This window comes from Chryseobacterium pennipullorum, from assembly GCF_003384725.1.
GTDB lineage: Bacteria > Bacteroidota > Bacteroidia > Flavobacteriales > Weeksellaceae > Chryseobacterium > Chryseobacterium pennipullorum.
On record NZ_QNVV01000021.1, the window covers coordinates 1 to 57,671 of the forward strand.

Annotated in this window: 46 protein-coding genes (1 of these 46 running past the window's edge); 19 read left to right on the top strand and 27 right to left on the bottom strand. The window is 39.7% G+C overall.

From position 1 onward, the window contains the following. Positions 1–436 precede the first annotated feature (436 nt). On the bottom strand, positions 437–994 hold the full coding sequence (locus DRF67_RS18150) for a Crp/Fnr family transcriptional regulator (RefSeq protein ID WP_115929720.1): 558 nt from the start codon (positions 992–994) through the stop codon (positions 437–439). A gap of 76 nt (positions 995–1,070) precedes the next feature. Here DRF67_RS18150 and DRF67_RS18155 point away from each other — a divergent pair, with 76 nt between their 5' ends. After that, entirely contained in the window at positions 1,071–1,769 is a 699-nt protein-coding gene (locus DRF67_RS18155) for an HAD family hydrolase (RefSeq protein ID WP_115929721.1), read from the top strand. A gap of 67 nt (positions 1,770–1,836) precedes the next feature. Here the strand turns inward: DRF67_RS18155 and DRF67_RS18160 are convergent, their stop codons facing one another. Next, positions 1,837–4,239 carry an alpha/beta hydrolase family protein gene (locus DRF67_RS18160; RefSeq protein WP_115929722.1) on the bottom strand — a complete coding sequence of 801 codons (2,403 nt, stop codon included), beginning with the start codon at positions 4,237–4,239 and terminating at the stop codon, positions 1,837–1,839. Between the two features lie 118 nt (positions 4,240–4,357). Between DRF67_RS18160 and DRF67_RS21610 the strand changes: the two genes are divergently transcribed. Next, positions 4,358–4,510 carry a bacteriocin-like protein gene (locus DRF67_RS21610; RefSeq protein WP_165851832.1) on the top strand — a complete coding sequence of 51 codons (153 nt, stop codon included), beginning with the start codon at positions 4,358–4,360 and terminating at the stop codon, positions 4,508–4,510. 62 nt (positions 4,511–4,572) lie between these two features. Here DRF67_RS21610 and DRF67_RS18165 read toward each other — a convergent pair whose 3' ends face one another. Continuing rightward, on the bottom strand, positions 4,573–5,001 hold the full coding sequence (locus DRF67_RS18165) for a DoxX family protein (protein WP_115929723.1): 429 nt from the start codon (positions 4,999–5,001) through the stop codon (positions 4,573–4,575). Positions 5,002–5,069: 68 nt separating this feature from the next. Continuing rightward, positions 5,070–5,945, bottom strand: coding sequence for a GTPase Era (gene era / locus DRF67_RS18170; RefSeq protein WP_115929724.1), 876 nt, complete (start codon positions 5,943–5,945; stop codon positions 5,070–5,072). A gap of 190 nt (positions 5,946–6,135) precedes the next feature. Between era and DRF67_RS18175 the strand changes: the two genes are divergently transcribed. Beyond that, the gene (locus DRF67_RS18175; RefSeq protein ID WP_115929725.1) at positions 6,136–6,699 is read left to right on the top strand and encodes a Crp/Fnr family transcriptional regulator; all 564 of its coding nucleotides are present in this window, start codon (positions 6,136–6,138) and stop codon (positions 6,697–6,699) included. Positions 6,700–6,900: 201 nt separating this feature from the next. After that, positions 6,901–7,233 carry a DMT family transporter gene (locus DRF67_RS18180; protein WP_115929726.1) on the top strand — a complete coding sequence of 111 codons (333 nt, stop codon included), beginning with the start codon at positions 6,901–6,903 and terminating at the stop codon, positions 7,231–7,233. Positions 7,234–7,316: 83 nt separating this feature from the next. On the opposite strand, the gene DRF67_RS18185 is transcribed toward DRF67_RS18180, so the two are convergent. The 6 genes from DRF67_RS18185 to DRF67_RS18210 all read right to left on the bottom strand — a co-directional run bounded on the left by DRF67_RS18185 (position 7,317) and on the right by DRF67_RS18210 (position 13,697). After that, complete coding sequence (locus DRF67_RS18185; protein WP_115929727.1) at positions 7,317–8,084, bottom strand: class I SAM-dependent methyltransferase; 768 nt, start codon at positions 8,082–8,084, stop codon at positions 7,317–7,319. Continuing rightward, complete coding sequence (gene map / locus DRF67_RS18190) at positions 8,084–8,893, bottom strand: type I methionyl aminopeptidase (protein ID WP_115929728.1); 810 nt, start codon at positions 8,891–8,893, stop codon at positions 8,084–8,086. The genes DRF67_RS18185 and map overlap by 1 nt, the downstream gene beginning before the upstream one ends. Before the next feature lie 157 nt (positions 8,894–9,050). Further along, positions 9,051–9,482 carry a BT0820 family HAD-type phosphatase gene (locus tag DRF67_RS18195; protein WP_115929729.1) on the bottom strand — a complete coding sequence of 144 codons (432 nt, stop codon included), beginning with the start codon at positions 9,480–9,482 and terminating at the stop codon, positions 9,051–9,053. Between the two features lie 94 nt (positions 9,483–9,576). Further along, positions 9,577–10,554 carry an acyl-ACP desaturase gene (locus DRF67_RS18200; protein WP_115929730.1) on the bottom strand — a complete coding sequence of 326 codons (978 nt, stop codon included), beginning with the start codon at positions 10,552–10,554 and terminating at the stop codon, positions 9,577–9,579. 146 nt (positions 10,555–10,700) lie between these two features. Beyond that, positions 10,701–12,242: a 2,3-bisphosphoglycerate-independent phosphoglycerate mutase gene (gpmI, locus tag DRF67_RS18205; RefSeq protein ID WP_115929731.1), complete on the bottom strand. Its 1,542-nt coding sequence runs from the start codon at positions 12,240–12,242 to the stop codon at positions 10,701–10,703. Positions 12,243–12,461: 219 nt separating this feature from the next. Then, the gene (locus DRF67_RS18210) at positions 12,462–13,697 is read right to left on the bottom strand and encodes a DUF2268 domain-containing putative Zn-dependent protease (protein ID WP_115929732.1); all 1,236 of its coding nucleotides are present in this window, start codon (positions 13,695–13,697) and stop codon (positions 12,462–12,464) included. A 181-nt stretch (positions 13,698–13,878) separates the two neighbouring features. Between DRF67_RS18210 and DRF67_RS18215 the strand changes: the two genes are divergently transcribed. Further along, on the top strand, positions 13,879–14,202 hold the full coding sequence (locus DRF67_RS18215) for a translation initiation factor (protein ID WP_115929733.1): 324 nt from the start codon (positions 13,879–13,881) through the stop codon (positions 14,200–14,202). A 2-nt stretch (positions 14,203–14,204) separates the two neighbouring features. Here the strand turns inward: DRF67_RS18215 and DRF67_RS18220 are convergent, their stop codons facing one another. The 3 genes from DRF67_RS18220 to DRF67_RS18230 form a co-directional block, all read right to left on the bottom strand. Next, positions 14,205–15,104, bottom strand: coding sequence for a leucine-rich repeat domain-containing protein (locus DRF67_RS18220; RefSeq protein ID WP_115929794.1), 900 nt, complete (start codon positions 15,102–15,104; stop codon positions 14,205–14,207). A gap of 55 nt (positions 15,105–15,159) precedes the next feature. Next, positions 15,160–17,313 carry an alkaline phosphatase PhoX gene (locus tag DRF67_RS18225; RefSeq protein WP_115929734.1) on the bottom strand — a complete coding sequence of 718 codons (2,154 nt, stop codon included), beginning with the start codon at positions 17,311–17,313 and terminating at the stop codon, positions 15,160–15,162. A gap of 264 nt (positions 17,314–17,577) precedes the next feature. Then, entirely contained in the window at positions 17,578–19,434 is a 1,857-nt protein-coding gene (locus tag DRF67_RS18230) for a cytochrome-c peroxidase (protein ID WP_228435849.1), read from the bottom strand. A gap of 202 nt (positions 19,435–19,636) precedes the next feature. On the opposite strand from DRF67_RS18230, the gene DRF67_RS18235 reads away from it, so the two are divergent. Then, on the top strand, positions 19,637–20,122 hold the full coding sequence (locus DRF67_RS18235; RefSeq protein WP_115929735.1) for a hypothetical protein: 486 nt from the start codon (positions 19,637–19,639) through the stop codon (positions 20,120–20,122). Positions 20,123–20,143: 21 nt separating this feature from the next. Beyond that, positions 20,144–20,998, top strand: coding sequence for a nucleoside phosphorylase (locus tag DRF67_RS18240; RefSeq protein ID WP_115929736.1), 855 nt, complete (start codon positions 20,144–20,146; stop codon positions 20,996–20,998). Positions 20,999–21,097: 99 nt separating this feature from the next. Here the strand turns inward: DRF67_RS18240 and DRF67_RS18245 are convergent, their stop codons facing one another. Beyond that, entirely contained in the window at positions 21,098–21,655 is a 558-nt protein-coding gene (locus DRF67_RS18245) for a DNA-3-methyladenine glycosylase I (RefSeq protein WP_115929796.1), read from the bottom strand. Between the two features lie 141 nt (positions 21,656–21,796). Between DRF67_RS18245 and DRF67_RS18250 the strand changes: the two genes are divergently transcribed. Continuing rightward, entirely contained in the window at positions 21,797–22,096 is a 300-nt protein-coding gene (locus DRF67_RS18250; protein WP_115929737.1) for a hypothetical protein, read from the top strand. A gap of 120 nt (positions 22,097–22,216) precedes the next feature. Then, positions 22,217–23,026, top strand: a complete 810-nt coding sequence (locus tag DRF67_RS18255) for an enoyl-ACP reductase FabI (RefSeq protein ID WP_115929738.1) — start codon at positions 22,217–22,219, stop codon at positions 23,024–23,026. Positions 23,027–23,110: 84 nt separating this feature from the next. On the opposite strand, the gene DRF67_RS18260 is transcribed toward DRF67_RS18255, so the two are convergent. From DRF67_RS18260 to DRF67_RS18285, 6 genes are all read right to left on the bottom strand, one after another. After that, a complete protein-coding gene (locus DRF67_RS18260; protein ID WP_115929797.1) occupies positions 23,111–24,550 on the bottom strand; it encodes a glycoside hydrolase family 30 protein in 1,440 nt (479 codons plus the stop codon). Positions 24,551–24,588: 38 nt separating this feature from the next. Beyond that, positions 24,589–25,398, bottom strand: coding sequence for a glycoside hydrolase family 16 protein (locus DRF67_RS18265; RefSeq protein ID WP_115929739.1), 810 nt, complete (start codon positions 25,396–25,398; stop codon positions 24,589–24,591). 91 nt (positions 25,399–25,489) lie between these two features. Further along, complete coding sequence (gene bglX / locus DRF67_RS18270) at positions 25,490–27,712, bottom strand: beta-glucosidase BglX (RefSeq protein WP_115929740.1); 2,223 nt, start codon at positions 27,710–27,712, stop codon at positions 25,490–25,492. Positions 27,713–27,721: 9 nt separating this feature from the next. Beyond that, positions 27,722–29,146, bottom strand: a complete 1,425-nt coding sequence (locus DRF67_RS18275; RefSeq protein WP_115929741.1) for a glycoside hydrolase family 30 protein — start codon at positions 29,144–29,146, stop codon at positions 27,722–27,724. Positions 29,147–29,149: 3 nt separating this feature from the next. Then, positions 29,150–30,700 carry a RagB/SusD family nutrient uptake outer membrane protein gene (locus DRF67_RS18280; RefSeq protein WP_115929742.1) on the bottom strand — a complete coding sequence of 517 codons (1,551 nt, stop codon included), beginning with the start codon at positions 30,698–30,700 and terminating at the stop codon, positions 29,150–29,152. Positions 30,701–30,711: 11 nt separating this feature from the next. Further along, a complete protein-coding gene (locus DRF67_RS18285; RefSeq protein ID WP_115929743.1) occupies positions 30,712–33,630 on the bottom strand; it encodes a SusC/RagA family TonB-linked outer membrane protein in 2,919 nt (972 codons plus the stop codon). 175 nt (positions 33,631–33,805) lie between these two features. On the opposite strand from DRF67_RS18285, the gene DRF67_RS18290 reads away from it, so the two are divergent. From DRF67_RS18290 to DRF67_RS18325, 8 genes are all read left to right on the top strand, one after another. Next, entirely contained in the window at positions 33,806–34,999 is a 1,194-nt protein-coding gene (locus tag DRF67_RS18290) for an MFS transporter (protein ID WP_115929744.1), read from the top strand. A 15-nt stretch (positions 35,000–35,014) separates the two neighbouring features. After that, positions 35,015–35,803, top strand: a complete 789-nt coding sequence (locus tag DRF67_RS18295) for an NUDIX hydrolase (protein WP_115929745.1) — start codon at positions 35,015–35,017, stop codon at positions 35,801–35,803. A gap of 128 nt (positions 35,804–35,931) precedes the next feature. Next, positions 35,932–37,110: an acyl-CoA dehydrogenase family protein gene (locus DRF67_RS18300; protein ID WP_115929746.1), complete on the top strand. Its 1,179-nt coding sequence runs from the start codon at positions 35,932–35,934 to the stop codon at positions 37,108–37,110. 169 nt (positions 37,111–37,279) lie between these two features. Continuing rightward, positions 37,280–39,229 (top strand): T9SS type A sorting domain-containing protein, encoded by a 1,950-nt coding sequence (locus DRF67_RS18305; protein ID WP_115929798.1) that lies wholly within the window; start codon positions 37,280–37,282, stop codon positions 39,227–39,229. A gap of 629 nt (positions 39,230–39,858) precedes the next feature. Beyond that, positions 39,859–42,591, top strand: a complete 2,733-nt coding sequence (locus tag DRF67_RS18310; RefSeq protein ID WP_228435850.1) for a TonB-dependent receptor plug domain-containing protein — start codon at positions 39,859–39,861, stop codon at positions 42,589–42,591. 19 nt (positions 42,592–42,610) lie between these two features. After that, positions 42,611–43,828, top strand: coding sequence for a DUF4876 domain-containing protein (locus DRF67_RS18315; RefSeq protein ID WP_115929799.1), 1,218 nt, complete (start codon positions 42,611–42,613; stop codon positions 43,826–43,828). A gap of 1 nt (position 43,829) precedes the next feature. Further along, on the top strand, positions 43,830–45,344 hold the full coding sequence (locus tag DRF67_RS18320) for a DUF6850 family outer membrane beta-barrel protein (RefSeq protein WP_115929748.1): 1,515 nt from the start codon (positions 43,830–43,832) through the stop codon (positions 45,342–45,344). Between the two features lie 70 nt (positions 45,345–45,414). Next, the gene (locus DRF67_RS18325; protein ID WP_228435857.1) at positions 45,415–46,491 is read left to right on the top strand and encodes a cytochrome-c peroxidase; all 1,077 of its coding nucleotides are present in this window, start codon (positions 45,415–45,417) and stop codon (positions 46,489–46,491) included. 95 nt (positions 46,492–46,586) lie between these two features. Here DRF67_RS18325 and DRF67_RS18330 read toward each other — a convergent pair whose 3' ends face one another. From DRF67_RS18330 to DRF67_RS21615, 7 genes are all read right to left on the bottom strand, one after another. Beyond that, positions 46,587–48,953, bottom strand: a complete 2,367-nt coding sequence (locus DRF67_RS18330; protein WP_115929750.1) for a patatin-like phospholipase family protein — start codon at positions 48,951–48,953, stop codon at positions 46,587–46,589. Between the two features lie 193 nt (positions 48,954–49,146). Then, a complete protein-coding gene (locus DRF67_RS18335; RefSeq protein WP_115929751.1) occupies positions 49,147–51,840 on the bottom strand; it encodes a PD-(D/E)XK nuclease family protein in 2,694 nt (897 codons plus the stop codon). After that, entirely contained in the window at positions 51,837–52,343 is a 507-nt protein-coding gene (locus DRF67_RS18340) for a DUF922 domain-containing protein (RefSeq protein ID WP_228435851.1), read from the bottom strand. Before DRF67_RS18340 ends, DRF67_RS18335 begins: the two co-directional genes overlap by 4 nt. Before the next feature lie 29 nt (positions 52,344–52,372). Beyond that, complete coding sequence (locus DRF67_RS18345; protein WP_115929753.1) at positions 52,373–52,777, bottom strand: hypothetical protein; 405 nt, start codon at positions 52,775–52,777, stop codon at positions 52,373–52,375. Positions 52,778–52,839: 62 nt separating this feature from the next. Beyond that, entirely contained in the window at positions 52,840–53,475 is a 636-nt protein-coding gene (rsmG, locus tag DRF67_RS18350) for a 16S rRNA (guanine(527)-N(7))-methyltransferase RsmG (protein ID WP_115929754.1), read from the bottom strand. Between the two features lie 85 nt (positions 53,476–53,560). Beyond that, complete coding sequence (locus DRF67_RS18355; protein ID WP_165851833.1) at positions 53,561–54,181, bottom strand: GLPGLI family protein; 621 nt, start codon at positions 54,179–54,181, stop codon at positions 53,561–53,563. Next, on the bottom strand, positions 54,148–54,405 hold the full coding sequence (locus DRF67_RS21615; RefSeq protein WP_165851834.1) for a hypothetical protein: 258 nt from the start codon (positions 54,403–54,405) through the stop codon (positions 54,148–54,150). The genes DRF67_RS18355 and DRF67_RS21615 overlap by 34 nt, the downstream gene beginning before the upstream one ends. Positions 54,406–54,577: 172 nt before the next feature. Here DRF67_RS21615 and DRF67_RS18365 point away from each other — a divergent pair, with 172 nt between their 5' ends. Both DRF67_RS18365 and DRF67_RS18370 read left to right on the top strand, forming a co-directional pair. Continuing rightward, positions 54,578–55,771, top strand: coding sequence for a pyridoxal phosphate-dependent aminotransferase (locus DRF67_RS18365; protein WP_115929800.1), 1,194 nt, complete (start codon positions 54,578–54,580; stop codon positions 55,769–55,771). Positions 55,772–55,809: 38 nt separating this feature from the next. After that, positions 55,810–57,671, top strand: the 5' portion of a protein-coding gene (locus tag DRF67_RS18370) for a M16 family metallopeptidase (RefSeq protein WP_115929757.1). 1,078 nt of this gene lie beyond the right edge of the window; the window shows 1,862 of its 2,940 coding nt (coding positions 1–1,862); it begins with the start codon at positions 55,810–55,812; the stop codon falls past the right edge of the window.

A 57,671-nucleotide genomic window follows, 5' to 3' on the forward strand; every position in this document is an offset into this window, starting at 1 on the left:
TCGTTTCTATCCATCTGTTTAGTTCACTTTATTTTCTCTGGTTCTTCAGAATTTAATTATTATCTAATTTATAACTAAATCCTTTTGCAAATCTAAAGGTTATCTGTGGTTAATTTTTTTTACTTATACGCTACAATCGAAAATCATCTCCCTTCAATCGGTGAATACTATTTTTACAGAGTCAAACAGGATTGGTATACCACCCCAATAGTATTTTTCCTATTCACATTAACTCAACTTTTTGCCTGGGCCCCACAACTTTTATACCTGACCCCCTAATATAATGCAAAAATACTATATTTTAAAAACACCCCTGTAAAAACATGATTGAATTACTCAATTTTATCAATTAACACGCACACACCCCTCATGAAAACGAAAGTAATTCTTCTAAATTCATATTATTGAATTCAGCTTATGTATTTACCTGTATATATTATTTTAAACTTTTTAAGATTCTGTTTAAGCTTCTCACGGTAATTCCCAGATAGGCTGCCATATCTTCTTTGGAAATCTGAATTCCTTCGTTCTCCTGCATGGTGAGCAACTGTCCTAAAGAATGCTCTACGGTATACAGCTGCTGGTACGAGGCTCTGCTGGAGGTATTAATGATGCGTTCCGCAAAAGAATCCAGCAATAAATGATTCAGCGTAAGATCTTTTTGGATCAGGGATTTAAAATATGAAATAGTTGTTTCATAGACCCTGACCTCAGAAACAGCTTGTACTGAACATAAACAGTGAATATTTTTGATCAGCTCCACTTCACCCAGAATCTCACCACTTCCCAAAAATTCTACGATATATTCCTTTCCGTTTTCTTCGGTAAGAAAACATTTAACCACTCCTTCTTTAACGAGCATCAGTCTTGAAAGTGCCCGGCCCTGGGTAAGTATATTTTCGTCCCGTGAAAAAGACTTTATGACAACCTCTCCACCAGCCTTGTTGTAAAGATCTTCAAAATAGTGTAAAAATTCCTGATTGGTTCGTAACATACTGGTCCGGGACAAATGTCCTTTTTTAAATTATTTTTTATAGTGAATTTTGTGAACGGAAAATTACAAAACAAAAATGAAAAATCATATTACAACGATTGCCTTTGACGCGGATGATACACTTTGGATCAATGAGCCTTATTTTCAGGAAACCGAAAAAGAATTCTGCAGGCTCCTTGAGGATTACCTGCCCCAGCATACCGTATCCCAGGAACTATTTAAAACTGAAATGCAAAATCTCCATTTATATGGCTACGGAGTAAAAGGTTTTATGCTCTGCATGATCGAAACGATCGCCAGGGTATCTAAACATACTGCACCAATACAAATGGTCAGTAAAGCCATTGAACTGGGCCAGGAACTGCTTCAAAGACCCATTGAGCTATTGGATGGCGTTACTGAAACGCTGGAAAACCTGAAAGGAAACTACAGGCTTGTGGTGGCTACTAAAGGAGATCTTCTGGATCAGGAGCGAAAGCTCAAAAACTCAGGATTGCAGGACTACTTTCATCATATTGAAATTATGAGCGACAAAAAAGAAAACGATTACAGAAAATTACTGAAACATCTCGACTGTCAGCCGGAAAACTTTCTGATGCTTGGAAATTCTATAAAATCTGATGTTTTACCTGTTTTAGCCATCGGTGGATCGGCAGCACATATTCCTTATCATGTGACCTGGTCCCACGAGCAGCAAGACATTAGCCTGGATCATGAATATTGTATAGAGCTAAAAAGTATTGATGAAATCCTGAAACATCTGCAGAATATATAAAATGTTCAGGAATCTGAAATTTATAATAAAAAAACCGGCTGCCTCGTAAGGAGACAGCCGGTTTCATTTATTTCTTCAGACATTTTTCAAGGAACTGATCCTGCTCCCATAAAAGATGTAAGATATTTTCTTTAGCCTGGTACCCATGGGCCTCTTTTGGAAGAAGCACCATTTTCACTGGAGCTCCAAGATTTTTCAGTGCCTGGAAGTATCTTTCTGTCTGCAGGGTGAAAGTTCCCGGGTTGTTATCTGCATCCCCATGGATCAAAAGAAGCGGGGTTTTCATTTTATCCGCATGCATAAACGGAGACATGGTATTATAGATCTCCGGAACATCCCAGTAATTCCTCTGCTCTGTCTGGAACCCAAAAGGCGTGAGAGTTCTGTTATAAGCCCCGCTTCTTGCGATACCGCAAGCAAAAAGATCAGAATGGGTAAGCAGATTTGCCGTCATAAATGCTCCGTAAGAGTGCCCTCCTACCGCTACTTTTTTTCTGTCGATATATCCCAGATGATCTACAGCATCAATGGCAGCAGCAGCGTTTGCCACCAGCTGAGGGATGAAAGTATCATTAGGCTCTGTTTTTCCTTCACCTACAATTGGAAAAGCTGCATTATCCAAAACAGCATACCCTTTAGCCGTCCAATATACAAAAGAACCATAGGTAGGGAATGTAAAGTCGTTATCATTCTGCGTGCTTTGCCCTGCAGTATCCTTATCTTTATATTCTCTCGGATACGCCCAGATCAATAGAGGTAATTTTTGCTTCTTAGCTTTTCTATCATAATCCGCAGGTAAATAAAGGGTTCCCGTTAGAGTCACGCCATCATTTCTCTTGTAGGTAATTACTTCTTTATACACATCCCTGATGCTTTCAAAAGGGTTTGCGAAATGGGTGACCGCTTCGGTCTTATTAGATTTAATATTCTTTTTAAAATAGTTTGGATATTGGCTTGAAGACTGCTGAGTTGTTAAAATCTCCCCTTTTGAAGGATTCAGAATGTCTACAATTGCTTCTTTAGCGTTTTTAAGGTTGGAAGTATAGAGTCTTTTCTTTTTCAACGATTTCACATCCATTTCATCGATGAAGGGATGCTGTCCATCCTTGGTAAATCCTGCCCCGATAAGATAAGCCTTACCTCCTTTCATATCCACAACACTTCTTCCATACTGGTTTTTCACTGTATTAAAGCTTCCCGGATCACTGTATACATCCTGAGAGTTTCTGTCATCAATTACTTTTGATTCCCCGTTATTCAGGTCAATCAGGAATGATTTTGTATTTCTTGTATCATACCAGTCTTCGGAAACGATCGCATAGTGATCATTCGTCCAGTCTACTCCATCAAAACGCTGTTTTGTTTTAAAGAATGATTTTGGAGTTCCGGTAAAGGGAGCTTCCCAGGTAAAGATCTCATCTCTGTAATCAGCTGTTTTTGACTGATCACCATTATCGAGAGCTTCTGCAAAAACCAATGTTGCAGGTGCATCGTTTCTCCAGGTCATATTTCGCTTTCCGGTCCTTACAGAAGAGAACCCTTTAGGCATAATTTCATTAAGGGGAACTTCATTTACTACTTTTACTACGTTTCCTTTAGTGTCGTAAACGGTAGTCGTCATAGGGAATCTGCTCAAAGGAACAATGTAAGAGAACGGTTTTTTGATCACTGTGGTCAGGAGGTAATTTCCATCGGGAGAAAAGCTCACTCCGGCGTACATATCCTGATCCATTACTTTTTTGAGTGCACCATTGAGATCCACATTATACATTTCAGAAGCGGTAAGCACTTCAAAATTTTTCTCATCCTGAGGATTTTTTAGAAGATCCTGATAAGTTCTGTTCTGGGAAACCTTTCCGTCAGCGGTAGAAACGATGGGTCCGGTAGGAAGGTCTTTGCCAGCATCAATAAGTACAGACCTTCCCGGAAGAAGTGTCTTGATCAATATATTCTGAGAATCATTGTGCCACGTATAGGGCGTTCCCAGGTTCGCATTCAGGTTATCCTGCGTGAGCTTCTTTGCAGAAGCGGTTTCCATATCTATGATCCAAAGCTCTACACCTTTGGCTGTGGTATTGGTAAAAGCCAGCTTCTTTTCGTCAGGAGAGAAAGAAATATTGGTAATTTTAGCAGATGCAGGCATGTTTTTTACCTGCATTTCATTTTTATCACTGATCTTTCTGATCTTTAAATTATCAAAATAAGTGGCCGTACTTGAAATATTGGTGATCGGATTGATCCTCAGCCCTCCCAGTTTCATTTCCTGCTGATTAAGATCCTCTAAGGTCTTATATGTTGGGCGGTAGGTAAAAACAACCCAATCTTTTTTACTGTTCATCAGAACGCTGGGTGGTCTCTGGTAATCCGCCAGTTTAAGAATTTCAGCAGACGGCTTCTGATACGTAATATTTTCCTGTGCATCATAAAAATTGAGAAATGCCAGAAGGCAAATAGTCAGTTTTATCTTCATATAAATTCATTTTCCACGAAAGTAGTGAATTTCAAAGGATCTGTAAAATTAAAAATAAGACACCTTTAAGTGTCATATTATAAATATTCATTACTTTTAATGCACAAATTAGAATAATATGAAAAATTTAAGAAAATTATCAAAAGGAAATCTGAAAACAATCATTGGAGGGAATGCTCCGTTATGCGAATCGGGATACATGGCTTGCAGAGTTGGAAGAACCCCGGACGGTGCGCCGATCTGGGAATGTCTGCCTTCTTGCAGACCGTAACTAAAACAACAGGCATCTCATTGTGAGATGCCTGTTTATATTTTGTATTCGTTTTGACAGTATTACCAGTCCGAAGCTCTTTTTCTTCTCTCTATCATATGATCCACAGAGATTTTTCCGGCTCCGATCACCATCAGAAGAAGGTATACGGAAAGATAAGTCAAAGCCATTTCTCTTTTCTCAAAAGGGTCTGCTCCGTGAACTACAAAAGCAGCCATAGCCATTGTAAAAATCAGGAATCCTAAAGCAACTCTTGTAAAAAGTCCTAGTATTAGTAAGATGGAACATACAAATTCAGCAAAAACGGTAAGAATCAATGAAATCTGAGGACCAAGTCCCAGAAAATCAAAAAACTCAATTTTGCCTCCTTCCAACAGCATTTGAAGTTTCGGAAATCCATGAGAGAGCATGGCAAAGCCAACAAACACTCTCACCACCAATAAAACAATATCTTTAGGTATTGAGCTTGAATTTGAATTGTTATAGTTCATCTACTAAAAAATTTAGACTAAAGGTAATAAAAATCTTTTAATACAACGGTGCTTACAGTGTTTTTAGTTTATCTGTATCCGAAATTTTTCAGATCCCTGTCGTTCTTTCGCCAGTCCTTTTTCACTTTAACGAATAAGTTTAAATGAATTTTCTTGGAGAAAAACTTTTCCAGGTCTACTCTCGCTTCGGTTCCCACCTTTTTGATCGCCTCTCCTTTGTGTCCGATAATAATCCCCTTCTGGGTATCTCTTTCTACGTAGATGATAGAATCTATAAAAATAATTCCTTCCTTTTCTTTGAACTGCTCGGTAACCACTTCTACGGAATAAGGTATTTCTTTTTCATAATTCAGAAGAATTTTTTCACGGATCGCCTCGTTCACAAAGAATCTCTCGGGTTTGTCTGTATACTGATCCTTATCATAGTAAGGTGGGCTCTCAGGCAGTAAGGATTTTATTTTGGGTAAAATAATTTCTGTATTGAAGGCATTCAGTGCTGAAATAGGAAGAATTTCCGCTTTTGGGATTCTGTTGTGCCAGTCTTCCACCAATTTTTCAAGACCTGCCTGATCTGTCTGGTCTACCTTATTTAAAAGAAGGAGAACAGGAACAGGAATTTTATTCAGTTTGTCAATCAGAAATTCTGAAGGTTCTGCTTTGTCAGTTACATCTACAATAAACAGGAAAACATCTGCATCCTGTAGAGAATCTTTTACAAAATCCATCATTTTTTCCTGCAAACCATATTTCGGGTCCAATACTCCCGGAGTATCAGAAAATACAATCTGAAGATCATCTTCATTATAAATACCAAAAATTCTGTGACGGGTGGTCTGGGCTTTCTGCGTTACGATGGCCAACTTCTCTCCCATCAACTGGTTGAGTAACGTTGATTTTCCTGCATTGGGCTTTCCCACTATATTTACAAATCCTGCTTTGTGCATAAAAATAATATTACGAACTGCAAAGTTAGTAAAACAAAATCGGTCTTTACCGTTAATCTCAAATTTAAAAGAAAAAAGAGACTTATTGGGTACAATATTCCCTCACAGAAAGTAAATCGTAAAAATCATCAGATTATTTTGTATTGCATTGCTTAAAACTGATATTTTTGAGGATTAGAATTCATCTTTTATGAATATAGACCAGATTCTTGACCAGATCTACCTCCTGCCGGAAACCTCAAAAGCCAGTTTAAAAAATCACATTATTGAACTGTCCTATCCCAAGGGGTTTTGTCTGATGGAGGCCAACAAAGTAATTCCCTATGTCTATTTTATCCGTAAAGGCATTGCACGGGCCTATTCCTCTACAGCAGAAAATGATATTACATTTTGGTTCGGATGTGAAGGCCAAACAGTGATTTCTATGAAAAGCTATGTGCAGGAGCAGCCTGGTTATGAAAGTATAGAACTGCTGGAGGACTGTGACCTTTACAGGCTGGAAACCGCCAATCTCCAAAAACTTTTCAATGAAGACATCCACATTGCGAATTGGGGAAGAAAACTGGCGGAGTCTGAAATGATAAAATCAGAAGAACTGATTATTTCAAGGCAGTTTAAAACCTCTCTGGAACGCTACAAAGACATTATTTTGTACCAGCCCGAATTACTTCAAAGGGTTCAGCTGGGGCATATTGCCTCCTATCTCGGAATTACACAGGTGAGTCTGAGCAGAATAAGAGCGGAAATTAAGTGATTGATTGTTTAAGGATAGAAGATGGTAGAAAGAGGATGTGCGTTTTGGCAGTCGGGAATAACTACCTCTAGCCTCTAGCCTCTAGCCTCTAGCCTCTAGCCTCTAGCCTCTAGCCTCTAGCCTCAAAAATATCATTTTTTAACAATTGTAAAATTTTTTCTCCCGGGGATTTCTGAAATTTGCAGTATAAAAATTTACAAAATGAATTGGATCATATTGGTGATTGCCGGATTATTTGAAGTGGCCTTCGCTTCATGTTTAGGAAAGGCAAAAGAAACATCGGGAACAGAAATGTATTTATGGTATACAGGCTTTCTGATAACAATGACGATAAGCATGCTTCTGCTGATCAAAGCCACTCAGACTTTACCAATCGGTACGGCTTATGCGGTATGGACAGGAATCGGAGCGGTGGGTACCGCCTTAATGGGAATTGTATTCTTTAAGGATCCTGTAAGCTTTTGGAGGGTATTTTTTATTGTAACCCTTATCGGGTCTGTTGTGGGATTAAAAGCGGTATCTTCATCGCATTAAGAGATCTCATCTTAGTTCTTAAGAGCGCATAACTTCTATCTATATTTAAAAGGAGGCCGCCTTCATTCTGAAGGCGGCCTTTTTTATTTTTTATAAACCAGAGGCAGGATCTCATTCTGCCGTAATCCATATTTTCTGATTTCTTCATCAGAGAATTTCTTCGAATAAAAATTAGCTTCTGCTTCAAAGCCAGCCTTTCTTAAGCGGTCAAAATAATCCATTCCGTACCAGCGGACATGATCGTACTGCCCAAAGTGCTTCTGACGCTCTCTAGGATCTTTGATGGTAAAATCTTCGTAGGTTCTTTCCAATGAGTTTTTCATGGGTACCTGAAGAATCCCCCATCCTCCGGGCTTCATGACCCTATACAGTTCGCTCATTGCTTTTGCATCATCTTCAATATGTTCCAGAACGTGGTTACAGAAAATAATGTCAAAGCTTTCATCTTCGAACGGTAAGTCCAGGATATCGGCTTTTACATCTACAATCGGAGAATACAGGTCTGCTGAAATATAATTCAGGTTGCTCATTCTTTTGAATTTCCTCAGAAATTCCTGTTCGGGAGCAATGTGTAGCACTTTATAGGTTTTGATAAAGAAATCGGTCTCGTTCTGAAGGTATAGCCACATCTGACGATGCCTTTCAAGACTCAGCGTTCCCGGAGAAAGTGCATTTTCCCTCTGTTTGCCGTATCCATAAGGCAGGAATTTACTGTAAGATCTTCCATCAATAGGATCGTAGAACTGGTCTCCTTTAAAAAACTGATAAATAAGCGGCCTTGCCCAGATGCTCATTTTAATAAGCATCGGACGTGGGATTTTATTCAGTAAAAGTTTAGTGACCTTCTTCATTAAAAATCCAGTTGGAACTGCTTTTCTTCATCACTTACAATACCCAGTGCCTCATATACATATTGGAATGTAGAAAGCAGCACAGGCTTACCGTTGATCACTGCCACGTCATGCTCAAAGTGTGCAGATGGCAGATTATCTAAAGTGGTAACCGTCCAGCCGTCATTATGGAACTTCACCTTTTCAGTTCCAAGATTAATCATCGGCTCAATGGCGATAGCCAAACCGTCTTTGATCACTTTTCCGCTTCCCTGTCTTCCATAATTCGGAACCTGAGGATCTTCGTGCATTTTTCTGCCCAAGCCATGTCCCACAAGTTCTCTTACCACTCCATATCCTTCTTTTTCACAGTGTGCCTGGATTGCATGGGAAATATCTCCTATTCTTTTTCCTCTCACACATTGCTCGATACCTTTGTAGAGAGATTCTTTAGTCACCTGAAGCATTTTTTTCACTTCCGGTTTTACTTCGCCAATCTCAAAGGTATAAGCATGATCTCCCACAAACCCGTTAAGGATAACTCCACAGTCTACGGAAAGAACGTCACCTTCTTTTACCACCTCATTGTTCGGGAAACCGTGTACCACCTGCTCATTGGGTGAGATACACAGTGAATTCGGGAATCCGCCGTATCCTAAAAATGCAGGTTCTGCTCCGTGATCTTTAATAAAATCATGGGCCAGTTTATCCAGATATAAAGTGGTAATACCTGGTTTAATTTCTTTTGCCAACATTCCCAATGTTTTAGAAACCAATCGGGCACTCTCCTTCATCAGACGAAGTTCGTCTATCGTTTTTAATTGAATCATTGTTGTATAGATGTTAGATATTAGATGTTAGAAGCTAGATTACAGCATGATGCGTATTTCTATATTATAACAATCTATAGACTCTTTTTGATAAAAAACAGAAGCTTTGATTTGATATTAAAACGAATTTCTAATATCTGACTTCTAATTTCTATATTTACCAGAAAAGGCCTTTCTTCTTTTCTTTTTTAAGTTTTGAATAGGCAAGAACTTCTTTACCTTCCACACGGAATTCTATTCTTTCCTGGATGATATTGTAGATCTCACCCCATCCTGGGAATCCTCCTAAGTTTCTGTCATCAATAAACCAGTCTGCATCCAGCTTTCTGGATTGCGTCTCCGAGTCAAAAACTTCTCCTTCGAAACTTGAATTCACCGCATAAAATTCGATTCCGTTTTGCTTGCAGAATTCTACGGCTTCATCTAGCGTTTTTCCATGTCTGTACGTCCAAAGAATGAGTCTGTATCCTTCCATCTGAAGCCTCTTCAAGGTTTCAAAAGCAAAAATCTTTGCTTTACCAATTGCCGGATAAGCGTCATCAACAATAGTTCCGTCAAAGTCAACAGCAATCTTTTTATTATTTAACATTTGTTCTTTTTTAATTTTGCAAAGATAAGAAATAAAAAGAGTGCCAAAAAGAAAGGCACTCAATAACTTTTATAATTTAAATAACATGGAACGACTAGCTCTTTACCCAGCTGAACTGGAACTGAAGGTCCGGAGTGGAAACCCTGTCTGTAATCTTCTGTAATCTTGAAGGCAGTTTCATCAGATATTCCTGAGCTTTTTCTGCTTTTTCTGTAAGTCCTTTTACATGTTCAATCTTCCATTCATCGAGAAGATCCTTCATAATATTGATATAATCCTGACCGGTATAGACCATGCATCGCTGCGCCGCATCTGAGAAATGACCCCAAAGCTCGCCTGCCTTCTGTCCGGACTGTCTCATCAGGTGAGCCGGCATCACAATCTTCTTACGCATCATATCTTCAAAGGCAATGATCATCTCCGATGCATCTATTTCTAGGATTTTAGCTACGAAATGTTTGTAAGCTTTAGCATGTCTTGCTTCATCTGCAGCAATGACCCCGCACATTTTGGCCAGCTTACCGTTCCCGGACTGTTTTGCCAGTGTCCCTACTCTCCTGTGAGAGATATTGGTGGCAGTCTCCTGGAAACTTGTGTATATGAAGTTTCTGTAGGGATCCATACTTGTTCCCAGGTCGAAACCATCATTAATTAAATACTGAGTCGTAATCTCAACCTCCCTCATATTCACTCTTCCACAAAGGTAAAGGTATTTGTTCAAAAGGTCTCCATGTCTGTTTTCTTCTGCAGTCCAGGCTCTCACCCAGTTGGCCCAGCCTACTTTTTCTTCCTGATTGATTCCGTCGACACCCATCAGCCACGACTCATACGAAGGAAGAGCTTCTTCGGTAATACAGTCTCCAATAAGCGTGACAAAAAGATCATAAGGCATCTCACGGGCAAACGTCTGAATTTCTTCCAGATCATGTTTGAATTCGTCGCTTGAAGGATCTGGCAGATAATCGGAAGGCTGCCATATTTTTTCAATTGGCGTTAAAAATTTATCAAGAAAAGAACCTACTTCCTTTTCCAATATTCCCATTACTTCTTTCCTTACAAGCTTTTGATACATCTTACTATTCAGTTTTTAATTAACAAAGATATGATTTATTTATTATTTATGGCATAATAAAGTATGCAACTCATACCTTATCTGATATAAATCATAAAATATGCCGATATACAATAACGGCATATTTTTAACATTATTATTGGATTTTAGTTAACTAAAATATCTCCTGTCATAATTTCCGGAATCTGAACTCCCATCACTGAAAGGATTGTAGGAGCTACATCGCCCAGCTTTCCGGGTTTTAAATTCCATGTACGGTCTTTATCCATTACAATAAAAGGCACCAGATTGGTTGAGTGCTGGGTATTTGGAGTTCCGTCGGGATTAATCATCACATCACTATTTCCGTGGTCTGCCAGGATGAAAACAGCATAACCATTTTCATAAGCAGCTGTTGCCACTTTCTGGATGCACAGATCTACTGTTTCTGCAGCTTTTACCGCAGCTTCAAAAACTCCTGTATGTCCTACCATATCAGTATTCGCAAAGTTCAGGCAAACAAAATCTGCGGTCCCCTGCTCCAGTTCTGGTACAATAACATTGGTAATATCATAGGCCGACATTTCGGGTTTCAGATCGTAGGTAGGAACATCTTTAGGGCTTGGACATAATAATCTTCTTTCGCCAGCAAATTCTTCTTCCCTTCCTCCGGAGAAGAAAAAGGTAACGTGCGGATATTTTTCTGTTTCGGCAATTCTGATCTGGCTTTTTCCGTTCTTCTCAAGGATCTCACCCATAGTTTCCGTCAAAACATTTTCGTCAAAAACGACCTGAACATTCTGGAAGGTTTTATCGTAATTGGTTAAGGTAACATAATAAAGATTCAGCTTACGCATAAAGAATTCGGGGAAATCTTTTTGGGAAAGAACTTCTGTAATTTCTCTCCCCCGGTCTGTACGGAAGTTGAAGCAGATCACCACATCATTATCAATAATTTTAGCGACCGGTACTATATTTCCGATGGCTGTGGTGTTTACCATAATAATCGGCTTCAGGAATTCATCGGTTACATTCTGATCATACGAGGCTTTTATCGCAGCCAAAGCATCCGTAGTTGGTTCTCCTACCCCTTCTACAAGGGCATCATAGGCCAATTTTACACGCTCCCATCTTTTGTCCCTGTCCATTGCGTAATATCTTCCTACTACAGTAGCCAACTTTCCTGTGGTGGCATCCATATGCTTCAGAAGCTCATCAATGAACCCCAGCCCGGAATGTGGATCGCAGTCTCTACCGTCTGTAAATGCATGAACGAAAACATTCTCATTCAAACCAAATTCTTTAGCTGCTGTGAGCAGGCCTTTTAAGTGATTGATATGTGAATGCACCCCTCCATTGGAAACCAGTCCGATGAAATGCACTTTTTTATTTTCTCTTTTAGCATATTCAAAAGCATCCTGAATTACCTTTTCATGACCCAGGGTTCCGTTTTCAACAGCCATATTCAGTTTCACCAGGTTTTGATACACCACTCTTCCTGCTCCCAGGTTCATATGACCTACTTCGGAATTTCCCATTTGTCCGGCAGGAAGACCAACGGCAAGACCGCTTGCTTCAAGCGTGGTATGGGGAAAGTTTTGGTAACAGCTATCGATGAATGGTGTATTGGCTTTATCGATGGCGGAAACGTTAGGATTGGTTCCAAGTCCCCATCCGTCAAGGATTGCCAGTATTGCTTTTTTTGACATTATGTATAAACTTTTGTATTACAAATTTATTTAATTTGAAATGAATGAAAGAATTGATGAACTGAAATTTTGTTTAAAATCACCAAAATAAAACCTCATAGGTTTTAAAGGTCTATGAGGTTTAGCAATGTTATCACTATTTTTCTCTTGAAGATGATGCGGAATTTAAAATGTATGATGATAGATTTAGATCCACTGACTTCAACTCTACGATGAGTTCTAATTTTTAAACCAACTGTTAATTTTATAAGTAAACTTTTTGGATTTCACATTTTCGATTTTGATATTCTGTCCTTTTTCCAAACCTTTTACATCTGCTTCCTGGTTCCAGTTTCCTTTGGTAAATTTCAATTGTGCCGGCACATATATGTTTAAAGTAAGTGTTCTTTCGAGATCGCTTTTCCTTTCCATTTTAACTGAAGATGCACTCCAGTTCCCCAACTCTTTTTGATTTCCTGCAATATAAACCTCATCCTTTTTATCGGGAACACTCACTACGAATGTTACCGTTGAAGGTTCTCCCGAAAATTCCTGAAAAAAATCATCATACTTTAGATGCTTTTCTTTTGCATAGGCTTGGATATAAGAATCCAGAAAACCACTTTCTTTTAAAAATAAAAATGGATCTTCAATGTTTAAGATATCATGTACTGCCTTATGCTTATCAGTTTGTTTATTGAAATAGGCTTCACATATTTTGTATCCGATCCAATATCCTAAATCATTGGGTCTATCATCTATTTTGGAAGTCCAATAAAACCAATCTCTGAAATCATCACTTTTATATCTTGTTACAAATTCTTTGTATAATTTGTCTGAATTTGCTTCGCCATACTGAAATGCTTTTACATTCATTCGCTCTCCGGAAACAAATTCTCCAATAAAATCAGCTCCTCCCTCTGTTAAAGCTTGTTTTAATAAAGTTTCCCCTCCTTTATTATTTTGCTGAAAGTGGATCATTTCATGGACAATAAGAGGCACTACTCCATCAAGATTTTTAAACAGTTCGGTTCCAATTGAAATTCCTTCGTCAGAAGAATTTCCGCCTGTATTCATTCTTCCATAAACGAAATAAACGGTTGAGAATTTAGCCTTTGGATACCAATATTTTAAAGCACTATAACTTGCTTTTAGTTTTTTATCTTTTTCCCCTATTCCTTCTAATACATTTCTGGTTTTAAGGTATTCTTCTTTATTTTTTTTCACTGTTGCATATAGTGAATCTGCATTAATGATACGATTCCTGATAAAACTTTTCACTCCCGGCGAACCATTTTCTATGTATTCTACAAAAGGATTGGTTGTGGAGACCTCCATTTTATCGAAGGCTTTCCAAAAGTTTTGAGCATCTTTTGTTTCTAAAATCGCCTTTAGAGGATCTGTAGAAAAACCAGTTTGAGCATTGGTTATTCCGAAAGCTAAAAGTAAGGCAGGAAGCACGTGATGGGTCTGCATATTAGTTTTTAAAGGTAACGGACAAAAATATAAAAAATTGCACCATAGATAAGTTTGAATCTCTATTTTTCAGTATCCCACCTCATCTTTAGGGTCTGATGAAATTTATTTCTCTAAAAAACGTTTTTAATTTCAGAAACAGATTTTTTATAAATCCATAAATCTTTTTTAATTTTGCGGTATGGACTTACGAGATCAATTGAAGAATCTTTTTCCTGATCATGACGAGCAGGATTTTGAAATGCCTGAAGAACAATTCAAGCAAAAAGAGCCTTTGGTGTGCAAATTTGAAAAAAAGGGAAGAAATGGAAAGCCCGTCACTATTGTTGAGGGTTGGGAAGGCAGTGAAGAAGACCTGAAAAAAATATCCAAAAAAATAAAAACCACCTTAGGAATAGGCGGTTCTGAGAAGGATGGAACGATTATCATTCAGGGAGACAACCGTGACAAAATAATGAATATCCTTAAAGAAATGGGATATAAGACCAAGCGTGTGGGCGGATAGTTCTAAAAATAGATCTGGGTTTCCAGCATCATGGTTCTTAATTTTTCGATCGTAGATTTTTTGATAGGATTTCCTGTAAGGATAAGCGTTTTCAGATTTTTGAGCTGACTGATCTCTACAGGGATTTCTTTTATATTATTGTTAGCAAGATTCATACTGACCACTTTTTTCAACCCTTTTATTCCCGGGGAAATTTCTTTGATATGATTATCGCTTACATTCAGGAATTCAAGGTTTCTGGTTTTGAAAATATTTTCAGGGAGTTTCACAATGGCATTCTGTTGCAGCTCCAGGTATTTTAAATTGGGCGGAAAAGAAAGGTTTCCCAAATCATTGATCTGATTTCCGGAAAGATTCAGAAATTTCAGATTTCTGATTTTGTGAAGTCCGTCTGCAATAAAACTGATTTGATTACCCTGAAGGTTAATTTCTTCCAAAGCGGGAATTTCCATAAGTGCTTCAGGAAAAACATTCAGATTATTGGCGTCAAAATGGACTGCTTTTAAATGCTGAAGTTTTGATACATTGGGATTTATACTTGTAAGGCCGTTCAGATTCATAGAAAAGGTAGTCAGTTTTCTGAGCTTACCTATCTCATCAGGAATATATTTGATACTGTTTTCATTGACATTTAAAATCTCCAGTTCTTCCAAAGTAAAGAGAACCGGGTCCATCTTTTCAAATTTGTTTGCCATGATATTCAGAAAGAATAGCGAATTCAGTTTTGAAATTTCAGGAGGCAGATTGAACAGCCCTTTTTCTCTGAAGCTCATACTGTATACGGTTTTGCTGCTATTCATAGCGTCTTCCACATTGGTAAATGTCGGGTACTTCACTGGATCGATCTGTGCTTTTGCCTGAAACAGCAAAAAGACAGAAATGCATACTAAAGTTTTCTTCATAAACAAAAAATGTATTCCGGCAACTTCGTTGCCGGAATACAAAATATATGATTCATTATTTCTTCAAAAGTTTCACGGTCTTTTGGAAACCACCTTCTGCTTCAATATTTAAAATTAAAACACGGGATCCCTCCAATTGCTGTGTAAAGTCAAGATCCAACGCTTTGCTGATTCCGTTGAACTTCTGTGTATACACGATTTTTCCTTCTATGCTGTAAGCGGTTACCGAAAGGTTCTTCAATCCTTTTTCTGAATTGATCTTTACCCTGCCTGAAGTAGGATTCGGAGCTACGGTTACTGTTGTTTCGGCGGTTTTGTTTTCAATTGTTCCTAAAGAACCTTCGATTCCCAGGTTGTTTTTAAGAGCGATAACGACCGTTGCCGATTTCCCTTTATAATTGATTATATTTCCTGTGGCATCCACATCCGTAGAAATGGTTGAATCCGGATGCTGGATGGAGAAGAAACCAAATTTATGATCCGGTGTAAAGGTAAGTCCTGTAGGTTCTGCTCCTGCCGGCATTGAGGCAAACAGCTTCACCTTAGGGTTAGCCTGTGTATGATCCGGTGCAATTACCCATATGTAATTCTTGCCCCCATCCTGAAGTACCCAGAGATTACCAAGCTCGTCAAAAGTAAGGTTGTCATTTCCATCTCCCCAAGCTTCAGATTTTGTTCCCAGTGCTGTCGTGAAAGAATACACCGTAGAGGAACCTCCCACAAATGTTTCCACCTGTGAAGCAGTGGTACCGTTATCCTGCAGTCGGTATACTTTATCCAGACCTTTTGCTGTAAAGTAAATTTTACCATCCAATGGGCTGATGTCCACATCTTCCACCCCATTAAATCTTGTTCCGCCTAATGATGCTGCTAAAGCTGTTGTATTATTCTGATCTGCTTTTGTTTTATTAGGTACCTGAACCCATGTTGCTGTGGTGGCAGCCGGATCTCCCGAAGCAGTCAGTCCCTGGTCAAGTTTTAGTACGTACAGGTTTCCTGAAGCAAGGTTGTTCGGGGTATCCATTACATATTTATAGACCATATGGGTGCCTCCGTCTTCACCATAATAGGCAATAGTTCCTGCGTTGTTCACTACTACATTTTCGTGGTTCATGATTCCCATTTGCCAAAGCTTCCCTTTTGAATTGTCAGGATTTTTAGAAATTACCTGTGCTGTAGCAGGATCAATTTCTACCAGCCAGCCATAATCTTTATATCCGTCCCCATTGACGTCATTGGAAGTAACGGATTCTTCAGCGGTTACTACTGTTCCCCAAGGGGTAACACCTCCTGAACAGTTTCTGATGGTCTGTACCAGACTTGGATCTGAGAAGCTTACCGCTCTCGATTTGGTCAGCTGCCAAAGCTTTGTGGAAGCGTTATAGTTGATCTCAGCCATGGTAACCCCTCCCGGGTTCGTTTCATGGTTCACTGAAAGATAACCATTGGTACTGCTTCCTGCCTTGGCTACATACGCTGTAAAGTCGTTCTGTCCACCTACCATTCCACCGCCTTCTGTGTAATTGTCGCCTTCTTTTAAAATAAGCTGATATTTATGTTCTGCCGGGATAATCAGTTTATTGGTTTGTGCTGTAGGGACAATAGAAGTAAAGCAGCTGATGTGATTTGCATTGCAGGCGACAGGGTTTGTCGTATTGGTCGTCGTCTTCAGATATGCATCAATTCTAAGATCTGAACTGGTAGCACTTCTGTTATGAAGCTCAACCGAAATTCTGTTGACCCCGTCTACAAATTTTGATTTCGGAATCGAAAAAATAGTATACACATTTTCAGCGGAACCATCAATAGTGGTACTGGAGAATGTGTTAAAAGTAACCGTTCCGGCCGGCATATTGTCTCTTACTACTTCCTCACCGTTAAGGTATACAATAATACCGTCATCTCTCATCACACCCAGTTCTACATTCGCAGAAAGTGTCGCCAGATCTACGGTAAAGTCTTTTGCAAAATAAGCGGTGATCAAACCGGAATTGATTGTCGTGGTAACGGGATCACCATATCCCAGCGGGCTATTTCCTACTGCCCATGCCGAAATGTCAAATGTTTTCGCGTTCCATCCTGCAGGCTGAGCCTGATTATTGTCTTTATAGCTCCATGAGGAACCTCTGTCAAACAGGATCGTCTGGGCCTGGATACCTGAACAGGCAAGTAAAGCTAGAGCTCCAATTGTTAGTAGTTTTTTCTTCATTATTAATTTGATTTATTAGACGATGCAAAACTATTTTTTTAGAACTCCTCCTCTGTTAATAGGATTTTAAATATAGATTCATGAATATTAATAAATTTTGAACCCAATATTAAGCGGATTAATTTTTTGTTAAATAGTGTTACAAACAGGGTTCCGGGTGAAAATTTTGGTTTTGATTAAAACCAATATCACATAAATCAGTAGATGAATCTCAAACAGGTTCACGATGTGATGATACTTCACCCCTCCACCGCGTATTGCCGTCTATTTCGCTTTACTTACATCTGTAAGTGTATTCAGAAAGGCGATGATCTGTTGGATTTCCGTCTGTGTAAGGTTTAATTTATCCGGTGAAAGCGTCTGATTTTTCATTTTTAGTCCTAATCCTTCACCACCGCCTTCATTATAAAAATCAAGAACTTCTTCCAGGGTGCTGAAAGCTCCGTTATGGAAATACGGTTTCGTAAGCGCTATATTTCTGACTGTAACCGTTTTGAATGAATAATCATAGATCCACGATTTTTCTTTTTTTACCGGACTGTTTCCTCTTCCCATATCCCCATCAAGTTGTACAGGAAGCTGCGTAACCGGTTTTGTAGTTACACCCAGCACTTCAGATTCGTTTTCATTAAAAAAAGGTGGTACCAGACCTGAAAAATGCGGGGCAAAATGGCAGGTTGCACAATTTGCTTTTCCCATAAACAAGTTGAATCCTTTTTTGGCATCATCGGAAATTTCCTTTTCATTTCTCATGAAACGGTCAAAGTCGCTGTCAAAAGAATACAGCGAAGCAACGTAAGAGCTTAATGCTTTTGAAAAGTTTTCTTTGCTGATCTTTCCGTCTTTGAAAGCAGTACGGAAAGCTTTTTTATATTCAGGTTTTGTGTTTAGCTTTTGAATGATGCTTTCATAGCTCGTATTGAATTCTTCCTGATTATAGATCACGTGCTCTGCCTGCTGCTCAAGGTAAAAAGCACGGAGATCGTAGAAAAACCTCTTGGCAAATACCGCATTATACAGGGAGGGAGAGTTTCTCAGTACTGTTTTTCCTTCTACATTACCCGGTGATTTTGTTTTGAGATCTGTAAAAGCATTTTCAGGGAGATGACAGGTGGCACAGCTCATTTTTTCATTACTGCTCAATTGTTGATCGTAGAAAATCGATTTTCCGAGATTCCGGAGAGCCGGATGATCTTCAGAAGATTCTAGGAGGGTATAAAAGTAAGGATCTAAAAAATCACTGCTGAACAGGTTTTTATTATTCACATTCCAGCCGGAAAATTCTTTCAGGTCATCGGGCCTACCGTCCCATTTTCCGAGTTCCTCGTATAGAGGCTGTATGTATTTTTTATAAAACCCGATCCGGTCAAAAGTTTCAAAATCTGTATGTTCGGAAAGATAGGCTACAGCACCGGCCATGATCTGATGGGCAGTCTGTGTATTGTAATTTTTAAAATAAGGATCATCACTGATGTATTTTTGCATCCCCAAAAAAGCATGTTTTGCTTCTTCAGAAGTATTCAGAGAACCGGGAGTATCGAAGCCTGTTACGCCCAATGAATAGATTCTGATCAGTTCTATACGCAGTGGCAGTGTTTTATTATTTCCCTGGCTGAGCCCGTTTTTTACCGAGCTTAAATAGAAGGCTGAATAACTGTTGTATAAAAAGTCGGTAATTGTTTTGATCTGTTCTTTTTCATCTGCTGCTTCCTCTGAGAAAATCAATTCGTCCAATACCTGCAATCCTTCAGGCGGTAAGGTATATGAAGAAGTTCCCGCCGCTTCAATATGAAATAAGGGAGCGGCATTAAGGTGTGTTTTTGTAAATTCCGGATAATGATAGGCAACATAAAATTCTACTTCTTTAAATGAGTTTCTCGTGCTGCTTAATGATTGGCGGAGATCTTCGATGGTAATCCGGTCTTCTGAGAACCGGTAAGCATCTGATTTCAGACGTTCAAGCTTCATTTTAAAATCGGACAAACCTTTATTGACAAAGGTATTCTCACTTTCTGTTCCTTGATATACAGGATTAAAAGACATTATTGCCAATCCTGCCAGAAGGATTACAATAAGCAGTGGATAAAATCTCATTAATTTTTTAGCGGCAAAAGTATTCATCAGATATTATCCCAGTTTTAATGGCAGATTAAATAATGTTTATATTTATGATATTAATATTTTTCACTAATTTTAAGCCCCGAAATCAAATTCATTATCCTGAACAGCGGTTTATTCTAAAAGACCGGAAAATAAATAATGCAGAAGATTATTGGGGAGGATTTTTTAAACTAAATCAACACATCAAAAACTAAATAGTATTATGAAAACAAGACTATTCTTTGCTCTTGCAGCAAGTTTTCTTTCGATGACGGCCTTTTCACAAAAGAAAAAGCAACAGGAGAAGCAACCGGTAAAAAAACAGGAAATGGCTGTATACGCCGAGAAAAAAGGCAATGACTATTATCTGGTACGCCTTGAAAAGGATAAAGAAATTCCCAATGTCTATGTATACTCTAATGGTGTGACCAAGCCCTATAAAAACTATTCTGATCTGAAAGACATTGTCATTGAATTCCCCGGAATGATGAGTGCCAACAACTCAACGAAAGAAGAGCTGATCTCTGTTCTAAAAAAAGATGACCATTTCTACGAAATCACCTCACAGCGAAAAGATCCCAAAAACATCGAAAAGACAGTCGTTACCGTATATGAGGTGATGAACGGCCAGAAAAGAATTGTAGAGGAATACAATGACATCTATGAACTGATGGGATCTCCTTATAAAGATGCTATTATCATTAATTAAAAAAAACAAAATATACATATTATGCTAAATAAACTTGCAGCCTCAGAACTTGTTCTGAATGAAGATGGAAGTGTATACCACCTGAATCTTTTACCTGAAGATATTGCCGACAAAATTATCCTTGTAGGCGATCCGGACAGAGTAGCAAAAGTTTCAAAATACTTTGATACTGTAGAGATCAAAAAAAATAAAAGAGAATTTTATACGCATACAGGAACGCTTCGTGGAGAAAGGATCACTGTAATGTCAACTGGTATCGGAACTGAAAACATTGATATCGTAATGAACGAGTTGGATGCGCTGGTGAATATCGATCTTAAAAACAAAGAGTTTAAATCGGAGCATAAAGCCCTTGAGCTTTTCCGAATGGGAACCTGCGGAAGTGTAAACCCTGAAGTACAGGTAGACAATATGCTGGTTACTCAGAATGTAGTAGGATTAGACGGACTGATGCATTTCTACCAGGACTATAACTTCGAAAATGAGTTTTCAAAAAGCTTTTTAGAAAAATTTCCTTACGAAAGAATCAAGCCTATGCTGTACTTCTCAGACTGGGCGGAAGAAATGGGCGATTATTATAAGGATGCCAAATACCATGGAAATACGGCTACGTTCCCGGGATTCTATGCGCCACAGGGAAGACAGCTTCGTTTAAAAGCAGTCGATGATCAATTCCTGGAGACCCTGAATGATCTGGGAATCACAAATTTTGAAATGGAAACCTCTGCAATCTATGCCCTTTCCAAATTATTAGGACATAAAGCGATTACCGTAAACAACGTGATCGCCAACAGAAGACGTGGAGAATTCTCTGCAGACCACCATGCTTCTGAGAAAAACCTGATTAATTGGGTACTAGACAGAATCATTAAGTAGTATTTAATTACAGCGGTTTAGAAACATATATAAAGCTGTCCTTATAACAAGGATGGCTTTTTGTTTGTCTGTACTTAGTGTCACTTATCAAAATAATCCTCATGTACGGGTGAAACAGGTTCTGATATGATCATTGACCATTCCTGTTGCCTGCATATGGGCATAGACCACAGTAGACCCCATAAATTTAAAGCCTCTTTTTTTCAGGTCTTTGGAAATACGATCTGAAATTTCCGTGGTTGCAGGAACGTCAGATAAAGCTTCGGGAACGTTATCAATAGCCTTTCCGCCGATAAATCCCCAGATGTAGTTGGAAAAACTTCCGAATTCCTGCTGAATCTCCATAAACTTTTGGGCATTGGTAACGGCAGCGGTTATTTTAAGTCTGTTCCGTATTATTCCCGGATCATTCATTAATTCCTCAATTTTCCTGTCAGAATATACCGCTATTTTACGGTAATCAAAATCGTCAAATGCTTTTCTGAAGTTTTGCCTTTTGGACAGAATAGTATACCAGCTCAGCCCGGCCTGGAAACTTTCAAGGATGAGAAATTCAAACAGGGTTTTGTCATCATAGACAGGCCTTCCCCATTCTTCATCATGATATTGCCTGCACAGATCATCTTTTTCACACCAGCCACAACGTATTTTTTTCATAATTATCATAAATTGTAGGATAAAGGTACTGCTGAATTGGGAAAACATAACAAAAGATTATGAAAAGTTTAACAGAGGCTGCGGGTTTTAGGAATGGTTATTGTTAAATTACTGATATCTAACCAAATTATTTATAAGAGTATGAACAATTCAGAGTATAACAAAGCGGAAAATGCAGTAAATAACGCAGAAAATTCTTTACAGAACGCAGCGGACAAGGCCAAATGGAAAGTGAATGAGCTTGCGGATAAAGCGAAAGATTATATTAACGAAAAGAGAAGTAACGATCAGGAAGCCAATCAGGAAGACTGGTTCGACAGGGTAAAAGCTAATATGTCCGATGCATGGGAAGATATCAAGGATAAAGCAGATGAAGCATGGGAAAAAACCAAAGATGCTGCAGAGGATGTGAAGGCAGAATGGAACAAGAAAACCAATTAGTATTTCAGTCATATAAATATTTTCAAGAAAATGGAGTCTTAAATTGCTAAGGCTCCATTTTTTATTATGCCATAACCACAATTATTGCTACATTTGTATTTCAATAAACATTAAAAAATTATGTCATACGGTTTACTTAAAGGCAAAAAGGGGATTATATTTGGAGCCCTTAATGAACAATCTATCGCATGGAAAGTTGCTGAAAGATGTCATGAAGAAGGTGCAGAATTTATCTTATCCAATGCTCCTATCGCTTTGAGAATGGGAGAGCTAAATGGTTTAGCAGAAAAAACAGGTTCTGAAGTTATAGGTGCTGATGCTACTTCTATCGAAGATCTCGAAAAACTTTTTGATGCCGCTGTTGCAAAATTTGGAAAAATTGACTTTATCCTTCACTCCATTGGAATGTCTATCAATGTAAGAAAAGGAAAACATTATACAGAAATGAACTATGACTGGTTGGAAAAAGGTTGGGATATTTCAGCCGTTTCTTTCCATAAAGTAATGCGGGTAGCCTGGGAAAAAAACTGTATGAATGAGTGGGGAAGTATTCTTGCCCTTACTTATATTGCAGCACAGAGAACATTCCCTGATTATAATGATATGTCGGATAACAAAGCGTACCTTGAAAGTATCGCCAGAACTTTTGGAAACTACTGGGGTGAAAGAAAAGTACGTGTAAACACCGTTTCCCAGTCTCCTACCATGACAACTGCAGGGAGTGGCGTGAAAGGCTTCGGGGGATTCCTCGGTTATGCTGAAGATATGTCCCCACTTGGAAATGCTACAGCTCTTGAATGTGCTGACTATTGTGTTACGCTTTTCTCTGATCTTACCAAAAAAGTGACCATGCAGAACCTTTTCCATGATGGAGGTTTCAGCAGCTCGGGAGTTACTCAGAAAGTAATCAGCAAATATGATACGGAATAATCTCTGAAGATTAATCAAAATAAAATTGAATCGGCGGCCTCTTTGAGGCCGCCGATTCTGTGTACAAATAAAATTAATATGAAATTACAAAATTACGGTCTGTATAGAGTGTGCCGGAGCATTCAGCCTGGCCGCCTTTCCTTCGATCCATAAACGGGTATCGATATCATGATCAGAATCATTCATGATCACTGTGACCAGCTGTCCGTTTTCATTCATAAACGCAGAAGACGTCAAGGCAGCTCTGTTGGAAGAACTTCCGACTCTTTGAGCATTGGGCTTGATATACTTTGACACATGGCCGATGTAATAGTACTCATAGGTGTAGAATACTTCTCCTGTCTTAGTATCTGCAATGATGGGAGCAAAGCAGAAATTTCCTTTATGGTTAGGCCCGCCGGTTTCGTCCAGCAGAATATTCCAGTCTGTCCATAAAGCATTTCCTTTGTTAAAGTCGTTGAGCATATTTTTACCATACAATTCTCCGAGGCTTACATCGTAAATTTTATCCATGGCAAACTGTTCTTTACAACCTTCGGTAAAGGCCAGAAACTTATCTGGAAAAGCCCTGTGGGTTTCAGCAAGATTATCAAAAAGCTGGGTTTTGTTGTTCCAGGTTTCATACCAGTGATATCCTATTCCGTGGGCATATTTTGAAGTTTCGGGATCGCTTAGGGTGGTGGTTGCTCTTTGGTAGATCAGATCCCGGTTATGATCCCAGATCATTACTTTTTTGTCTTTATATCCATTTTTCCAAAGGGTTGGCCCGAGGTTATTTTTAAGGAATTCTCCTTCCTCTTCAGCAGTATAGATACATGATTCCCAACTCTGTGTTGCCATAGGCTCATTCTGAACAGTCAAGCCCCAGATATTAATTCCTCTTTTTTCGTATTCTTTAATGAATTTTATATAGTAATCGGCCCAGGTCTGATAAAATTGATTCTCTAGTCTTCCACCTTTGTATAAACTTTTGTTAGACTTCATCCACGCTGGTGGGCTCCATGGAGAAAAATAAAAAGTAAAGTTGTTTCCGATCGCTTTTTTAGCTTCCTGGATCATCGGGATTTTGTACTTTTCATCATGAGCAACACTGAAGGTCTTCAGTGAGTGATCTTGATCTTCTACATACGTATAGGAGTCACTGGAAAAGTCGCAGGAATTCATATTGGTACGCACTACCGTATATCCCAATCCGTTTTTACCGAAATAGGCTTCCAGGATTTCTTTCTGCTTATTTTTCGGCATTTTATAAAAAGTCTCTGCAGATGCATCGGTGATCGCACCTCCTATACCGATTAATTTCTGATATTTAAAGGTGGGCGCGATGAAAATACAGGCTTCCGTTTCTTTGGGCTGGCCAAACTGTTCGAACTTTACCATGCCCTTATCCACCATCTTCTCATTGGTTGCAGAGTTGGTAAGGATCACTTTAGCTGTTTTTCCTTCATTTTTCTTCCAATAGTTCTGGGCATTGGCATTGAAAACAACGCCTACTACAAAACAGCTTACAATTAATTTTCTCATGATTTTTTTCTTTTTTGGACACGTTTGTCCCCTTTTCATTATTTATTCTGATAGACTCTCACGTAGTCTATGTAATACTTTTGTGGAAAAATACGATCATCAATTCCTTCTTTTCCGCCCCAGAAGCCGCCTACCGTCAGATTTAAAATAATAAAATAAGGCTGATCAAAAGGCCATGCTTCGTAGGTTTTCTCTTTATTTTCGCAGGTGAAAAACTTCCGGTCGTCAATATAAACTTCTATTTTTTCCGGGGTCCAAACCGCTTTGTACACATGAAACTTTTCGCTTACGTTATTAACGATTAAAGTATCGGTTTTCTGTGTTCCCTGGATATGGTTGTACTTTTTGGTATGAACAGAGGCGTGTACAAACCCTGGATTGAAACCCACATGCTCCATGATATCCAGCTCGCCGTCATCCGGCCATTTTTTCATATTCTCACTCATCATCCAGATGGCTGGCCACGTTCCCCTTCCTTTGGGAAGCTTGGCCCTCACTTCTATTGTTCCGTACAAGAAAGAAAACTTACCTTTGGTTAAAAGTCTTGCCGAAGTATACTTATTTTTCTCCCAATTTTCCTTTCTGGCTTCAATAATAAGATTTCCATTTTCCATTCTGGCATTTTCAAGCCTGTTCCTGGTGTAAAACTGAGCTTCATTATTACCATAGCCGTCACCTCCTACATCATAATTCCATTTTGAAGAATCCGGAAGGCCTTTTCCGTTAAATTCATCACTCCAGATCAGCGTTCTTGCGGAATCAGGTTTATTTGAAGCACAACCGAGAACAGAAAGGAAGAAAGCGCCCACTGCGTATACGCTGATGCTATTTTTAGCTTTGAGGTTCATATATACCCTGTTTTAAGTTTAGGCTGAAGCCATTTTCATACTTTTTGTTAAGCAGACTGAAGCCCGCTCCTATTGAAATCAACACATGCCATCATTTAACCCAATTGATTCTTTTGGTCTGTACATTCTGAGAACTGGTTCCGACCATGATGTCGAATTCACCTCCTTCCCAGTCAAAATTCAGGGTGTCATCAAAAAATTTAAGATCTTCAGGTGTAAGTCTAAAATGTACCTGCTTATTTTCTCCTTTTTTTATGAATACCTTCTGAAAACCTTTCAGTTCTTTGACCGGCCGTACCACTTTTCCGAAAAGATCTCTGATATAAAGCTGTATCACCTCTTCACCATCATATTTTCCTGTATTGGAAACAGTCACGCTGATGTTCAGTGTTTCATTTCCTGTAAGGCTGGCCGAGCTTAATACCATATCAGAATATTGAAAGTCTGTATAGCTTAAGCCGTATCCAAACGGGTATTTCGGATCATTATCAAGATCAATATAAGCTGAAACGTAGTTTCTGTCTGTATTGTTTTTTGCAGGTCTTCCTGTATTATAATGATTATAGTACACAGGAATCTGCCCTTCAGTTCTCGGGAAGCTCATTGGAAGTTTTCCAGAAGGATTCATGGTACCAAACAGAATATCTGCGATCGAATTTCCGGCTTCTGTTCCCAGCCACCAGGTGTACATAATTGCAGGAATATGATCTGATGCCCAATTGAAAATCAGAGGTCTTCCGGCATTGATCATTAAAATAACAGGTTTCCCTGTTTTGGCAATCTCTTTCAACAAATCTTCCTGTACACCTGAAAAACCGATATTACTTCTGCTTTTTGCTTCACCACTCATGGCATGCCCCTCTCCTAAAGTCATGATCACAACATCTGCTTTTTTTGCCGTTTCCACAGCCTCCGCAAACATAGATCTGTCCTGATCGTCTACATTACAACCTTTTGCATATAATAATGTTGAATTTTTATCCAGCTGATTTCTAATCCCGTCAAACTGTGAAACAATTCTCTGCGTATCGTCTTTAAATGCAATAGACCAAAATCCGTGATTCGCTACCGTTTCTTTCCCAAAAGGCCCGATCAGCGCAACGGTCTTCACAGATTTTGAAAGAGGAAGAATATGCTGTTGATTTTTAAGAAGAACAATGCTTTTGGATCCAAATTCGCGCCCAAATTCGCGGTTTTTCTTATTATCAGTCTGTTCTTTCTGTCTTTTTTCATTGCTGAATCTGTAAGGATCATCGAAAAGACCCATTTCAAATTTCTTTGTTAAAATTCTTCCAGCTGCATCATCTACCAGCTTTATATCTACTGTTCCTTCTTTAACCAGTTTGGGAAGTTCTGTCATGTAAACACGGCTTTCCATATCCATATCACTGCCACCAAGAATGGCTTTTTCAGCAGCTTCACCTCCATCTTTGGCATACCCGTGGGGAATCATTTCCCCAATGCTTCCCCAGTCTGAAACCACAAAGCCTTTATAATTCCATGATCCTTTCAGTAAGTTTCTTTGGATATATTGATGGGCCGTCGCCGGAATACCGTTGATGTCATTGAAAGAATTCATGAATGTAGCAACCCCTGCTTCTGCCGCAGCTTTGAAAGGCGGGAGATAGGTTTCGTGGAGCTGCCGAAGGCTCATGTCAACAGCGTTGTAATCCCTGCCTCCCACTGCAGCTCCATAGGCTGCAAAATGCTTTGCACAAGCCATAACGGCATCCAGACTTCCCAGTCCTTTCCCCTGGAAACCCTTAATCCTGGCCAATCCTATTTTTGTGCCCAGATAGGTATCTTCTCCGGATCCCTCCATCACTCTTCCCCATCTCGGGTCTCTGGCAATATCTACCATAGGAGCAAAAGTCCAGTGAATTCCATAAGCCGAAGCTTCCGTAGCAGCTATTCGCTCAGATTTTTCAATCATATCCAGATCCCAGCTTGCGGCCTGGCCCAGGTTCACAGGAAAGGTTGTACGGTAGCCGTGAATAACATCCTGCCCGAACAGTAATGGGATTTTCAGTCTCGACTGCATGGCCAGCTTCTGAAATGCTTTGGTTTCTCCAGATCCTGCAACATTCAGCATAGAACCCACTTTTCCTTTTTTTATTTCTTCTAAAACAGCTGCTGAATTAGACTGCTGAGGTCCGGTAGCGTATTCGAACCCGCTGTACTGAACCATCTGCCCCACTTTCTCTTCCAGCGTCATTTTAGACAGCAGCTCTGTCACTTTCTGATCTATGGTTTTCTGTGCGTAGGTATTCATTCCAATTGCTGAGAATACTAGTAAGAAATAAACTCTCTTCATGATATCAATTTAAAAAATATAAGTTGCGGCCGAGCGTCCGGAAATTGTTGCTGCAGCGGATTTCCCGGCAAATTTAATATTAAAATATTCATCTGTTTTACTGTCGTTATCAACAATTAAAACTATTTTCCCCGCCGGAGTCTTAAAAGCAGCGGTGGACAGACCTCGTGTTTGCGAGGAAGCGATACGCTGTGAACCTGCGGGAACAAATTTAGAAGCATGGGCAATGATGTAATAGGCAACATTTCTGGTGAAATTTTCACGATCAGAAACTGTGATCGCTCCTTTGCACTCTGTACATCCGCCATCTGTATGCGGACCATATCCGGTGTCATTGGCAAGATTCCATTCCAGGGCTGTTTTGCTCCAGTTTCTCATAGAACCGATGATGACATTTTTTGTATGCCAGTTCAGGTCTTCATTAAAAGTACCTTTTGAACCCGTCCACTGTTCTGTAAAGTATAGGTTTTTGTCTGGAAAAGCATTGTGAACTGTACTTAATGCCGAGATGTCGCCTTCATAGAGGTGGAAAGCAGATCCATCAATATATTGGTTCGCTTCCGGGTCTTTCAGAATATCAATGGCATATTCAGGTTTGTTACAATTGTGATCATAGACAACAATTTTGGCGGTAATTCCATTTGCTTTAAAAACCGGGCCTAAATGATTTTTGATAAAATTCCCTTGTTGCTCAGAAGGCATGTATAGGCTGGGATTATTTCCCGGATGCAGAGGTTCATTCTGAGGGGTTACAGCATCAATGGTAATGCCTTCTTTTTTCATTTCCTGAATATATTTTACAAAATATTGGGCATATGTTCCATAGAATTCATGCCTTAGGCTTCCCCCTTTTGACTGCCCATTGTCTTTCATCCAAACCGGCGGTGACCATGGTGCTGCAATTATTTTGACAGAAGGGTTGATTTTTAAAATTTCTTTTAACATAGCAATCAGGTCTTTATCTTTTGCCAGGCTGAATTTTGAAAGCGAAGGATCCGTCTGTCCTTCCGGCAAATCATCGTATGAAAATACTTCACCATCAAGATCTGACGCGCCAATACTTAGTCTTAAATAGCTGATAGAAATTGAGTTTTTGCCTTTTCCAAAAAGCTCATTGAGAAGTGCTTTTCTATTGGAAGGCGACAATCTGTTGATTACCTCAACACTTCCTCCTGTTAATGTATATCCAAAACCATCAACATATTGAAACGTTTGAGAATCGTCTATTTCAATATTCTGAAAGCTGTTGGGGTTATTTACAAATTTAACAGAGGTCTGCTGTTGTAATTTTACAGTACCATCACCTTTTGTAAGCCAGTACTGAACTTCATTTCCTGTGTTGGAAGCAGCTGATGTGCATGACAAAGAAAAAAGGGCCACACCACTAAGCAGTGCGGCACCTCTAAAGAAACTATATAAGTTGTAAAACTTCATGTGTTAGTATCCTGGATTTTGTTTTAAAGCGGTGTTGGGCAATTCATTGAACGGGATTGGAAGAATTTCATTCTTGTTTGCTTTAAACCCTTTGGATGCAAGTTTGGATGGCGCATCTCCCCATCGTACAAGGTCAAACCATCGGTGTCCTTCACCGGCAAGCTCCCTTCTTCTCTCATCTTTAATGGCCTGTAAAGACACTGGAACTGATGATAAACCTACTCTAGCTCTTACCGCATCCAATAAAGCCTGAGCTCTACCGCCTGCAGCTCCTAAAGCTTCTGCCTCCATAAGGTAAGTATCTGCCAGTCTTATCGCAATATAATTCTGTCTGAAATTCAGCTCAGCAGGACCTGGAAGTGAACTTTTCAAGTCGTTGGTCGGTAAATATTTATTCAGGAAATAACCGGTATCAGCATAAGCCGGGCTGTAAGAGATTTTACCATCCGTTACCAGCTGCTTTGCATTGAAAACGGTGACATTTAATCTCGGATCACCCTGCATAAACGTAACAAAGTCCTCAGTTACCGTATTGAAGGCCCATCCTGAATAGATATCCGGTGCATTATTATTAGGAACATTTTTTAAAGAATAAGAACGGGGTCCCACCATTACGTTGATAGAGTTCCCTTCGTCTTTCCCCTGGCCCCAGAATCCCCAATCGGAATTTCCTTTGTTCGTATGCATTACTTCCAGAATCGATTCTGTAGAGAATTTATACGGGTCGGAGATTTCCGGTCCTACTTTAAAAAGATCTGCATAATTGGCCACAAGCTTATATCCATATTGGCTGGTTCCTCCCGGCGTACCGTTTACCTGGGCAAACTGAGCTGCCGCCTCGGTCATTTTTTTATCATAAAGATAGATTTTACCTAAAATTGCTCTGGCAGTTCCCTGGGTAATCCTTCCGCGGTCATTACCGGTACCTGTCATCATAAGATCCGGAATCGCAGCATTCATATCACTTTCTATCTGAGCGTATACATCAGCAGGCTTAGCCTGTGGGATGTTCCAGTAATCGTCATCAAATCTGATCGTTTTAAGAATTACCGGAATATTTCCAAACATTCTTACCAGCTCAAAATAGTATAAAGACCTCAGAACTTTAGCTTCGGCAATGTATCTTTTTTTAAGCTCATCGCTCATTGAGGCTCCGGGAACCCTTTCTATTAAAAGATTGGCACGTGCTATTCCCTGGTAGTAGTCTTTCCAGTAGCTGGCAGGCATTGTATTGGGATTAATCATATAATTGTTCAATCCCTGGATACCAGCACCGTCATTGGAGTTTCCGCCTCCGGAATAGAAATCGTCAGATCCTGCATTAAAAAAGGTAACCGTATTCTCGAATCCGCCGGAATATTTTCTTAAAATATCATATACCGAAACCAATGCACTGAAGGACTGCTGCTCATTCTGGAAATACAAATCGGTATTGAAAGCCCCTGAATTCTGCACATCATCCAGATAGGAGTCGCTGCACCCTATATTGCTAAAACTTAAACCCGTTAAAAAAGTAATGGCAAGTCCTTTATATAAAAAATTCTTATTTTTCATTTTGTTACATATTAAAATTGAATATTAGCCCCGATCAGGAATGTTCTGGCCTGTGGATAGTATGCTCTGTCTACACCGATGATGTCCTGCTCAGAATTGTTTCTTCCTGCAATCTCCGGATCATATCCGGTGTATTTTGTGAAGGTGAACACATTTTCTCCGGTTACATAGAGTCTTACTTTGCTCATCCCGAAACGGCTGGTAACATCCTTTGGAAGTGTATATCCCAGCTGAATAATTTTCAGACGAACATAATCTCCTTTCTGAAGGTAGTAATTGGACATCCATGAATAGTTATGATTCGTATCATTACGCGTAATTCTCGGATTCTCATTGGTAGAACCTTCACCAGTCCAGCGGTCCAGGATCCTGGTTTGATAATTGGCGTCAAGCATATCTAATCTTCTCAGACCCTGGAAAATCTTATTACCGGCCTGCCCTTGGGCAAAAGCCATAAAGTCAAAGTTTTTATAATTTAGATTGACGGTAAGTCCGAATGTATATTTAGGAATGGAACTTCCCAGGTTTACTTTGTCTTCCTCGTCAATTTTACCATCTCCGTTATTGTCCTGCCAGATAAAATCTCCCGGTTTTGCACCTGGTAACAATTGGGCTCCACTGGAGTTAACGTAAGCGTCAATTTGGGCCTGATTCTGGAAGACCCCGCTATACGTCTGTCCATAAAACGAACCGTAAGGCTGCCCGACCGCTACCCTTGATACAGCACCCATCGTCTGGAAAGAAGCAAGATTGAAGTAGTCTATATCATCTTCCAGTCTAAGGACCTTATTTTTAATGGTGGTAAAATTCCCGTTAACCGAGATGCTGAAATCTTCCCAGTTCTTTTTATACCCCAGCTCAAGCTCCAGACCTGAGTTTTCCATATCACCAACGTTAGCCCATGGCAAGTCGGGAACTCCTACATATCCAGGAATATTGACTCTTCTCAGGATGTCAACTGTTTTCTTTTTATACCAGTCTGCAGTAAGCGTGAAGTTCTGGAACAATTTTAAATCTGCTGCAATATTCAGCTGGCTGGTCTGCTCCCACTTCAGTTTTGGATTTTCCATGGTACTCGGAGCGTATCCTATGATGATGTTATTTCCGGATGTGGTATAATTGCTTCCAGAAACCATGAAGCTCGCAAATCTGAAGTTATCCATTTCATCATTCCCCAGCACTCCGTATCCTCCTCTGAATTTCAGATTATTGATCACTTTATTTTCCGGCCAGAAGTTTTCTTTATGCACATTCCATCCTAAGGACAAGGAAGGGAAAGTTCCCCAATGCTGATTGGTGGCAAATTTGGAAGATCCATCTCTACGAACCGTTCCTGTGAACAGGTATTTATCAGCATAATCGTAGATTAATCTACCGAAATAGGAAGCTTTACGGGTTTGAATACCATCCCATCCGCTTGCGGTTATATCATCCTGCGGGATGTTAAAGTTAAAAGAAGCATCCTGCCAGTTATCAATAGGCAAATTACTATACGTAAGGCTGGCACCGCCCGCTATATTATACCGGTAGACTCCCTGGCCCACCAATATATTGATATTATGATCCCCAAATTTGTTTTGATAGGTTAACGTATTTTCCATGCTCCATTCGAATTTATTTTCGTCTACCTTATTCAGGCTGTTGAAGCTGGTATTGTTATAATTGGGACTCAGATAATATCTTGGAGTAAAACTGCGGCTTCCCCAATAGGATTTCTTCCCGTTTAAACTTGTTTTAAAAGTGAAGTTTTTCAGGAACTTTAGTTCTGCAAAAACATTTCCTACAAAATCATCAGACCAGCTGTAGTTTCCTTGCTGGATATGACGGAAAGCTTGCGGATTGGTCATTTCCTGGTTTACATATTGCGAAATTCCGTACGGGTTGCCATAAGGATCCCTAATGATGTATTGGTTGCTATACCCGCTGGGATCTACCGAAGACCAATCGGTAACCACCAGTGGAGTGGTGGGATCCAGATTAACTGCTGACGCCAGAGGGCCCCCGTATTCTTCATTGGGACTTACACCCTGAGATTTTGTATGGGTATAGGCAAAGGTTTGGCCTAACGTTAAATAATCAGTGACCTTATGAGTGGAGTTAAATCTTGCGTTGATTCTTTTGTAATAAGAAATATCACTCATTACGATCCCGGTCTGATCGAAATATCCAAATGAAGTATAGTAGCTTGACTTGTCATTTCCGCCGGTAATGCTTACTTCATGAGAAGACTTTTCACCGGTTCCGAAAATAGCATCCTGCCAGTTCGTTCCCTTTCCAAAGGATTCCGGATTGGAAAACCGGGGTGCAAGTCCATCATTGACGAATCCTTCATTAATGATTTTTGCATATTGCGTAGCATCAAGAAGGTCCAGTTTTTTAGCAGCGTTTGAAACCCCATAGAATCCATTATAAGAAAGGGTAAGCTTGCCTTTTTTTCCTTTTTTTGTTGTCACAAGAATTACCCCTTTTGCAGCAGAAACTCCGTAGATCGCAGAGGATGCTCCATCCTTCAGGACTTCAATGCTCTCGATATCCGACTGGTTCAGCCATCCGATATTATCTACCACGATACCGTCTACCACCCAAAGAGGGCTGTTGCTTCCTGCTCCAAAGCTGGTGATTCCCCTTACACGTACCGTGGCAGGAGCCCCGGGCTGCCCGGAATTCGTAACTACAGAAACACCGGCTGCCCTTCCCTGCAATACCTGCTCCGGTTTACCCGCCGGGATGTTTTCGAGATCACTGGCCTTAATACTTGCTATAGCTCCTGTTACGTTGCTCTTTTTCTGAGTACCATAACCGATGACTACAATTTCGTCTATTTTATTCTCTTTAGAAATCGTGTCCTTCACAGTAGTCTGGGCACTGAAGTTGGCCGTAAAATAGAGGACGGCCACCACTCCTACGCTTCTTGATATTCTTACATTCATATACAGTTATTGTTTAATTCTCAAATTGAGACAATAAAAATATATTTTTTTTCATATAATTAACATTACATTCACAATTATTTTAATTTTTCTTTTATTTTTAAGGGTTAGAAGCCCTATCTTCGCACCAATAATTGTTAAAAAATCAGAAAAATTTAAAAAGTTAATCCCCAAAATGACTGTTAAGCTTTCCCGTATTTCTCTTCCTCTTAAACTTACTTTCCTTATTTTTTCAATGGTTTTAAACTGCATGGGACTCATTATTCTGCAGCTTTCGGAAGCTAAAATCACCTACAGTGAGCTGGGATTATTAGAATCATTCAAAGATTTGCCTATTGCTTTTATCTCTCTGTTTGCCGTAGGTCTCATCAATAAAACAGGAACCAAAAAAGCGCTGATCTCTGCATTGGCTATTGTCGGATTTTGCTGCTGCCTGCTTCCTTTTATCGCCCATTTCTGGTTTTATAAAGTCTGGTTTGCCATCATCGGAGCCTGTTTTGCTATAGGAAAAATATGTGTTTTCGGGATCATCAGAAATAATATTTCGGATGAAAAATCACTGGCTAAGACGATGAGTAATGTAGAAGCTTCCTTTATGATCGGTATTTTTGTGGTCAACACCGGCTTTGGCTGGCTCATATCCAGCAGATATTCTGAATTCTGGAAGTTTGGTTTTTTAATGATTGCTGCTTTGTCGGCCGTAACGATATTTCTTCTTTCCAAAGCAGATTTGTCGGAATCCAGACCATTGGAAAACAAAAATATATTTTCTGAACTTTCCGGATTTGCCACGCCCGCAGTAGCCTTATTTCTGGGCGTTATCTTTTTTATTGTTTTTGTAGAGCAGGGCTTTAATTCCTGGCTGCCATCCTTTTATAAAAACCACCTGAAGGTCAATTCATTTTTTGCGCTTCAGGCAACTTCTTTTCTTGCCATATTTTCCTATGTAGGAAGAACAGTGACCGCCAATATTATCCGGCGCTTTCCGTTACGGGGATATTATATGACCTGCATGCTTTTCATTGTGGCTTTACTGGCAGCTATTTTGGGAATACAGTATTTTGAATCAGCCGATTCCAGACTGATTCTTTTTTTATTTCCTATGGTCGGGTTCTTTTTATCACCACTCTACCCTGTCATCAATTCGAAAATGATTGCGCAGGTAGATAAAGAAAAAGTAAATCTTTTTACCTCTCTTATTGTCATCTTTTCTTCTCTTGGAAGTTCCGTCAGTTCTATCATTATGGCAGTTCTGTTTGGAAATCAGCTCTTAACCTTTTATCCATTATATATATTATCTTCTGTAATTCTTCTTTTTGTGATGAGTTTGATATATTTTAGCGTCTCAAAAAGAAATAATAGAAAATAGTTTATTTTTACTACCATGAAAATCAAAGACACAAAAAGCAAAGAAACACTTCGGGAACTGATCGATACTAAAGATTTCGTTGCCCACATTTCTGTAGACTGTACGATATTCGGCTTTCACGATAACATTCTGAAAGTACTGCTGTTAAAGTATCATGATCTGGATCTGTGGTCACTCCCTGGTGGTTTTGTTTTCAATGATGAGGATCTTCGGGAGGCAGCTGAAAGGGTTCTCTACGAAAGGACACAACTTAAAGATCTGTTTCTGAAACAGTTTCATACTTTTGGACGAATAGACCGTACGGAGAATAATGTACATCAGATCCTCCTCAACAATAAGGGAATTGAAGTTCCGAAAGACCACTGGATTTTTCAGAGGTTCGTTACTGTGGGGTACTGCAGCCTTATTGATTTCTCCATAGCCAATACTTTTCCGGATGCTTTCAACGAGAGCTGCGAATGGTTTGAGGTCAGCAAATTACCGCAAATGGCTTTCGACCACGACAGGATCATAGAAACCGGTCTGGAATATCTGCGGATGAATATCAACACAGAGGTGGCAGCGAGCAATCTTCTTCCTGAGAAGTTTACCATGAAAGATCTTCAATCTCTTTATGAAACCATTTTAGGTCAGCAATTCAGAAGGAACAACTTTCAACGGAAAATTCTGAGCTTAAATATTCTGGACAGGCTGGAAAAGCTCTATGACGGCTCTGCGAATAAGGCGCCCTACCTTTATAAATTTAAAACAAAGGTGCATAATGCAGTCAATCAGTATCCCATCATGAACGATGAGGAGTTATAAAAATACAGTTTCACCCTTTAATTTAAATAAAATAGCAGTATAATACTGAAAACCAGATCATCCATAAGTTTTCAAAAAAATTTTCCAGACACCACGAAAAATGCTATTTTTAACAAAATCAAAAAATCATGTCATATTATCCTCTTACAAGCATTCCCGATTATTATGGAATTGATGCTTTACTTACTGAAGAACACAAACTGATCCGCCAATCTGTAAGAGACTGGGTGGAAAGTTTTGTAATGCCACAGATTGATCAGGCTGCCCAAAATCATACAGACCTTCCCGGGCTGATGAGAGAATTAGGGAAAATCGGAGCATTGGGTCCTTATATTCCGGTTGAGTATGGCGGTTCCGGATTAGACCAGATCTCTTATGGTCTTATCATGCAGGAATTGGAAAGAGGAGATTCTGCAGTGCGTTCTGCTGCTTCGGTACAGAGCTCTCTGGTCATGTTTCCAATCAATGAATTCGGTTCCGAAGAACAGAAGAAGAAATATCTTCCAAAGCTTGCAGCAGGAGAAATGATTGGATCTTTTGGATTGACTGAGCCCAACCATGGCTCCGATCCAAGTTCAATGGAAACGTATTTTAAAGATATGGGTGATCATTATCTTCTGAATGGAGCTAAAATGTGGATCACCAACTCCCCTCTATGTGATATTGCGATCGTATGGGCAAAAAATGAGGAAGGAAAGATACAGGGATTAATTGTGGAAAGAGGAATGGAAGGCTTTACCACACCGGAGACCCACAACAAATGGAGTCTGAGAGCTTCAAAAACAGGTGAACTGGTTTTTAATGACGTGAAAGTTCCAAAAGAAAACCTCCTTCCGGGTGTAACCGGACTGAAAGGACCTCTATCCTGCCTGAATTCTGCAAGGTACGGGATTTCATGGGGAGTAATCGGTGCTGCCATCGACTGCTACTGTACGGCTGTTCAGTATTCTAAAGAAAGAAAACAGTTTGGCAATCCTATCGGTTCTTACCAGCTTCAACAGAAAAAATTAGCGGAATTCTTAACTGAAATTACAAAAGCTCAGTTATTGTGCCTGCAGTTAGGAAATCTTAAAAATGATCATAAAGCAACTCCTGCGCAAATCTCAATGGCTAAACGTAACAATGTAAAAATGGCTATCGACATTGCAAGAGAATCCAGACAGATCCTTGGTGGTATGGGAATCATGGGTGAATTCCCAATGATGAGACACGCAGCCAACCTGGAATCAGTCATCACTTATGAAGGAACCCATGACGTCCATTTGCTGATTACCGGTATGGATATCACAGGAATCAATGCATTCTAAATAAGTCTAAGTTACAAGAAAACAGCACAAAGAGTCTGGCCTATCGGCCAGACTCTTCTATTTTACTCACATTTCAGAGAATTGATATTCATTGAATAATTATTAATGTGTTAAAATTATTGCAAAATGATTAAATTAATTACCTTAATACCGTTAAAAATATATGAATATGAAAAAAATCACAACTTTTTTATTAGGTATTACCGCTCCCTTCTATTTTGCCCAACAGGCAGGTGATGTAGTCAGTGCCGAACAGAAACTGGATTTAACACCACAGGGTGTTACTCATTTTATTGCTAACAGCCTTGGCAGCCAAAGCCCGCCAGACTTTGTCAGCTACCTTAATAGTTTTAACGTAGGCTTGAAAGGGTATAAGATTACGTATTACACTAAAAATGAAAATAATGTCCTGGTAAAAGCCACCGGTCTCCTCATGTACCCTAATGTGGGATTCAAATTGTCTACGGTTGTATCTGATCATGGTACTACTGACAGCAGGCACAATGTTCCCTCCAATTTTAAGGGAGTGCTGGCTGCAGGGTTTGTGGTTGAACTCTCCTATGTACTCAACGGTTATATCCTGATGGCTCCGGATTATGTGGGAATGGGTGACGGTGAGGGAGTTCACCCTTATGTAGATTATGCCACTGAGGCAGGAGCCACTATAGATTTCATTAAAGCAGCCAACAAAGTTTTGTCACAACTGGGAGTCAAGCGTTATGATGAATACTTCCTTACCGGCTATTCTCAGGGGGCCCATGCCGCTATGTCTACTTTGAAAAGGCTGAGCATTTCGAATCCCGATAACATTAAGTTCAAATATGCCTATATGGGAGACGGTCCGTATGATTTTTCCGGTGTTACCTTGAATAAAGGAGTTCTGGAAAAAGATATTTATCCGTTTACCTCTTTTCTCGCCAATGTACTCCATACCTGCAACAATACAGGATATAAAACGTATACCCATGATATTTCAGAAGTAATCTCCGCGGAATATCTGGATAAATACAATTATCATGTGGTTCAGGATAACGGAGGATTGTTATGGGGACCTATAGTGTGGAGAAAACTCTTCACCAACAATTTCATTAACGATGTTACGAATAATAGCAATAACAAGCTTAGACAGTGTATGAAACCAAAGGATGTATTTGACTGGTATAATAAGACCCCAATGACCCTTGGGCATTCTACTGTTGATCTGGCTATTCCCCCGGAAAATACCTCAAAGACCATTGATGTACAGCGCGGTTATTATCCTTGGTGGGACCTGAATAAATATAAGCTGCAGGCTTTCTATTGGGGACCTTTGGGCCATGTGGGAGGAATTATCCCTTTTACTTTGGCATCCAATGCTAAATTCAACACGCTTAGAAGTGGAGGTCTTCTCAACCAATGGGCGATTGCAGGATCTATTTTTGGAAAAAATACACCTCAGGGATCCTCCTCTATCCTTTCTTCACAGATTAAGCCGGACTTAGGGAATATGCAGCTGGTTGGTATTTCAGACTTCAATACAGAACAAGCAGCAGGCAGATCTGCGGATCAGCAAAGCTTATCTGCTCTCAGCGACGGAGTATACCTGCTTAAAGTAAGCGAAAACAAGGAAAATAAGCTGCTCCCCTATATAAAAAGCACCCCTAAAGAAGTACCGGAAAATGAAATCATTCATTCTGAAAATAATGCAGTCTTAAAATTAAAGGTAGATCAGGAGGAGCTTTCTGCTGTTAATATTTTTGATGAAAACAAGACATTGATCAAAAGTATTTCTCAACAGCAATACCATGATGACGGAGGGATAAGCCTGCAGGACCTGGACCCTAGAACTTACACCTTTGAAGTGGTAACACCATACTATAATCTTCAGTTCAGCAAAGCCATCACAGGTACAGGTATCACAGAAAACAGCGCAGAAATTTTTACACAAAATAGGCAGATCATCGCCAAAGCACAAGGCGACATCAAAAACATCAGTATATACAGTATTTCCGGAGCTCTTATTCTCCAACAGGATATTCACAGACCTGTATTCGAATCAGGGAATTTGGAATCCGGTGTTTATGTTGTAAAAATCACGCTCTCCAATGGAAAGTCTGTTCATAAAAAAGTTAAACTTTAAATACTAAATCCTTTATAATATCATTTCATGTTAATTTGAGCACTTCAGCAATGAGGTGCTTTTTTGGTGATCAGTACTTCACACTATTCCCAATAGTTTTCCTACAAATCGATTATAAAAACAGGCTCAAACATCTGTAAAAATGCCTGTCATATTTAGTCACAAAATGTATCAGCTTCTGTCCTTCAGGATGTCAACATTCGATAGGAACGGACTTTAGTCCGTTCACTGATCATAAAATTACTCCATTGGCTTTAGCAAAAACTTATTGCATCGGATAAGATTGATTTTTTAATGGATTCAAGATCAATTTTCTTACACCTGCTTCTTTTTGAATAACTCTAAAAAAACAAATTGGAAATATTTTTCCACTTAGGCTTCGATTACAAAACATAAAACACTCACAACATGACTGTTATTTAAAATTTATAAAGAGCATTAAGGCCGTTTTATGCAATCATTTTCACGATCATGAAAATGATTTTTATCAATTATTTTAAATTATTCTAAATAAAATTAGAAATCTCATGAAGAGGCTCCTAACTTTGCCGAAAGAATAATGCCAGATGGTTCATAACGACTCCCGATTTCCCCTGAGACTCCAAATTTTCAGTGTACTCTTTTTTTTAATGACGTTTACAACAGTCCAATCACAAAATACCCGTTTCCCGATCCTGCTTGAAGTAAAAAATAGCGAAAATAAAGTGGTTAATGGTTCTGAAATCAAAATTGTATCTCAGAAAAACACTTACGTGATCTCTACCAATGAAAAAGGAATCGCCACAGTGGATCTTATTCCGGATGAATATAGAATTGAAGTCCGGAACAATGGAATCCTTGGATATTCTCATAAAATATCCGTGACAAAAGCGGATACATTTACCTTGGTCTTTACAGAGAAAATCAATTCCATAGAAGAGGTGGTGATCACTGCTAAAGAAGGGAAAGGACTTACTTCGTCTTCTATTATAAACCGGCGTGCCATGCAGCATTTGCAGCCATCGAGTTTTTCAGATCTTCTGGAGCTGCTTCCCGGCGGAAGATCAGCCGATCCGGTTATGAATCAGGTGAATAAAATCAGCCTGCGAGAAACCGGCAGACCCGGTAGCGACTACAATACCTCCTCGATGGGAACAGCCTTCATTATCGACGGGGCTCCGGTTAATTCGGGAGCTAATCTTCAGTATTCCTACGATTTTCTGGACAAAACCAATAACGGGCTGAAGAGAAGATTGAATGTCGGCAGCGGTGTAGACATGAGAAGTATTTCCACAGACCAGATTGAGCGCGTTGAAGTTTTAAGGGGAATTCCTTCCGTCATCTATGGAAACCTGACCTCAGGAATTGTAAAAATAACCAATACATCAGGCTATACAAAATGGAGAGCAAGGTTCAAGGCAGATGGCTACAGCAAGCTTTTCGCCGTCAGCAAAGGCTTTGAAAACAAAAACGGAGACTTAAAAATCAATACCGGTATCGATTATCTTAATGCGAAATCTGATCCGCGGGACCGACTGGAAAACTACAAGAGAATAACCGCCAATCTAGGGATTGTCAAGGAAAAAAAATACAGTAAAGGAGCTTCAAGATGGCAGACCCACCTCAGCTATACAGGTTCCCTGGACGGCTCAAAGTCGGATCCTGATGTAGATCTGTCTGAAATGAATTCTTATGAAGTCAACAATCACCTGATCAGTCTTTCCAGCCAGTATACCTATACCAACAATCAGCCCTCCTTTTACAGGTCTACGGAAATTCAGGCTACAGTCAATCAGAGATTTGATAAAATAAAACAGACCAAATTTATCCAGCTGGAAAATGCAACAGCTTTTCCTTTATCCACCAATGAAGGCGAATATGATGGGTATTATCCGGAACCGCAGTACATTTCAAATTATGCGGTTGATGGGAAGCCTCTTGATGTATTTTTAAAAATGGTCAATAATTTCAGGCTTGATTTTAAATCTTTGAAAAATGAATTCAATGCAGGATTCGACTGGCAGATGAGCAAAAACTGGGGTATGGGACAGCAATTTGATATTTACAAACCTATTGACCCTAAAGCGACCTTCAGACCCCGTGCTTACCGTGATGTACCCGCATACATTACTTCAGCCTTATTTCTGGAATCAGTGAGTACGGTAAATGTGGGTAAGCACAACCTTATCCTGGCTTTGGGAGTAAGAGGAAACACTATGATGAATCTTCCTTCGTATTTCAGGATGAACGGGAAAGTCTATGCTGATCCCCGCGCCAACTTCCAGTGGGAACTCCCTTCATTTGAGTGGATGAACAAAAAAGCACAATTGGCTGTAACGCTCGGCTATGGTAAGCAAAGTCTTTTCCCCGACTTAAATATGCTGTATCCCGAACTGGTCTACAAAGATATCCAGCAGCTGAACTATTTTCATAATAATCCGGATTACCGGAGAATCAACTATAAAACGATGATCTACAATCCGCAAAACCCGGAAATAGAACCCGCCGTCAACGAAAAGTTCGAAGCAAGAGTAGATTTTAACCTAGGGGCCCATCAGTTATCCGTTACCGTTTTCAGAGAAAATATGCGTAATGCTTTCCGCACGATGAATGAATATGCGGTATACCATTATAAAAAATATGATACTTCGGGACTTGCCCATGACGCGATAACTTCACCACCTGACTTAAGTACACTCCCCTATCAGACGGTGAACGAAAATTTCACCTACAACATACAGCGCAATGGCAGCGAAATTGATAAAAAAGGTGTAGAATTTCAGTATTCCTCCAACAGAATTCCGGTAATCAGCACCCGATTTACTCTGAACGGAGCCTGGTTCCGGACCGCATACAGCAACAGCATGCCGGTATACAGAGGAAGGGATCTGCTGATCAACGGGAGACCGTATCCCTATCTGGGATTATATGAAGGTATGGAGCCCCGCTCAGTGAACGAAGTCCTCAATACCAATCTGATGATGGATACTTACATACCGCGTCTGGATCTTGTATTTTCCTCATCATTCCAGTTTTCATGGTATTCTATGAGAAAATTACTACCAATGAACGGTGTGCCGAGTCAGTACGTGGATCAAAACGGCATTATACACCCATTTGACCCTGATACTTCCCGGGAAACCATCCTGGAAAACCTCATCATTGGTCAGAATGAAGATCTTTATAATACATCCAGGAGACCCATGGAAATGAATCTTAATCTAAAGGTGACCAAAAGCTTTAGAAATAAAGCCGTTGTGATTTCAATGTTTGCCAACAGGCTTTTCAGCTACTATACTCCATACCGTACCAATGGCATTACCATCAACAGAAAAGGTGCCTATGACCCTTATTTCGGTATGGAAATCAATTTCAATTTATAACAATTTCAATCAATACATTATGTTAAAACACATCTTACGAACACTCTTACTATTGGGTGTAATCCTCAGCATTACTTCATGTTCTTCCGACTCCACTGATGCTCCTGAGGCACAAACCTCCCTTAAGCTGGAGCTGAAAGTAGTTCCTGAAAATATTCAGGTTAAAGAATACAAGCATCTTAAAATCAGCTTTAAAGAACTGAATACCGGATTTACCACCACCAAAGAGCTTACCAATACCAATATACTGCAGACAGTACTTCCGTCAGGAACGTATCACATTATTGCAGAGGGTAATATCATTTATGACAATTCCGGGCTTACGGAAGCCAAAGTAAGCGGTGTGCAGACCAGCCTTGTTATCAATGGCAGTGAAAGCAGCAAAACAATAGATCTTGCCCTTAAAGCAGGAAGCAGCAGCGATCTTATCCTAGAAGAAATTTTCTTCACCGGAACCAAAACTCCTCAGGGCGCCATGTATTTCGGAGATCAGTATTTTAAGATCACCAATAATACGGATCAGACTTTATATGCTGACGGCATGCTTGTGATACAGTCCAGCTTTATGACCAATGAAAAACAGGAGTATAGCCCCAACATTATGGCCAATACATTCTCTGCAGGGGCCATCATCAGAATCCCCGGAACCGGAACCACCTATCCTGTAAAGCCGGGAGAATCTATTGTTATAGCAGAGGACGCTATCAATCATCAAGATTTCAATCCTTTATCCGTTAATCTTACCAATGCCAACTTTCAGATTTTCAAAGAAGACTCCGAAGATATTGACAATCCTTCCGTTCCGAAAATGTTGAATGTTTTTGAAAAAATGGTCATTCATACCCAGGGATACTATGCGTATGCCTTAGCCCGTTTGCCACAGGGGATGACATCTGATGCACTGCTCGGACAGAATACATACACTTACACTTACAACCTTACTTTCGGTGGAGATGTATATCCTATGGACGGTACTGCAGTCAAGATTCCTAATGAATGGATCACTGATGTGGTGAATCTTAGCGTACAGGATTCCTTCCAGTGGCTGGTAACCTCTCCTGCTCTGGATATGGGATGGACTTCTGTAACTTCATTTGACGGGGACAAAAACCGTTTTGGAAAAGCAGTTCGCAGAAAAGTCATTGGACAAACCCTGGAAGGCAAAAATATATTAAAAGATACCAACAATTCCACCGTGGATTTTGAGCATGGTGTAAAACCTTCACTATTCAATTAAAATGAAATATTTTCTTTCCATTCCCATTCTGTTGATCTCATTATTCGGTACGGTAGTAAAAGCTCAGGCGAATGATACCATTACCGCAAAAATCCGCGAGGAATACAGCTATGAAAGACTGTTTAAAAATACCGTCAATGCAAACCCTTCCACCCGGCTGGGGGCCGGAAAATACAGCTTGACTGCTTTCAGTGTATGGGCAGAAACCAAGGACACTCCCCTTCAATTAAAGCAAAAAGGGAACGGACAGCATCTCTGGGGTGTGGAAGCCCGCACTGTACAGAACCTTGATGATCAGACAGTGGTATGGGGCCATGCAGCCTATACACAAGGGAAAAACAAACAGGTGGTATGGAATGAAAATGCAGATTATGACCGTATCTATCCTTATGTCGCCGCCGACAGTGTAGGCGGTGATATGAGGTTTGAAAATTACAGCTTTTCGGGAGGGTACTCCAAACAGATCAATACGTTTACCTTTGGTATTACGGGACGTTACCAGGCCAGCCTGAGCTACAGGGATACGGATCCCAGGCCCAAAAACACAGCAGCGACCTTTTCTGTCGCTTTGGGAGCTGATCAACTGATGTTTAAGACACTGAAAATCGGAGCTTATCTTGACGCTGAAAAATATACCCAAAAGCATTATCTAAGTTTTGTAAGCAACCAGGGCTATCCTACCATCTATACAATGAGCGGACTGGGAAATTACAATGAACTTCTTTCGGGGAAACTTCGCCAGGCATATTATGAAGGCTGGACCTATGGAGGCGGCATACAGATATTTGAAGCTGAACGCAGAAACTGGTATGTTACGGTTGGTTTGAAAAAGATCAATCTGGATAAACTTTTAACTGAATATACGGACCTGCATGCCTCCACCATTGATGAACATCAGGTGAACATTTCACTGGGAAAGTTTTTCGGTTCCGGGAAACTGAACTGGGGACTTTTTGCTGATGGAAGCATCATCAAAAGAAAGGGAACGGAGAATCTTTTTCTCAACGAAAACTCGAGAAACTATATACAGATAGGAAGTGTGGAAAAATACAGTCACGCGGTCGATCATGTCATCTTCAAGGGTCTTTTGCAAATGAATCATAAAAATGCTCAATCTTCATGGGTACCTTATTTCGGATGGATCCGGGAAAAAGAAAAGTACAGCAGTCCACTCTCTTTGACTGATCTTCATAAAATAGTATATGGTGCCGATTATCAGTGGCTCAAAACGTTTAACAACAGCCAGACCCTTTCTATTTCAATGGGGCTTTCTGCCACAAATGTCTATCGGAAAAACGGAACGTTTAACAATTCCGGAAAGCCGGCGATTAATCAGATGCTGCAGGAAAACTATGCCTTTCAGACTTCAGATGTCTGGCAGGCAAAGCTTGACATGCAGTATCATTTCAACGTACCTGTTATAAAAAATGTTTTTATTGGTGGGAAAATGATGTACAGCAATTTTAAGAACGGCAGCAATACCCTGTTTGCAGCTACGATAGGAAGTTTATTTTAAACACAGAAGTATTATGAAATTTTCAGATCTTACAACCGTCCTGCTCATTGGAGGTATTTCCATTTTTTTCATGCAGCATACCCGCAAATACAGTATAGACTACGGAGAAGTTGCAGAGCTGTATAAAAAGCCCATCAATGCCTGGCCGAAACCATCAGTGGATCCGGAAGTCAACTGGAAAGAATTTGAGGCTATAGAATGGGATTCCAACTATTATGAAACGCAGGAACTTCCGGAAGTAATGCTGGGAAAAAAGCTTTTTTTCGACCCTAAACTTTCATCATCCAGCCAGATCTCCTGCAGCAGCTGTCATAATCCTCAGCTGGGTTGGGGCGATGGACAGGAAGTTGCTTTAGGCAATGATCACTTGCAGGGAAAAAGGAATACACAGTCACTCTTCAATATTGGAGACCGCAAATCCTATTTCTGGGACGGAAGAGCCAGGACCCTGGAAGAACAGCTGAAAGGTCCTATTTCTGCCCATAACGAAATGAATATGAAGCCGGAAAAACTTGCTGGAAAACTGTCCCGGATCAAAGAATACAGGCAGCTTTTTAAAGAAGCATATGCCACTGAAAAGATTAGTTTTGACAAAATCGCTAAAGCTATAGCCGTCTTTCAGAGAACCATCAGAAGCCAGCCCAGTAAACTGGATAAGTTTATCAAAGGTGATTATAAGGCAATGAGCGATAAAGAGATTTATGGCATGCACCTGTTCCGTACAAAAGCAAGATGCATGAACTGTCATTATGGGAAATACCTCACGGACGAATCTTTTCATAATATAGGTCTTACCTACTATAAACGGGAATATGAGGACCTCGGGCTGTATCATATTACAAAGAATTCAGATGATGTCGGAAAGTTCAAGACCCCTTCTCTCCGCGATCTGGATTATACAGCTCCCTGGATGCATAATGGACTGATGGATGACATGCATGGTATTGTCAGCCTTTACAACAGTGGAATGCAGATGATTAACCCTACTCCGGAAGAAAAGAAAAAGGATCCGAACTTCCCGGTTACCGACCCTCTCGTAAAGCCCCTGAAACTTAATGAGACAGAAATAGACGCCATTGTTTCGTTTTTAAAGAGCATGTCGGGAAGCTATTATAAAATGCCTAGACCAGATATTCCGAGACAATAGATTTGAAACAGTTTATCTGCTGATATATAAAACAGTAAGCCCCTTATCTAAGTTATTGCTTTAAATAAGGGGCTTTTGTATTTCTACTGTTGCTGTTAAAATTTAAATCCTATGCTGAAGTAGATCCGCCAGAAATTAATCAGATCATTTCGGGAGATGTTGATGCTGATCGGCCCCAGTAATGACTCGTATCCGAGATTGGCCCCATACCCGATCGCGTTGTAGCTCTCTTTAAAAGGAGAAAGCCGTTCGCTGACTTTGCCATAGTTAAGAGAAGGTGTAAGGTAGAGTCTTTTCATAATTCTGTATTGCAGCGAGATACCTGCTTTAGCTACAGAAGTTACAGGGAGTTCCTTCTGACGAAGCCCATTGAATTCAGGATTCAGCAGATCGTAATTGTACTCACTTCCACCCAGATTGTATTTTTGGTTAAGAAACAAATAAGGATTTTCTTCTTTTTCGGATCCAAAGCTCATACCCAGAAACAGGTTCACCCTGGCAGTAAGCCTCCGGGTAAGCGGATAGGCAAAATTCTCATTCAATGTAAAAGATACCAGATTTTTGGGCTGATAATAATAGGAATCCTTAGGATTTAGGATCGGGTATAAAAGTGGCTGTACCGTATTCAGATCATACAGCTCATATTGATCTCCGTAATAAAAACGGGTGCTTACCTGAAGATGGTTTCCTCTCGTGTAAAAGTACCTCTTGTTAAGGTTATTCTGCTCGAATTTAAGGAATGTATTAAAATTGCTGTGATTATAGAGCTTCTTACTGTAATTGTCAAATTTTGACTGATCTACTTTATCCAGCAAACTGTACATTCTCTCTGTACTGAATTCTGTACCTACGGAAACAACAGCATTGGGATTGATATTGTAATTCAAGGCAATTTTACCCGTAATATTCCTGTACATATGGTTTGGAAAGTAATCGGCACCATCTCCGCCTCCGACATCATAGAGCCTGAAATTCAAATCATTACTCTTAAGATGAATCATTTTAGCTTCCAGATCCAGCCACAACCGCTCGCCACTGTCCAGAAACTGCTGATAAGCCAGTCTTGCTTTAAAACGTTCTGAAATATCTACGGTCGCTAAAAATCTTGACCTGTTCAAAAGAATATTCCTGTAGGTATAGTTGACAATAATCCCCACCGACTGTTCAGTATCATAATGCAGGGCTACTTTAAACGCTCCCTTTTTAGCTCTTTTCACGAAAATATTCATCACAAGGCCATCATCGTTTATGCAGGTGTACGTATAATACACCTTAAGGTACTGGCGCATTCCAAATACCCTGTCTATGGCTGCATTGACCGTTTTCACATCATAATACCGTCCTTCTACCAGCCCCATCTGCTTTTTGATCACCTCAATCTCAGCGTCATCCGTCATTGGGGTACCGTCTTCTTCATTAAATGTAAACCGGGTAGTGGGAAGCTTTACCTCTTCCATCATTTCATGTTCATATTTGATGCCCAGTTTTCGCTGCGCTTCTGCAAGAGCTACAAATTCCGGAAGGTGCTTCCTGGCCTCTGTTTCCCCTATTTTAATGATTCTCCTGAATTTGGCGAAGTCTTTTGTGGTAATTTCTCCTAAAGGATCTACAAAGTCTACAAGGATATTGGAAAGCGCCTTCTGATGCTTGAAATCTTGTACTGACCGTATGGCGTGGGTCTGGTAGATCATTTTCATGGGGTTTTCAATTTCTTTCTTGGTAAAAAGCCTGAAACCCGTATAGCCGCCGATCACAAAATCGGCTCCCATTTCCCGCACTTCATTCGCAGGAAAGTTACGATCCAGTCCACCATCCACCAATAGCTTTCCGTCGATATAGACCGGAGCAAATGCTGCCGGAATAGCCAGCGTAGAGCGAATGGCCAACGGCAACGACCCTTGTTTCTGCATAATCAGGCCGCCATTCTCTATATCAGAAGAGGTGAGCTCCACAGGAATTTTTAGTTTGCTGAAGTCGTTGATGTGTTTGGCATTGAAGGTAAGCGTATTAAGGACTTCACCCATATACTGCCCTTCAATATATGAGCTGGGAAGGGTCGGAATTCCTTTCACTACTGGAAATTCCAGGATATACTTGTCATATTCATCCTTTTCACTGATATTCACTTTGTGATAAGGGATTTTATTGCTTAAGATCCGGTTCCAGTCTACCTTATAGACCGTCCGTTTCAGTTGATCTGCGTTGTATCCCATCGCATACAATCCGCCGAGAATCCCTCCCATGCTGGTTCCTGTAATGTAATCTACCTTGATCCCCAATGAATCAATAATCTTCAGGATCCCGATATGCGCAAATCCCTTAGCCCCTCCGCCACTGAGTGCCAGGCCGAATTGGGTATCTTTGGTTATCCTTTGGAGAGCTATATCAAGGGAATCATTCTTTTGCTGAGATTTAATGATAAGAGAGAAAACAAGAGCTAAAAATATCAGGATCTTTTTCATTGTTGATTCTTTGGTGTAACCGACGAGAGCTTTAAAAATTTACCGAGAAGTAAAGATACACAAAAAGTTATCCGCTTATCCACTGATTTCTCTATCCTGAAATAAACCAGCCGGTAACCAGCCCGTTTTTATAAAACATCAACACAAAAATGTAGTACAGGTCATACCATAAAACGGTCAGCGGCTATTCCCATTAGCCGCCAAATGAATTTACTGTTTCTTCAAAATCAATGTCCGGGTTAAGGATTTCAAGGATCAGACTTTTTACCGATCTCATTGCATCATCGATATTCCCTTTATCAAACTGTAGGGGAACCATTCCTTTTTTAGCATCGGCAAAGCTCCAGATCCCCGTTTCTATAGGATATCCCCAGAATTCGGGAAGATGTTGTACGACATAATGATAAATACACAGCTGAAGAGCCTGTTTCCTGTCGCTGTTATGGAAATATTCTGCAACATTCTCCTCGTCAATTTTTACATTCAGATTCTTAATCTTAGCTGTTTTATAATCAATGATTCTTAACGTTCCATTCAGTTTGTCGATCCGGTCTATAAATCCTAAAAATGAGATCTTGTCATTTCCATCAAGGTAGAAATCTATATTTTCAAACTTTCTTTCAATATCTATAATCTCCAGGCTATTCCCCTGCCTTATGAGATCAAGATCATGGTTAAGGACGTTTTCAATCACTTTTTTCGCAATGGCTTTATGAATAAAATTCATTCCTTTTTCATAAAACTCCGGCTGGTGCTTCAGCTTCTCAATAGCTATATTTATATATTCATCTATTGCTCTAACTGATTTCAACAAGTCACTTTCTTTTAATACTTTACCCTTAAGTACTTCATATACTTCTTGAAGGGTATAATGAACAAGGTTACCGTAGTTTTTAATAGACAGTTCCTCTTCAATCTCATCGGTTTCTGAGGTATTCAGAATTTTGGAAAGATAAAAATCAATCGGATTATAAAGGTAACTGGTAAGGTGAGAAGCAGAAACTTTTTCTTTCCATTTACGCAACCGGTCCTGTACAATCTGCGTCTTTGAAATTTTGACAGGTTGGGTGATAATCGGCTCAGATGAATTTTCGATAATCAGGTGTTCAATCTCATGAGAGCTTTCCATTTCGATCTGAGTAATGAAGCGGCTTTTTTCACCGGTATTGACTCCGGAGCTTAACGCATTATAAAGCAGGTGTACATTTTGCGCGTCCTGTATCAGTCGGTAAAAGTGATAAGCATAAATACTGTCGTTTTCAAGGAACGTGTGCATATCAAAGAACCTCCGGATATCAAATGGGATATACGTATTCTGGGAATTTCCAAGCGGCAGCTTTCCTTCATTCACAGAAAGAAGAATGACATTTTCAAAATTAAGAAGACGGGTTTCCAGAAGCCCCATGATCTGCAGCCCTCTCAGAGGCTCTCCCTGAAAATCAATACTTTCTGAGTTGATGTGCTGGTTAATCAGAATTTCCAGCGTTTCCATTTTGATATCGATATTGTACGGCGTCAGCTGATTCTTAATAGTCCTGAAAGCATTTTCAAAATGGGAAACATTCTCATACTGAATATCATCTATATCCAGCCATTTCACCTGCTGGCAAAACAAAATAAGTGCATCCAGATACAGATGAGTACCCGATGCTTTTTGAAGAAGGTCGAAATAGGAAAGCCCACTCAGAAGCTCATGCAAAAGCTTTCGGGAAATATAAACAATATTTCTTTCTTCTATTTTTGCCTTAAAATCATTAATGATCACTTCGTCTTCTGCCGATTTCGGAAGCTCTTCAAGAATCGGAAAAATATCCCTGTAATAGTAAGACGATTTATTTTTCTCCAATTGTTTCTGCAGATAAAAAAGACGTTTTACCGCGTTGGAAAAAGATAAATTTTTCAATGGGAATCCCATTGTAATATTCAAATTATCAACACCATGCATCACGTCAAGACTTGCAGGAAGCAGGTTCTCGTCCAGCAATACGACAGCAGTATTGGAATACGTTTTATTTTTAATCTCTTTAAAAATCTCTGGAAGAACTTTGGTTTGGGTCACATTTCCGGAAACTTCATAGACTTTGATTTTCTTAGGTTGGCTAAAATCGTCTTCTATCCATTGAAAAGTTCTGTTATCATCAAATTCTTTCCATGTTTTGTGGTTTCTTAGAAATTTTCCGGCTTCCTGCCTTTCGTCATTAAAGTAATAGCGGTCTGCCTGAAAGAAGCATTGTGCCTTATTCCACTGCAAAAGGCTTCGCACCAGTTTTTCCTCTACGGGGGTAAAAGCATTAAACCCACAAAACACAAACTCTTCCTTGCTATGTTCGGCAAAACGGGCAATCTTGGCTTTAGCCTCTTCATGAATCATTCCTGAGGTAGCCCAGTTTTTTTCCCGTAACCTTTCCTTTAGGGCGGGAAGAAAAACATTCATATTCTGCCAGAAATTAAGAAATTTCTTCCTAGGTACCTCATCATCTTCCCCGAGGTTCTGAGCCCATTCCTTGATCCTCTCCTCATCAAACATATACTGAAGCACTGCCTCGTCACTGTCTGAAAATTTTAAGATGTCATCCCAGTCCTTCTGCAAGGTAGGGAACCATTTCAGAAAGTCTGAAAAATCATCTCTGGGGATAAGATTCAGGCTGCGATATACATCAAATGAAAAAAGCCATAAAGGAATCCCCTGGATCGGCTGTTTATCTGCAATGGTATTAATGAGCTCTTCTATAGTAAAAAAATTGGGCAGAAATCCCGAATAATTGTTCTCTTCAAGGATCTGCCTGATAAATACAATAGGTCGCTTTCCGGGTAAGATGATGTTAAACGCAGAAAGGTCCGGGTTTTGCGCCAACAGTTCGTGAATGATCTTATTAAGGAATTTCAAGGGGCTTGATAGCTTTTTAGGTTGTCCAGTTCTTCAGCAATAGCAGCATTATATTCCGCCTGCTTTTCTTTGTTCATTCCGTGACGGGTATCCCTGTCATAGGAAATCTGAAATTTTTGATATTCGCTGGCTATTCGGTTGTAAATATTCTTAAATTTTTTATCGTAATCTCCTGAATTTGTAATATTTTCAGCAAAAGCTTTTCTGAATTTTCGTACGAAAAGCTCCGCAATATCGAAATGTTTCTGTTCATGCAGCAGGATATAATCATTGATTCTTTTGACGTCCTTCCAGGATTTGTCTTCATTGAATGTGGTCTTCATTTCAATTGTAACGGGCGATTTCGGATTGCTTGATTTGACCACAGAATATTCCCAGCCACAATGTGTATAGGCGATCACGTCAGGGTTTTCTTTTCTGTTGACCGGGCTTTTAAAATTATCCCATATCAGCTTCTGCCCTTCCTTCCAGATGATCTTCTGCCCCGGTAAGAGGTTTGCCATAAGAACACAAAATGCAAAGGCAAGTTTCATTATTCCACCACAATGGTTTTAGTAATCCAGTTATTTCCGCCACTCCAGAATTTTAAAGTATAGGTTCCTCTTTTCTGAGGATTGAAGTTGATCTGGTTGGTACCTGCATAGTTTGCCTGTGCGCACGGCTCGTTGGTAATAAATTTATAGGCAGTAACGGTTCTGTTAAAATCAGTATCATACACGTAATCATAGCCGTAAAAACCCTGGCACTGGGATTGATAGGTGGAGTACGTTTTTATACGCTGTATTCCTAAAACATTCATCGTATCATTAACCAGCTGCACACTATCTATTTTGATTTTATCGATAGACTGAACCGTACCATAATCATCAGCCTTACAGGAGACTAAAAATCCGCCAAACACGAATAAAGAAAACCCAATATTTAAAAGCTTTTTCATAATCTGCAATTTTCTGATTATTAACAAATATTTAGCAAAAATTATTCCTCAATATCACAAATTTAGGAATTAAAATTACCTTTTGATAGATAGACTACTTTTTTAGTGTCAAAAAACTCTTCATCAAAATAGTTTTTAAGATTGAAAATTTCACATTTAAGGCCGGCCAGCTCCTCTGCCAGGTCACCTCCTTTTAAATATAAAATTCCATTATGTTTAGGGTTAAACTGTTCTTTTTCAAATTTTCCTTTCAGCCATCTCAGAAATTCCGGCATCTGGGTTACCGCTCTGCTGACTACAAAATGAAATTTTTCCTTTAATTTTTCAGCTCTGCCATGGATCGCGGTCACATTTTTCAGTCCTACACCTTCTGCAACAGCATTTACAACACTTATTTTCTTTCCAATAGAATCTATTAACGTAAACTCAGTTTCCGGAAACAGGATAGCCAGAGGAATTCCTGGAAAACCACCGCCGGTTCCGATATCCAGAACTTTCGTTCCGGGTGCAAATTCCATTATTTTCGCAATTCCCAAAGAATGCAGAATGTGTTTTTCATACAGTGACTCCATATCTTTTCTGGAAATCACGTTGATCTTTTCATTCCATTCATTGTACAGGCTTTCAAGTTTTGTAAATTGCTCTACCTGTGTTTCTGTAAGATCCGGGAAATATTTTAATACTAACGATGCAGACATGTGAATTATTATAATTGGCAAAAATAAGTTTTTATCGGCTTTATTCAAATTTTCAGAAAGGGTATATCAAAAAAATAACAGAATTTTATTTTGAATTTTCTTTTTCAATAGGATTATTACTTTTCTTAAGCAACCTGGCCAGTTCTGCATCTTCATTTCCCTTGCCCGCTTTTTTAATTTGACCAAGATCCAATTGCGTCACATATCCATCTTTCAACTGTACTCCCATTTTTCCTGTTTGTCTGTCGATGTTGATACTTTCAATATCTTCAGGGCTGAAGATCTCATTTTTTACAAGCTGCCTGTATTCCTGATCAGATATTTTTTTATTGTTTTTAGGGACAAAATTAAATATAGAATGTACTTTTTTCACCTGAACCATATTAAAAATATGATTATCGTCCCTATCTTTAACCCTTACCACAAGTCCCGGAAGACCATTGAATTTGTAAGGACCATCGCTGATAGGATAATCTTTAGAAAACCATGCTTCCCATTCTCTTCCTTTGTACCGGGTTACGGCTTTCTGGCAATCCATGCCATTGATCTTTAAAAACTCTTTCTGCACCGACCACTTGGGAACTTCGGGATCCGTAATAACAAGATGTGCTGTTTTGTATTGATCATATAAATGGGCTTCTATTTTCGAATAATCTTTTTCAATAATATAACCTAAGCTTCTGTCATAATTTTTACTCTTAAACAATATATTAAGATCTTTATCTGCCTGATAAATAGAATTCTTTCGTATTTCACAGCATTATAAAAATAAGATTTCTTCCCGTCAGAATCCAGATTCATATAATCGATAACCTGAGAATCTTTATTATCAATATCTGATTTCATTTTGTATTCATACACAAAACGATAATTCTGAGCAAACATAGTGCAGGATAATACCAAAAATAAAAGAGAATACCTATTTTTCATGGATTAAAGTTTTTAAGCAGGTGTGTTTTCAAGCCAAAATTGCATCAAAAACAACATCAACTCCAAATATAATGAATCTGGGTTAAACCTGATAAAAATCTTTAAAACCACCCTCTTTTTATTACTTCTGCAAGGCCTTTTTATCATATATTTGTTAAAATTCAAAAAATACATGGATAAACTTTCAGATAGAGTAAAAAGATTAGGATACTCACAGACTTTTGTAATGTCTAATAAAGCGAGAGAAATGAAAGCCAGCGGAATAGACGTTATCAGCTTAACTCTTGGTGAACCGGATTTTGATGTTCCGGACAATATTAAACAGGCCGCTTTTGATGCCATCAACCAGAATTACAGCCACTACTCCCCTGTTCCCGGGTTTCTGGAATTGCGTGAGGCTATCGCTTACAAACTGAAGAGAGACAACCATCTGGAATATAAACCTACTCAAATCTGTGTATCAAATGGTGCCAAACAGGCTATTATCAATGTGCTTGCAGCCATTATCAATGATGGTGATGAAGTTCTTCTTCCCGCTCCATACTGGGTAAGTTATGATGAGATGGTAAAAATGATGGGCGGAACTTCCGTAATGCTTCCGACTTCCTATGTGACAGACTTTAAAGTAACGGCAGAACAGCTGGAAGAAGCTATTACAGAAAAAACTAAAGCTGTACTGTTCAGCTCGCCATGTAACCCTTCAGGAGGATATTACACCTATGATGAGTTGAAATCCATCGCCAAAGTTATTGCCAAATATCCCCAGATCACGATCATTTCTGATGAGATCTACGAATTTATCAACTACGAAACCAAAACTACCTCTATTGCACAGTTTCCTGAAGTATATGAGCAGACAGCCGTCATCAACGGAATGTCAAAGGCTTTTGCCATGACAGGATGGAGAATCGGATATTCAGCATGTCCTGAATGGCTGGCAAAAGCCTGTGAAAAAGTACAGGGACAAATGACAAGCGGAGCGAACACGGTAGCACAGAGAGCTTCCATTACCGCTCTACAGACAGATCCTTCCGAATACCGATACATGATTGATGCATTCAAAAAAAGAAGAGATTTAGTCTATGACCTGATCCAGGAGATCCCGGGGTTCAAAGTACTTCTTCCAAAAGCAGCCTTCTATTTCTTCCCTGATATTTCTTATTATATCGGAAAAACATTGAATGGAACTGAAATAAAAAATTCAGACGACTTTGCCATGTTCCTTCTTGAAAATGCCCACGTAGGCTGTGTAGGCGGCTTCTCTTTCGGAAGCCCGGAATGCATCAGATTCTCTTATGCCGCATCTGAAGAAGACTTAAAAGAAGCAATGAGGAGAATCAAAAAGTTGTTGGAACAATTCAGTTAACAATAAAAACTCATCATCAAAAACAAAGCACTACAGCAATGAATCTGCTAAAAAAACTAACAATCGCCACCAGCATTGCCGCTGCCAGTTTTGCCGGCTATGCCTATGGACAGGATTTCCAGTGGAAGGAAGCAACTTCCAACGGCTACAAGTACAGATACGTAACCAACGATCCTACTTCAGCAAGATATTATACTTTAAAAAACGGCTTAACAGTAATCCTGAGCCCTACGAATAAGGACCCAAGGATCCAAACGTATATTGCCACAAAAGCAGGAAGCAAAACAGATCCTGCAGACCATACCGGTCTCGCCCACTATCTGGAACATATGCTTTTTAAAGGAACAGATCAGTTCGGATCTAAAGACTGGGCTAAAGAAAAACCCCTTTTAGACCAGATTGATGCGCTGTACGAAAAGTACAACAAGACAAAGGACGAAGCCAAAAGAAAAGAGATCTATAAAGAGATCGACAGAATTTCCGGAGAAGCTGCCAAGTATGCCATTGCCAATGAATATGACAAAATGATGGCCGGTATGGGTGCAGATGGTACCAATGCCTTTACTTCTTTTGAACAAACGGTGTATACCGAAGACGTTCCTGCCAATGTCCTTGACAAATTCCTTTCGGTACAGGCAGAAAGATTCAGACAGCCGGTTCTGAGACTTTTCCATACGGAGCTTGAAGCAGTCTATGAAGAAAAAAACAGATCTCTTGATGATGACGGAGATAAAGTTTTCGATACTATGTTTGCCAGCCTATTCCCTAACAACAATTATGGAAAGCAGACCACTATCGGAACGATTGAGCATTTGAAAAACCCGTCGCTCCACGCCATACGGGAGTATTATAACAACTACTATGTTCCCAATAACATGGGAATCATCATGTCCGGGGATTTCAATCCGGATGAAGTGATCGCAAAGATTGACAAAGCGTTCTCTTACATGAAGCCTAAAGCGGTTCCTGAGTATAAAGTAGGCCAGGAGAAGCCGATCACAGCACCTGTAGTAAAAGAAGTAGTGGGACCCAATCCTGAAAGTGTTATGCTGGGCTTCAGATTTCCAGGAGCTTCTACCAAAGACGCAAGACTCTTAAACCTTGTTGGAAGCATGCTTACCAACGGACAGGCAGGATTGATTGACCTCGACCTGGTAAAAAAACAGAAACTATTGGGTGCCTTTGCCGGATCTTATGCATTGAAAGATTATTCCGTTTTGCTGCTTCAGGGAAAACCTACAGAAGGACAGTCTCTGGATGAAGTAAAAAATCTTCTTCTTCAGGAAATTGATAAATTAAGAAAAGGAGAGTTTTCTGACGACCTGATTCAGTCTATCGTCAACAACGAAAAGAAAGGTATTATTCAGAAGGACGAAAAATATTCGTCAAGAGCAAGCATTTTGATGGATGAGTTTACTTCAGACATCGACCACCGGGTAACCCTGGAATATGTTGACGAAATCTCAAAGCTTACCAAAAAGGACATCATGGATTTCGCGACCAGATATCTTCAGAACAACAATTATGTCGCGGTTTACAAGAGAAAAGGTGAAGACAAAAGCATCGTAAAAGTAGATAAGCCTACCATCACTCCTGTTTCCGTAAACAGAGAAGACCAGTCTCCTTTCCTTAAGAAAATTGACGAAATGCCTGAAAATGCAATTGCTCCGGTATGGTTAAATTATAATAAGGACATTGCCAAAAACAAATTAGGTGAAGTAGAAGTTTTATCGGTAAAAAATACAGACAACACCCTGTTCAGAATGTATTATCATTTCGATTCAGGAAAATGGAACAATAAAATACTTCCTTTGGCTGCGGAATACCTGCAATATCTAGGCACAAAAAACAAATCTTCTGAGGCCATCAGTAAAGAATTCTACAAACTGGCATCAAGCTT

Coding starts and splice junctions, on each gene's coding strand:
- bglX (WP_115929740.1), bottom strand. CDS start 27,712: ATGAAGAGAGTTTATTTCTTACTAGTATTCTCAGCAATTGGAATGAAT.
- DRF67_RS18320 (WP_115929748.1), top strand. CDS start 43,830: ATGAAATATTTTCTTTCCATTCCCATTCTGTTGATCTCATTATTCGGT.
- DRF67_RS21610 (WP_165851832.1), top strand. CDS start 4,358: ATGAAAAATTTAAGAAAATTATCAAAAGGAAATCTGAAAACAATCATT.
- DRF67_RS18305 (WP_115929798.1), top strand. CDS start 37,280: ATGAAAAAAATCACAACTTTTTTATTAGGTATTACCGCTCCCTTCTAT.
- DRF67_RS18210 (WP_115929732.1), bottom strand. CDS start 13,697: ATGCAGACCCATCACGTGCTTCCTGCCTTACTTTTAGCTTTCGGAATA.
- DRF67_RS18220 (WP_115929794.1), bottom strand. CDS start 15,104: ATGAAGAAAACTTTAGTATGCATTTCTGTCTTTTTGCTGTTTCAGGCA.
- DRF67_RS18290 (WP_115929744.1), top strand. CDS start 33,806: ATGACTGTTAAGCTTTCCCGTATTTCTCTTCCTCTTAAACTTACTTTC.
- DRF67_RS18195 (WP_115929729.1), bottom strand. CDS start 9,482: ATGTTAAATAATAAAAAGATTGCTGTTGACTTTGACGGAACTATTGTT.
- gpmI (WP_115929731.1), bottom strand. CDS start 12,242: ATGTCAAAAAAAGCAATACTGGCAATCCTTGACGGATGGGGACTTGGA.
- DRF67_RS18265 (WP_115929739.1), bottom strand. CDS start 25,398: ATGAACCTCAAAGCTAAAAATAGCATCAGCGTATACGCAGTGGGCGCT.
- DRF67_RS18155 (WP_115929721.1), top strand. CDS start 1,071: ATGAAAAATCATATTACAACGATTGCCTTTGACGCGGATGATACACTT.
- DRF67_RS21615 (WP_165851834.1), bottom strand. CDS start 54,405: ATGAAAAATAGGTATTCTCTTTTATTTTTGGTATTATCCTGCACTATG.
- DRF67_RS18340 (WP_228435851.1), bottom strand. CDS start 52,343: ATGGCAAACCTCTTACCGGGGCAGAAGATCATCTGGAAGGAAGGGCAG.
- DRF67_RS18300 (WP_115929746.1), top strand. CDS start 35,932: ATGTCATATTATCCTCTTACAAGCATTCCCGATTATTATGGAATTGAT.
- era (WP_115929724.1), bottom strand. CDS start 5,945: ATGCACAAAGCAGGATTTGTAAATATAGTGGGAAAGCCCAATGCAGGA.
- DRF67_RS18240 (WP_115929736.1), top strand. CDS start 20,144: ATGCTAAATAAACTTGCAGCCTCAGAACTTGTTCTGAATGAAGATGGA.
- DRF67_RS18260 (WP_115929797.1), bottom strand. CDS start 24,550: ATGAGAAAATTAATTGTAAGCTGTTTTGTAGTAGGCGTTGTTTTCAAT.
- DRF67_RS18325 (WP_228435857.1), top strand. CDS start 45,415: ATGCAGCATACCCGCAAATACAGTATAGACTACGGAGAAGTTGCAGAG.
- rsmG (WP_115929754.1), bottom strand. CDS start 53,475: ATGTCTGCATCGTTAGTATTAAAATATTTCCCGGATCTTACAGAAACA.
- DRF67_RS18315 (WP_115929799.1), top strand. CDS start 42,611: ATGTTAAAACACATCTTACGAACACTCTTACTATTGGGTGTAATCCTC.
- map (WP_115929728.1), bottom strand. CDS start 8,893: ATGATTCAATTAAAAACGATAGACGAACTTCGTCTGATGAAGGAGAGT.
- DRF67_RS18255 (WP_115929738.1), top strand. CDS start 22,217: ATGTCATACGGTTTACTTAAAGGCAAAAAGGGGATTATATTTGGAGCC.
- DRF67_RS18365 (WP_115929800.1), top strand. CDS start 54,578: ATGGATAAACTTTCAGATAGAGTAAAAAGATTAGGATACTCACAGACT.
- DRF67_RS18175 (WP_115929725.1), top strand. CDS start 6,136: ATGAATATAGACCAGATTCTTGACCAGATCTACCTCCTGCCGGAAACC.
- DRF67_RS18245 (WP_115929796.1), bottom strand. CDS start 21,655: ATGAAAAAAATACGTTGTGGCTGGTGTGAAAAAGATGATCTGTGCAGG.
- DRF67_RS18225 (WP_115929734.1), bottom strand. CDS start 17,313: ATGAAGAAAAAACTACTAACAATTGGAGCTCTAGCTTTACTTGCCTGT.
- DRF67_RS18235 (WP_115929735.1), top strand. CDS start 19,637: ATGAAAACAAGACTATTCTTTGCTCTTGCAGCAAGTTTTCTTTCGATG.
- DRF67_RS18280 (WP_115929742.1), bottom strand. CDS start 30,700: ATGAAAAATAAGAATTTTTTATATAAAGGACTTGCCATTACTTTTTTA.
- DRF67_RS18250 (WP_115929737.1), top strand. CDS start 21,797: ATGAACAATTCAGAGTATAACAAAGCGGAAAATGCAGTAAATAACGCA.
- DRF67_RS18180 (WP_115929726.1), top strand. CDS start 6,901: ATGAATTGGATCATATTGGTGATTGCCGGATTATTTGAAGTGGCCTTC.
- DRF67_RS18230 (WP_228435849.1), bottom strand. CDS start 19,434: ATGAATACTTTTGCCGCTAAAAAATTAATGAGATTTTATCCACTGCTT.
- DRF67_RS18330 (WP_115929750.1), bottom strand. CDS start 48,953: ATGAAAAAGATCCTGATATTTTTAGCTCTTGTTTTCTCTCTTATCATT.
- DRF67_RS18295 (WP_115929745.1), top strand. CDS start 35,015: ATGAAAATCAAAGACACAAAAAGCAAAGAAACACTTCGGGAACTGATC.
- DRF67_RS18285 (WP_115929743.1), bottom strand. CDS start 33,630: ATGAATGTAAGAATATCAAGAAGCGTAGGAGTGGTGGCCGTCCTCTAT.
- DRF67_RS18310 (WP_228435850.1), top strand. CDS start 39,859: ATGACGTTTACAACAGTCCAATCACAAAATACCCGTTTCCCGATCCTG.
- DRF67_RS18200 (WP_115929730.1), bottom strand. CDS start 10,554: ATGTATCAAAAGCTTGTAAGGAAAGAAGTAATGGGAATATTGGAAAAG.
- DRF67_RS18165 (WP_115929723.1), bottom strand. CDS start 5,001: ATGAACTATAACAATTCAAATTCAAGCTCAATACCTAAAGATATTGTT.
- DRF67_RS18150 (WP_115929720.1), bottom strand. CDS start 994: ATGTTACGAACCAATCAGGAATTTTTACACTATTTTGAAGATCTTTAC.
- DRF67_RS18160 (WP_115929722.1), bottom strand. CDS start 4,239: ATGAAGATAAAACTGACTATTTGCCTTCTGGCATTTCTCAATTTTTAT.
- DRF67_RS18185 (WP_115929727.1), bottom strand. CDS start 8,084: ATGAAGAAGGTCACTAAACTTTTACTGAATAAAATCCCACGTCCGATG.
- DRF67_RS18275 (WP_115929741.1), bottom strand. CDS start 29,146: ATGAAGTTTTACAACTTATATAGTTTCTTTAGAGGTGCCGCACTGCTT.
- DRF67_RS18215 (WP_115929733.1), top strand. CDS start 13,879: ATGGACTTACGAGATCAATTGAAGAATCTTTTTCCTGATCATGACGAG.
- DRF67_RS18345 (WP_115929753.1), bottom strand. CDS start 52,777: ATGAAAAAGCTTTTAAATATTGGGTTTTCTTTATTCGTGTTTGGCGGA.